Annotated in this window: 52 protein-coding genes (1 of these 52 cut by a window edge); 27 read left to right on the forward strand and 25 right to left on the reverse strand. The window is 67.2% G+C overall.

Going from position 1 to position 56,436, the window contains the following annotated elements:
- Nucleotides 1-6: 6 nt before the first annotated feature.
- From biuH to atzF, 11 genes are all read right to left on the reverse strand, one after another.
- Nucleotides 7-720 (reverse strand): biuret amidohydrolase, encoded by a 714-nt coding sequence (biuH, locus tag WKW79_RS28185; protein WP_340338539.1) that lies wholly within the window; start codon nt 718-720, stop codon nt 7-9.
- On the reverse strand, nt 717-1,787 hold the full coding sequence (locus WKW79_RS28190; protein WP_340338540.1) for a formamidase: 1,071 nt from the start codon (nt 1,785-1,787) through the stop codon (nt 717-719). Before WKW79_RS28190 ends, biuH begins: the two co-directional genes overlap by 4 nt.
- Nucleotides 1,788-1,797: 10 nt before the next feature.
- Nucleotides 1,798-2,718 (reverse strand): ABC transporter permease, encoded by a 921-nt coding sequence (locus WKW79_RS28195; protein WP_340338541.1) that lies wholly within the window; start codon nt 2,716-2,718, stop codon nt 1,798-1,800.
- Nucleotides 2,715-3,800 carry an ABC transporter permease gene (locus WKW79_RS28200; protein WP_340338542.1) on the reverse strand — a complete coding sequence of 362 codons (1,086 nt, stop codon included), beginning with the start codon at nt 3,798-3,800 and terminating at the stop codon, nt 2,715-2,717. Before WKW79_RS28200 ends, WKW79_RS28195 begins: the two co-directional genes overlap by 4 nt.
- 10 nt (nt 3,801-3,810) lie before the next feature.
- Nucleotides 3,811-4,917, reverse strand: a complete 1,107-nt coding sequence (locus WKW79_RS28205) for a BMP family ABC transporter substrate-binding protein (RefSeq protein WP_340338543.1) — start codon at nt 4,915-4,917, stop codon at nt 3,811-3,813.
- A gap of 80 nt (nt 4,918-4,997) precedes the next feature.
- The gene (locus WKW79_RS28210) at nt 4,998-6,548 is read right to left on the reverse strand and encodes an AtzE family amidohydrolase (protein ID WP_340338544.1); all 1,551 of its coding nucleotides are present in this window, start codon (nt 6,546-6,548) and stop codon (nt 4,998-5,000) included.
- A complete protein-coding gene (locus WKW79_RS28215; RefSeq protein ID WP_340338545.1) occupies nt 6,545-6,751 on the reverse strand; it encodes a DUF4089 domain-containing protein in 207 nt (68 codons plus the stop codon). Before WKW79_RS28215 ends, WKW79_RS28210 begins: the two co-directional genes overlap by 4 nt.
- Nucleotides 6,748-7,581 (reverse strand): ABC transporter ATP-binding protein, encoded by an 834-nt coding sequence (locus tag WKW79_RS28220; RefSeq protein WP_340338546.1) that lies wholly within the window; start codon nt 7,579-7,581, stop codon nt 6,748-6,750. Before WKW79_RS28220 ends, WKW79_RS28215 begins: the two co-directional genes overlap by 4 nt.
- Entirely contained in the window at nt 7,578-8,411 is an 834-nt protein-coding gene (locus WKW79_RS28225) for an ABC transporter permease (RefSeq protein WP_340338547.1), read from the reverse strand. Before WKW79_RS28225 ends, WKW79_RS28220 begins: the two co-directional genes overlap by 4 nt.
- Before the next feature lie 3 nt (nt 8,412-8,414).
- Nucleotides 8,415-9,410: an ABC transporter substrate-binding protein gene (locus tag WKW79_RS28230; RefSeq protein ID WP_340338548.1), complete on the reverse strand. Its 996-nt coding sequence runs from the start codon at nt 9,408-9,410 to the stop codon at nt 8,415-8,417.
- Between the two features lie 43 nt (nt 9,411-9,453).
- The gene (atzF, locus tag WKW79_RS28235; RefSeq protein ID WP_422823978.1) at nt 9,454-11,181 is read right to left on the reverse strand and encodes an allophanate hydrolase; all 1,728 of its coding nucleotides are present in this window, start codon (nt 11,179-11,181) and stop codon (nt 9,454-9,456) included.
- Nucleotides 11,182-11,297: 116 nt separating this feature from the next.
- On the opposite strand from atzF, the gene WKW79_RS28240 reads away from it, so the two are divergent.
- Together WKW79_RS28240 and WKW79_RS28245 are read left to right on the forward strand one after the other, a co-directional pair.
- A complete protein-coding gene (locus tag WKW79_RS28240; protein WP_340338549.1) occupies nt 11,298-12,698 on the forward strand; it encodes a hypothetical protein in 1,401 nt (466 codons plus the stop codon).
- Between the two features lie 17 nt (nt 12,699-12,715).
- Complete coding sequence (locus WKW79_RS28245) at nt 12,716-13,354, forward strand: MBL fold metallo-hydrolase (protein ID WP_340338550.1); 639 nt, start codon at nt 12,716-12,718, stop codon at nt 13,352-13,354.
- A gap of 1 nt (nt 13,355) precedes the next feature.
- Here the strand turns inward: WKW79_RS28245 and WKW79_RS28250 are convergent, their stop codons facing one another.
- The 4 genes from WKW79_RS28250 to WKW79_RS28265 form a co-directional block, all read right to left on the reverse strand.
- Nucleotides 13,356-14,510: a DUF3089 domain-containing protein gene (locus WKW79_RS28250; protein WP_340338551.1), complete on the reverse strand. Its 1,155-nt coding sequence runs from the start codon at nt 14,508-14,510 to the stop codon at nt 13,356-13,358.
- A gap of 40 nt (nt 14,511-14,550) precedes the next feature.
- Nucleotides 14,551-15,429: a polysaccharide deacetylase family protein gene (locus WKW79_RS28255; RefSeq protein ID WP_340338552.1), complete on the reverse strand. Its 879-nt coding sequence runs from the start codon at nt 15,427-15,429 to the stop codon at nt 14,551-14,553.
- A gap of 5 nt (nt 15,430-15,434) precedes the next feature.
- Nucleotides 15,435-16,196, reverse strand: coding sequence for an aspartate/glutamate racemase family protein (locus WKW79_RS28260; protein ID WP_340338553.1), 762 nt, complete (start codon nt 16,194-16,196; stop codon nt 15,435-15,437).
- A 155-nt stretch (nt 16,197-16,351) separates the two neighbouring features.
- Nucleotides 16,352-17,074 (reverse strand): GntR family transcriptional regulator, encoded by a 723-nt coding sequence (locus WKW79_RS28265; RefSeq protein ID WP_340338554.1) that lies wholly within the window; start codon nt 17,072-17,074, stop codon nt 16,352-16,354.
- A 268-nt stretch (nt 17,075-17,342) separates the two neighbouring features.
- Here WKW79_RS28265 and WKW79_RS28270 point away from each other — a divergent pair, with 268 nt between their 5' ends.
- The 5 genes from WKW79_RS28270 to WKW79_RS28290 all read left to right on the forward strand — a co-directional run bounded on the left by WKW79_RS28270 (nt 17,343) and on the right by WKW79_RS28290 (nt 23,505).
- A complete protein-coding gene (locus WKW79_RS28270; RefSeq protein ID WP_340338555.1) occupies nt 17,343-18,650 on the forward strand; it encodes an MFS transporter in 1,308 nt (435 codons plus the stop codon).
- Nucleotides 18,647-19,390 carry a maleate cis-trans isomerase family protein gene (locus WKW79_RS28275; RefSeq protein WP_340338556.1) on the forward strand — a complete coding sequence of 248 codons (744 nt, stop codon included), beginning with the start codon at nt 18,647-18,649 and terminating at the stop codon, nt 19,388-19,390. The genes WKW79_RS28270 and WKW79_RS28275 overlap by 4 nt, the downstream gene beginning before the upstream one ends.
- Before the next feature lie 22 nt (nt 19,391-19,412).
- Nucleotides 19,413-20,972 carry an amidohydrolase family protein gene (locus WKW79_RS28280; RefSeq protein WP_340338557.1) on the forward strand — a complete coding sequence of 520 codons (1,560 nt, stop codon included), beginning with the start codon at nt 19,413-19,415 and terminating at the stop codon, nt 20,970-20,972.
- Between the two features lie 17 nt (nt 20,973-20,989).
- Nucleotides 20,990-22,327 (forward strand): MFS transporter, encoded by a 1,338-nt coding sequence (locus tag WKW79_RS28285; RefSeq protein ID WP_340338558.1) that lies wholly within the window; start codon nt 20,990-20,992, stop codon nt 22,325-22,327.
- A 164-nt stretch (nt 22,328-22,491) separates the two neighbouring features.
- Nucleotides 22,492-23,505, forward strand: a complete 1,014-nt coding sequence (locus WKW79_RS28290) for a porin (protein WP_340338559.1) — start codon at nt 22,492-22,494, stop codon at nt 23,503-23,505.
- Nucleotides 23,506-23,565: 60 nt separating this feature from the next.
- Here the strand turns inward: WKW79_RS28290 and WKW79_RS28295 are convergent, their stop codons facing one another.
- Nucleotides 23,566-24,285, reverse strand: a complete 720-nt coding sequence (locus tag WKW79_RS28295; RefSeq protein ID WP_340338560.1) for a YfdX family protein — start codon at nt 24,283-24,285, stop codon at nt 23,566-23,568.
- A gap of 150 nt (nt 24,286-24,435) precedes the next feature.
- Nucleotides 24,436-25,647, reverse strand: coding sequence for a DnaJ C-terminal domain-containing protein (locus tag WKW79_RS28300; protein WP_340338561.1), 1,212 nt, complete (start codon nt 25,645-25,647; stop codon nt 24,436-24,438).
- Between the two features lie 242 nt (nt 25,648-25,889).
- Here WKW79_RS28300 and WKW79_RS28305 point away from each other — a divergent pair, with 242 nt between their 5' ends.
- Both WKW79_RS28305 and WKW79_RS28310 read left to right on the forward strand, forming a co-directional pair.
- Nucleotides 25,890-26,444 (forward strand): SRPBCC family protein, encoded by a 555-nt coding sequence (locus tag WKW79_RS28305; RefSeq protein WP_340338562.1) that lies wholly within the window; start codon nt 25,890-25,892, stop codon nt 26,442-26,444.
- Nucleotides 26,445-26,593: 149 nt separating this feature from the next.
- Complete coding sequence (locus WKW79_RS28310) at nt 26,594-27,358, forward strand: Ivy family c-type lysozyme inhibitor (RefSeq protein ID WP_340338563.1); 765 nt, start codon at nt 26,594-26,596, stop codon at nt 27,356-27,358.
- A gap of 13 nt (nt 27,359-27,371) precedes the next feature.
- On the opposite strand, the gene WKW79_RS28315 is transcribed toward WKW79_RS28310, so the two are convergent.
- From WKW79_RS28315 to WKW79_RS28330, 4 genes are read right to left on the reverse strand one after another with little or no spacing between them, the layout of a single operon-like run.
- Nucleotides 27,372-29,024, reverse strand: a complete 1,653-nt coding sequence (locus WKW79_RS28315; RefSeq protein ID WP_340338564.1) for a rhodanese homology domain-containing protein — start codon at nt 29,022-29,024, stop codon at nt 27,372-27,374.
- Between the two features lie 22 nt (nt 29,025-29,046).
- The gene (locus WKW79_RS28320; RefSeq protein WP_340338565.1) at nt 29,047-29,652 is read right to left on the reverse strand and encodes a cysteine dioxygenase family protein; all 606 of its coding nucleotides are present in this window, start codon (nt 29,650-29,652) and stop codon (nt 29,047-29,049) included.
- A gap of 46 nt (nt 29,653-29,698) precedes the next feature.
- Nucleotides 29,699-30,673 (reverse strand): ABC transporter substrate-binding protein, encoded by a 975-nt coding sequence (locus WKW79_RS28325; protein ID WP_340338566.1) that lies wholly within the window; start codon nt 30,671-30,673, stop codon nt 29,699-29,701.
- Nucleotides 30,670-31,890, reverse strand: coding sequence for an acyl-CoA dehydrogenase family protein (locus tag WKW79_RS28330; RefSeq protein WP_340338567.1), 1,221 nt, complete (start codon nt 31,888-31,890; stop codon nt 30,670-30,672). Before WKW79_RS28330 ends, WKW79_RS28325 begins: the two co-directional genes overlap by 4 nt.
- A gap of 128 nt (nt 31,891-32,018) precedes the next feature.
- Here WKW79_RS28330 and WKW79_RS28335 point away from each other — a divergent pair, with 128 nt between their 5' ends.
- The 8 genes from WKW79_RS28335 (at nt 32,019) to WKW79_RS28370 (ending at nt 40,153) form a co-directional block, all read left to right on the forward strand.
- A complete protein-coding gene (locus tag WKW79_RS28335; protein WP_340338568.1) occupies nt 32,019-33,023 on the forward strand; it encodes an ABC transporter substrate-binding protein in 1,005 nt (334 codons plus the stop codon).
- A gap of 26 nt (nt 33,024-33,049) precedes the next feature.
- On the forward strand, nt 33,050-34,168 hold the full coding sequence (locus WKW79_RS28340; RefSeq protein WP_340338569.1) for an LLM class flavin-dependent oxidoreductase: 1,119 nt from the start codon (nt 33,050-33,052) through the stop codon (nt 34,166-34,168).
- Nucleotides 34,169-34,173: 5 nt separating this feature from the next.
- Nucleotides 34,174-34,998: a class II aldolase/adducin family protein gene (locus WKW79_RS28345; protein ID WP_340338570.1), complete on the forward strand. Its 825-nt coding sequence runs from the start codon at nt 34,174-34,176 to the stop codon at nt 34,996-34,998.
- Between the two features lie 16 nt (nt 34,999-35,014).
- Entirely contained in the window at nt 35,015-36,016 is a 1,002-nt protein-coding gene (locus WKW79_RS28350; RefSeq protein WP_340338571.1) for an ABC transporter substrate-binding protein, read from the forward strand.
- Complete coding sequence (locus tag WKW79_RS28355) at nt 36,013-37,110, forward strand: ABC transporter permease (RefSeq protein WP_340338572.1); 1,098 nt, start codon at nt 36,013-36,015, stop codon at nt 37,108-37,110. The genes WKW79_RS28350 and WKW79_RS28355 overlap by 4 nt, the downstream gene beginning before the upstream one ends.
- A 38-nt stretch (nt 37,111-37,148) precedes the next feature.
- Nucleotides 37,149-37,889 carry an ABC transporter ATP-binding protein gene (locus WKW79_RS28360; RefSeq protein ID WP_422823979.1) on the forward strand — a complete coding sequence of 247 codons (741 nt, stop codon included), beginning with the start codon at nt 37,149-37,151 and terminating at the stop codon, nt 37,887-37,889.
- A gap of 125 nt (nt 37,890-38,014) precedes the next feature.
- On the forward strand, nt 38,015-39,178 hold the full coding sequence (locus WKW79_RS28365) for a c-type cytochrome (protein ID WP_340338574.1): 1,164 nt from the start codon (nt 38,015-38,017) through the stop codon (nt 39,176-39,178).
- A 24-nt stretch (nt 39,179-39,202) separates the two neighbouring features.
- The gene (locus tag WKW79_RS28370) at nt 39,203-40,153 is read left to right on the forward strand and encodes an ABC transporter substrate-binding protein (protein WP_340338575.1); all 951 of its coding nucleotides are present in this window, start codon (nt 39,203-39,205) and stop codon (nt 40,151-40,153) included.
- A gap of 23 nt (nt 40,154-40,176) precedes the next feature.
- On the opposite strand, the gene katG is transcribed toward WKW79_RS28370, so the two are convergent.
- Nucleotides 40,177-42,423 (reverse strand): catalase/peroxidase HPI, encoded by a 2,247-nt coding sequence (gene katG / locus WKW79_RS28375; RefSeq protein WP_340338576.1) that lies wholly within the window; start codon nt 42,421-42,423, stop codon nt 40,177-40,179.
- Between the two features lie 198 nt (nt 42,424-42,621).
- Between katG and WKW79_RS28380 the strand changes: the two genes are divergently transcribed.
- From WKW79_RS28380 to WKW79_RS28415, 8 genes are all read left to right on the forward strand, one after another.
- A complete protein-coding gene (locus WKW79_RS28380) occupies nt 42,622-43,554 on the forward strand; it encodes a CysB family HTH-type transcriptional regulator (protein ID WP_340338613.1) in 933 nt (310 codons plus the stop codon).
- Between the two features lie 112 nt (nt 43,555-43,666).
- Nucleotides 43,667-44,089: a DUF1801 domain-containing protein gene (locus WKW79_RS28385; RefSeq protein ID WP_340338577.1), complete on the forward strand. Its 423-nt coding sequence runs from the start codon at nt 43,667-43,669 to the stop codon at nt 44,087-44,089.
- A 183-nt stretch (nt 44,090-44,272) separates the two neighbouring features.
- The gene (locus WKW79_RS28390) at nt 44,273-45,229 is read left to right on the forward strand and encodes a TauD/TfdA dioxygenase family protein (protein ID WP_340338578.1); all 957 of its coding nucleotides are present in this window, start codon (nt 44,273-44,275) and stop codon (nt 45,227-45,229) included.
- Between the two features lie 21 nt (nt 45,230-45,250).
- Nucleotides 45,251-46,594: an ABC transporter substrate-binding protein gene (locus WKW79_RS28395; RefSeq protein WP_340338579.1), complete on the forward strand. Its 1,344-nt coding sequence runs from the start codon at nt 45,251-45,253 to the stop codon at nt 46,592-46,594.
- Nucleotides 46,591-47,511, forward strand: a complete 921-nt coding sequence (locus tag WKW79_RS28400) for a carbohydrate ABC transporter permease (protein ID WP_340338580.1) — start codon at nt 46,591-46,593, stop codon at nt 47,509-47,511. Before WKW79_RS28395 ends, WKW79_RS28400 begins: the two co-directional genes overlap by 4 nt.
- A 319-nt stretch (nt 47,512-47,830) precedes the next feature.
- Nucleotides 47,831-48,592, forward strand: a complete 762-nt coding sequence (locus tag WKW79_RS28405; protein ID WP_340338581.1) for a carbohydrate ABC transporter permease — start codon at nt 47,831-47,833, stop codon at nt 48,590-48,592.
- A 6-nt stretch (nt 48,593-48,598) separates the two neighbouring features.
- Nucleotides 48,599-49,678, forward strand: a complete 1,080-nt coding sequence (locus WKW79_RS28410) for an ABC transporter ATP-binding protein (protein WP_340338582.1) — start codon at nt 48,599-48,601, stop codon at nt 49,676-49,678.
- A gap of 171 nt (nt 49,679-49,849) precedes the next feature.
- Nucleotides 49,850-50,752 (forward strand): HNH endonuclease, encoded by a 903-nt coding sequence (locus WKW79_RS28415; RefSeq protein WP_340338583.1) that lies wholly within the window; start codon nt 49,850-49,852, stop codon nt 50,750-50,752.
- A gap of 145 nt (nt 50,753-50,897) precedes the next feature.
- Here WKW79_RS28415 and WKW79_RS28420 read toward each other — a convergent pair whose 3' ends face one another.
- The 3 genes from WKW79_RS28420 to WKW79_RS28430 all read right to left on the reverse strand — a co-directional run bounded on the left by WKW79_RS28420 (nt 50,898) and on the right by WKW79_RS28430 (nt 54,571).
- Entirely contained in the window at nt 50,898-52,043 is a 1,146-nt protein-coding gene (locus tag WKW79_RS28420) for a CaiB/BaiF CoA transferase family protein (RefSeq protein ID WP_340338584.1), read from the reverse strand.
- A gap of 33 nt (nt 52,044-52,076) precedes the next feature.
- Nucleotides 52,077-53,564: an aldehyde dehydrogenase family protein gene (locus tag WKW79_RS28425; protein WP_340338585.1), complete on the reverse strand. Its 1,488-nt coding sequence runs from the start codon at nt 53,562-53,564 to the stop codon at nt 52,077-52,079.
- A 125-nt stretch (nt 53,565-53,689) separates the two neighbouring features.
- A complete protein-coding gene (locus WKW79_RS28430) occupies nt 53,690-54,571 on the reverse strand; it encodes a LysR family transcriptional regulator (protein WP_340338586.1) in 882 nt (293 codons plus the stop codon).
- A 338-nt stretch (nt 54,572-54,909) separates the two neighbouring features.
- On the opposite strand from WKW79_RS28430, the gene WKW79_RS28435 reads away from it, so the two are divergent.
- Both WKW79_RS28435 and WKW79_RS28440 read left to right on the forward strand, forming a co-directional pair.
- A complete protein-coding gene (locus WKW79_RS28435; protein WP_340338587.1) occupies nt 54,910-55,446 on the forward strand; it encodes an NAD(P)H-dependent oxidoreductase in 537 nt (178 codons plus the stop codon).
- Nucleotides 55,447-55,495: 49 nt separating this feature from the next.
- A protein-coding gene (locus WKW79_RS28440) for an LLM class flavin-dependent oxidoreductase (protein WP_340338588.1) crosses the window boundary here: on the forward strand, nt 55,496-56,436 show its 5' portion. The gene runs 238 nt beyond the window's last position; the window shows 941 of its 1,179 coding nt (coding positions 1-941); it begins with the start codon at nt 55,496-55,498; its stop codon lies beyond the right edge, outside the window.

Genomic DNA, 56,436 nt, shown 5'->3' on the forward strand with positions numbered 1-56,436 from the left:
TGTCGTTCACGCAACGGCGGCGAGCAGCGCGGCGGAATCGGCATGTGCGCCGAACACACCGCCCTGCATGGTGATCATCTTGAGCGCGGCCAGGTGGTTGCCGTGGTCGGTGGCCGCCGTGCAGTCCGACAGCAGCAGGCATTCGAAGCCGCGGTCGTTGGCGTCGCGCATGGTGGTGTGCACGCAGACGTCGGTGGTGATGCCGGCGAGGATCAAGTTCTCGATGCCGCGCGTGCGCAGGACCAGTTCCAGGTCGGTGGCGTAGAAGGAGCCCTTGCCGGGCTTGTCGATGACGACTTCGCCGGGCAGCGGTGCGAGCGCCGGGATGATGTCCCAGCCGGGCTCGCCGCGCACGAGGATGCGGCCGCAGGGGCCGTCGTCGCCGATGCCGACGCCATTCGCACCGATCTGCCGCGAGCGCCAGCGCTTGTTGGCGGGCAGGTCGGCCAGGTCGGGGCGATGACCTTCGCGCGTGTGGATGATGGTGTAGCCCAAGGGTCGCAGCGCGGCGAGCGTGCGCGCGATGGGTTCGATGGGCGCCTGGACCAGCGAGAGGTCGTAGCCCATCACGTCGACGTAGCCGCCCTTGCCACAGAAGTCGGTCTGCATGTCGATGACGATGAGCGCGGTGTTGTCGGGGCGCAGGTCGCCATTCCAGGGCCAGGCGTAGGGTTGCGCGGCGACATGGCGCGCGGTACGGATGTCGGTGATGGCGTTCATGGCGTGGTCGTCAGTTCATCGGGTTCGCGCGGGGCCATGGCTTTCGGGATCCGGGGCACGAGCGGATGCGGCTCGGCACCCTTGTAGGCGCGCTGCGGCGCGGAGAAGCCGCAGCTCGTGCCATCGACCACCTGGACCTTGTCGCTCCACGGCAGCTTGTAGGTGCCCGAAGCCATGTCCTGCATGTAGGTGTACGGAAAGTCTTGTGCGCCGCCCTTCACCGCCACGTAGCCACGGTGGTAGAGCTGGTAGATGTTGTTCTCCACGCCCCAGCCTGTGCGCGCCTCGCGGACGAGGTCGGGTCGCAGCTCGCAGGTGACGATTTCGTCGACGCGGCCCCCACCCTCGACCATGACCGTGCCGTCGAAGTTGCAGAACATGCCCTCGCCCATCGAGTCGAAGGTACCGTCGCTGCCGCACATGCAAACGCTCGCGGTGTAGGCGAGGTTGCAGAAGGCGTTGGCCTGGTTGGTGATGCGCCACGCATGGCGGATCGGCGCGGTGTAGCCTGCCGTGCGGATGATGATCTCCGCGCCCTTGTACGCGGCTTCGCGCGCCATCTCCGGCAGCATGCCGTCGTGGCAGATGATCAGCGCGAGCTTGCTGCCATTGGGACCGTCGCAGACCGGCACGCCGATGTTGCCGGGCTCCCACGGCTCGACCGGCACCCACGGATGCATCTTGCGGTAGTAGAGGCGGATCGCGCCCGTGTCGTCGATGATGAGCCCGCTGTTGTACGGGTTGCCATCCGGGTTGGCTTCCATGATCGAGAAGCAGCCCCAGATGGTGTTGTCGATGCAGGCCTTGCGGAAGGCGGCGACCTCGGGGCCGTCGAGTGTGCACATGATCGCGGGCGACGTGTCCATCGACAGGCCGTGCAGCGAATACTCGGGGAACACGACGAGGTCCATCGTGCCCTGGTTGCGTCGCGCCTTGCCGACCAGGTCGACGATGCGCCGCGTCTGCGCCGCGAGTTCATCGGGCGTGCGCACCACCGGCAGTTGCAGTTGCACCAGGCCGATGACGACGCCGCTCGCCGACTTGTTGAGACCGCCGAGACCGCTCATTCGATGCCGCCTATCGCGTGGAAGAAAGTTCGCCCGGGCTGCCGATCGCCACGCTGCCGGGCTTGCAGGTCAGCACCAGGATCACCAGCGTCAGCACATAGGGGACCGTGTTGAACAGGTGATAGCCCCAACCCACGCCCACCGATTGCAAGGCCGGCCCCAAAGCGCCCGCACCGCCGAACAGCAAGGCCGCACCCACGCAACGCAGCGGGCTCCAGCGCGCGAAGATCACCAGCGCCACGGCGATGAGGCCCTGGCCGCTGGAGATGCCTTCGCTCCAACTGCCGGGATAGAACAGCGTGAGCGATGCACCGCCAAGGCCGGCGATGGCACCGCCGGCCGTCGTGGCCGCAATGCGGATGCCCGACACCGAATAGCCCAGCGCCCGCGTCGCATTGGCCGAGTCGCCCGCCATGCGCACCAGCAGGCCGGCCCGTGTGCGTGCGAAGGCCCACCAGAGGAACACCGCGAGCACCAGGCCGATCGGCACCAGCGCATTCACTTGCAGCGCGGCGCGCACGGCCGAGTTGTCGCTCCAGTCGCCCAGCGGAATCGCCGGGATCTGCGGTGCCTGTGGCTGGATCAGCGGCTTGCCGAGATAGAACGCGAGACCCGTGCCGAACAGCATCAGCGCGATGCCGGTCGCCACGTCGTTGACGCGGTCGAGCGAGCACAGCAGGCCGTGCAGCAACGCGAGCGCCGCGCCGGCCGCCGCGCCGATCAACACGCCAAGCCACGGCGAGCCCGTGAGGTAGGCGCCGCCGAAGGCCGACATGGCGGACAGCACCAGCACGCCTTCCAGGCCGAGGTTGATGCGGCCCGATTTCTCGGTGAGGCACTCGCCCAGGCTCACGAACAGGAAGGGTGCACCCACGCGCAGCGCACCGCCGACGATGCCGGCGATCAATGCGATCCATTGGTCGGCGGTCATGCGCGTCCCCCCACCTTCAACAGCTTCGGTTGCATCGGATGCGGCATGCGGTTCTTGATCAAGGTTCTCCAGTCCACCAGGCGCAGCCCTTCGCTCGCAAGGATCAGCACGAAGGCGATCCCTTGCAGCACCTGCACCGACGCGTCAGGCAATCCGAGACGACGTTGCAGCAGGCTGCCCGCCGCACCGAACCCGCCGAACAGGATGGCCACCGGGATGATCGCGATCGGGTTGTGCCGCGCGATGAACGCGACCAGGATGCCCGCATAGCCGTAGCCCGCGATCAGCGATGCGTTGGCATTGGTGTGCACCGCCGCCACTTCGACCGCGCCCGCCAGTCCTGCGCAGGCGCCGCCGACGGCGCAAGCGCCGAGGATGAGTTGCGTCGCGGGCAGACCCACCAGTTGCGCGGTGCGCGGATTGCCACCCACCACACGCACCGAGAAACCTGATGCCGTGACGCGCAGCCACAGCCCCAGCGCGATGCAGGCCACCACGCCGATCGCGAGCCCCCAGTGCACGTCCGAGCCGAACATGCCGCCGATCAGCACACCTTCATTCAACGGATAGGTCGACGGCTTGTTCAGGCTCGACGGATCGCGCAGCGGCCCTTCGACGACGTGCTTGAAGATGCCGATCGCGATGTAGGCCAGCAGCAGGCTGCTGATGGTCTCGTTGATGCCGCGGTACTGGCGCAGCCAGCCGGCCAGCATGATCCACAGCGCGCCCGCGATGGCGCCGGCGATGCAGACCATCACCGTGCCGATGATGTTGGCGGGCAGCGGCATCGCCCAGGCCAATGCGGCGCAGGCCAGGCCGCCCAGCACCATCGCGCCCTCGCCGCCGATGATGATGAGCCCCGCGCGCGCCGGGATCGCCACGCACAGCGCGGTGAGCATCAGCGGCGCCGCGCGTTGCAAGGTGTTCTGCCACGCGAACCAGCTGCCGAAGGCGCCCTGGAACAGCGTGGACCACACGTCCAGCGGACTCACGCCGGCAAACCAGACCAGCACGCCGAACACCAGCAAGGCCGCCGAGATCGCGATCACCGGCAGCGCTGTTTCTTTCAACCAGGTGGGCATGGCGAATCGCTCAGAGGGAACCAAGAACGCCCTCGACGAGGTAGTTCATCTTCTCGAGTTCGAGGTCGGTCTGCTGCAGCGTCTTGGGCACCACGACCGTGCCCTTGCCGTCCTTGAGCCCGGCCGTGAAGATGTCGAACTTGCCTTCGATCATCTTGGCCTTGACGTCGTCGGCTTGCTTCTTCGCGGCGTCGGTCACCATCGGACCGTAGGCGGACATCTTGACGTAGCCCTCCTTCAGGCCACCGCGCAGGAAGTTGGGATGCGGCTTGCCGTTCTGTGCCGCGTCGATGATGGTCTTGTAGGCGGTGAGCCAGTTCCATTCGGCGCCCGTCAGGTAGGCATTGGGTGCCAGCTTGGCCTGGCTCGCGTGGTAGCCGCAGACCATCTTGCCGCGCTTCGCCGCGGTCTCGACGATGACCTTCGGGCTGTCCACGTGCATGGTGAAGACGTCGCAGCCCTGGTCGGCCAGGCTGTTGGTGGCTTCGGCCTCCTTCACGGGCATGGACCAGTCACCGGTGAAGATCACGTTGCAGGTGATGCCGGGCTTGACCGAGCGCGCGCCCAGCGTGAAGGCATTGATGTTGCGCAGCACCTGCGGGATCGGCTTGGCCGCGATGAAGGCGATCTTGTTGCTCTTCGTCATGTGGCCGGCGATCACGCCGTTCAGGTACTGGCATTCGTCGATGTAGCCAAAGTAGCTGCCGACGTTCTTCGGATGCTTGCCCTCGGTCCACATGCCGCCGCAATGCGAGAAGCGCACGTCGGGGTTCTTGGGTGCGAGCGCGAGGATGTGCGGATCGAAGTAGCCGAAGGAAGTGGGGAACAGCACCTTGGCGCCGTCCTGCGAGATCATGCCGGTCATGGTTTTCTGCACGGCCGCGGTCTCGGGCACGTTCTCTTCCTCGACCACCTTCAGGCCGGGCATCTTCTTGACCTCGGCCGCGGCCTGGGCCTGCGCCTGGTTGTAGCCGTAGTCGTCACGCGGGCCGACGTAGATCACGCCGATGGTCAGCGGCTTCTGTGCCTGCGCCACTGAACTCAGGCCGCCGAGCGTGCCGGCAGCGCCGAGCGCGGCGAGGGTCTTGAGGGAATCGCGACGGTTCAGTTGGGACATGTTTCGGCTCCAGCAGTTGAGGATGAATCCGGTCTTGGATACAAGACGGTGTGCATAAACCGTACCAACCAGCGCTTTTGCTACCTCAGCGCGGCCACGGGTGCATGCACGACACCCGCCTTCTCCAATGAAGCGGCCACGCGCAGCACATGGTCCTCGCGCCAGGGCGCCCCGATCACCTGCACGCCGATCGGCAGGTGCGCATGCGCGCCCCACACCGGAACGGCGCACACGGGCAGGCCGATGCACGAAATTGGTTGCGTAAGAAGCCCCATGTTGGGACGCACCGGCAAGGTCTTGCCGTTCAATTCGAAGGTCTCGGCGCCGATGGGCGTGGCGGCGCAGGGCGTGGCCGCGGCGAGCAGGATGTCGAAGCGCTCGAACACGCGCGCCACCGCTTCGGCATAGGCGCGGCGCACGCGCTGGGCACGCGTGACCCATGCGGCGGGGAGCAGCGCGCCGGCCAGGAAGCGATCGCGCGAGAGCGGCTCGAAGTCATGCGGGCGCAATCGCAGGTCGTGCAGGTGCAGCGCGGCGCCTTCGGAATTGGTGATGAGGAAGGCGGCGGCGCGGCCGGCCTCGACCATCGGCAGCTCGACCCCACGGGTGGCACCGAGCGCTTCGGCCACGCGGTCCACGGCCAGGATGGCCTCGGGCTGCACATGCTCGCGGAAGTAGCCGGTGAGCACCCCGATGCGCAAGCCGTCCGCGCCCTGTGCCAGCAAGGGCGTCACGGCTTCGACGGCGCGTTGCGCGCAGCCGGGGTCGTGCGGGCCCTCGCCTTCCGGGCCTTGCATCGCGTCGTAGCAGAGCGCGAGGTCGCGCGCCGATCTGGCGAAGGGGCCGAGGTGGTCGAGGCTGGACACGAAGGGATAGCTGCCGGTGCGCGGCAGCCGTCCGAAAGTGGGCTTGAGCCCGAACACGCCGCACAGCGACGAAGGCACGCGGATGGAGCCGTTGGTGTCGGAGCCGAGCGTGAGCGGCACCTGGCCGGCCGCCACCGCCGCACCGGAGCCGCCGGAGGAGCCGCCTGCGATGCGCTTCAGGTCGTGCGGATTGCGCGTCGGCCCGACGTGGCTGTTCTCGGTGGTGAAGCCATAGGCGTACTCGTCCATGTTGAGCGCGCCGACCAGGATCGCGCCCGCGGCTTCAAGGCGGCGCACCAGCAGGCCATCGCGCACGGCGGGCGCGGCGCCGCGCTCGATCTTCGAGCCAGCCAGCGTGGCGAGACCGGCAACGTCGAACAGGTTCTTGACGGCGAAAGGCACGCCGAGCAAGGGCAGCGCGCGGGTGCGATCGCCTGTCGCCGAGGCGAGCGATGCATCGGCCTGGGCGGCACGTCGCAAGGCACGTTCGCGCACGACGTCAGTGAAGGCGTTGATGCGCTTGTCGGTGGCGGCGATGCGGTCGAGACTGGCCTGCACCAGTGCGGTGGCGGTGGTGACGCCGCTGCGCACCGCCTCCGCCATTGCGGCGGCGTCCTGGGCGAGCAGTGCGTCGGCGTTCAGCGTCGGCGGGCGGGGACGATCGGGAACGACGCCGATTGCGGTCTCCACGCTCGCCACTTCATCTCCACGCTGCCCCGCCATGGAGGCACGCGTCAGCTTGGGGCGGCCTTGTGTGGCGCTCATTCTTCAGGTTCCCGCGGCTCGACCGGCGTGAACCTCGTCGCCGCCTCGTGATGCGGCTCCAGCGGCACCGCATCGATGATCGTGGCGAACTCGGAGGCCAGCGTGAAGTAGCGCAGCACGCCGGGGCGATGGTCCTGCCGGAGGCGCAGGCCCAACGCGGCCGAAGCGGCGTCCACGTAGTTCGAGACTTCAGTCGGGGTCATCGCCGCACCTCGCGCTGGAAGATGTCCAGGCTCAGCTTCTTCATCGCGACGAAGCTCTGCGAACTCAGCGTGTCCAGCGTGCGCGGGCGCGCATCGCCGTAGCGCAGGATCTCGGCGACCTTGGTCGGCCGCTTGGTCAGCAGCAGCACCTGGTCGGCGAGGTACACGGCTTCTTCCAGATCGTGCGACACCAGCAGCATCGTGGTGCCGGTCTGGATGAACACCTCCTGCAGCTTCTCGCGGATGAACAGCGTCATCTCGAAGTCGAGCGCGGAAAACGGCTCGTCGAGGAACAGCACCTCCGGGTTCGGCGCCAGCGCCCGCATGATCGACGCGGTCTGCTGCTGCCCGCCGGAGAGCTCGTAGGGATAGCGGTTCAGGTCGAACTTCACGTCGAAGGACGCGACCAGTTCCGCCATGCGCCGGTCCACCTCGGCCTTGCTGCGGCCTTCCAGCTTCAGCGGATAGGCGATGTTGTCGATGGTGCGCATCCACGGGAACATCGCCTCGCGGTAGTTCTGGAACACGTAGCCGATCTTGGTGTCCTTCAGCGACTTGCCGTCGAACAGGATCTCGCCCGCGTCGATGGGGATCAGGCCCGCGATCATGTTGATCAGCGTCGACTTGCCGCAGCCGTTGGGGCCGAACACCGAGACGATCGCGTTCTTGGGGATGTCGAGGTCGAAGTTCTCGTACAGCGGCCAGCCCGCGAAGTACTTGGTCAGGCCGCGGATCGTGATGTGCGTGCCGGTCGGGCCGGGCACGAACACCGGCTTGGGCACGTCGGCATACACCGGGCCGTTGAGGACGACATCGGAGGTGGCTCTCATCTTCCGCTCCAGTGCACGATGCGCCGCTCGGCGACGAGGAACAGGATGTTGAGCGCATAGCCCAGCGCACCCGCCGCGAGGATCGCCGCATACATGCTCTTGACGTTGAGCACCTGCTGCGCATCGATGATGCGGTGGCCCAGGCCCGCGTCGGAACCGATGAACATCTCGGCCACGATCACGATCACCAGCGCCATCGACACCGCGGAACGCAGGCCGACGAAGGACGGTTGAAGGCTCTCCCAGATCAGCACGTCCTTGAACACCTGCCAGCGCGAGGCGCCCATCACCTTGGCCGCCATCACGCGCTGCTTGCGCGCGTTGATGACACCGTAGGCACTGTTGAACACGACGATGAGGAAGGCGCCAAAAGCCGCGATCGCGATCTTGTTGATGTCCGACACGCCAAAGATCAGCAGGAACAGCGGGATCAGCGCCGACGAGGGCGTCGAGCGGAAGAAGTCGATCAGGAACTCGACGCTGCGATACAGCCGCTCATTGCTGCCGAGCAGCACGCCCAGCGGCACGCCGATGACGGCCGCGATCACGAAGGCCTGCACCGTGCGCCACACCGTCACCGCGAAGTCGGTCAGCAGCGGGCCGCCGGCCAGGCCGGTGATGAGCGTCGACACGGTGTCAGCCGGGGCCGGCAGCAGGATCGGCTTGATGAAGCCGAGCCGCACCACCAGGTCCCAGAGGATGAACAGCACGACGGGGCCGATGGCGGGAATCCAGCGCTCCCATTGCGGCTTCTTCGGCACGGCGCTGGCGGCGCCGGTGGCAGTGGGTGGCGCCCAGGGGGTGGCGGCGGTGGCGGCGGGCTCGGCCATGGTCTATGCCTTGTAGAGAAGCGGGTCGACAGCCACCTTCTTCTCGAAGATGCCCTTGTCCGTGAACAGGTCGTAGAACTTCTGGAAGTACGCCACGTCGCTCGACTTGAACTCGCCGTGCAGCATGTACGAGGCCAGCGGCACCTCGGCGGTGAGCGGGCCTTCGATGGCGGTGTAGCCCTTCATGTACTGCCGCGCCTCGTCCGGCTTGGTGCGCACCAGTTCGACACCGCGTGCGTAGGCCGCGATGTACTTCTTCGCCGCGTCGGGGTTCTTCTTGATGAACTCCGTCGTGAGGCTGGCCGCGCCCCCGTGCCACGGCGCCATCGGGTCGCCGAGGATGTACTTCGCGACCACGCCCGCCTCGATGATGCGCGTGGTGCCGTTCATGCGGCCGATGGTGCCGGTGGGCTCCAGCGTGTAGCAGGCGTCGACCTGGCCGGCCACGAGCGCGGCAATGTGCTGGCCGATCGGCAGTTCGCTCACCACCGCGCCCTTGGCGCCGGCGCGCTCCAGCATGGTCTTGGCCAGCGTGACGTTCTGGATGCCGGGGCCAGAGGCGACCTTCTTGCCGGCGAGGTCCGCCGTCACCTTGACCGGGCTGTCCTTGGCAACGATGAATTCGTCGAGCACGAACTTGGCGTTGCTCGGATTGGTGCAGAAGATCTTGAAGAGGCCCGGCTGCGCGATCTCGCCGATGGCGAGATTGGCCGAGCCGGTGCCGTTGGAACTGCCGTCGCCGCGGCCCGAGAGCATCGCTTCCATGACCTGCTGCGCGCCCGCGAACTTCAGCGGCTCGACGTCGACGCCCGCCTCCTTGAAGTAGCCGCGCTCGACGGCGGCGAAGAAAGGCAGCCCTGCCGCCACGGGCCAGTAGCCGATGCGGATCTTTGTCGGCGCCTGGGCGCGCACGATGGCCGGCGCGGCCAGCACGCCGAGTCCGGCAGCGCCGGCCTGCAGCAGCTTGCGTCGCGAGGTGGAGGGAGAGTTGTTGCGCATTGAAAAGCTCCTGCAAATGAACGAAGTCGTGTGAACGCAGGCGTCAACCTGCGGGGGCTTGTCTCGATGCGATATAGGCGCGCCAGCCGCCGTGTTGCGTGATGTCTTCCGCGCCTTCGAGCGCGAGCGGCTCGCAGACGAAGCCCTGCACGCTGCTGCCGTCGGCGAGGGTCAGCGTGCCGATGCCGAGCGGCGCGGGAATGAGTGCGACGAAGCTGCCGTAGTGCGCGGTCGGCATCTCCCACACCTCAAGCTGGATGGCAGCGCCGGTGCCTGGCGCGACGCGCAGCATGCCCGGCTTGGGCGGCACGGTCCCCGGCAGCGCATAGAGGCGGTAGTCTGGCGCGCTTTGCGCTTCCAGCACCAGGCGCGCGCCGCGTTCGCGCAGTTGCCCGTTGAGCGGCATGCCCGACAAGTGGGCTCCGACCACCGCGACGCGCACCGTGTCGGCGCTGGCAGGCAACAGTTGCACCATGGGCGGCAGCGCGCGGCCCGTTGCACCGGTGGTGAGACCGGTCGCGTGGTGGAAGCGCTGGCCCAGTTCGGCCAGTTGCAGGTCGCTGGCGCAGGGACCGATCAGGGTGATACCGAAGGGCAGCCCGTCCGGCCGGATCGAGCTCGGCACCGACAGCGCCGCATAGTCGAGCAGGTTGACGAAGTTGGTGTAGGCGCCGAGTTCGCGGTTGCGCTCGACCGGGTCGGCACGCATCGCCTCGATGGTGCAATGGCAGGGCGCGGTCGGCACCAGCAGCACGTCGATGCTGCGCCACATCTGTACCACGCGCTGGCCGAGCGCGCGCAGCTTCACCTGCGCGTCGTAGACGTCGGCGGCGCTGAAGTCGCGGCCTCCGGCGAGGATGCTGCGCACCGGTTCGATCACCTCGTCCTCGTGCGCCTCGAAGAAGTCTCGCACCGCGGCGTAGCGCTCGGCCACCAATGCACTGCCATAGAGCAGCGATGCAGCCTCGGCCAATGGCGCGTAGTCGATGGCCACGCGCTGGCCGCCGAGCGATTCGAGGCGCTCGATGGCGTCGTCGAAGGCCTCCGCCGCGAGCGCATCGCCATGGAACTCCAGTTGGGACGGCACGCCGAAACGGAAGCGCGCAGGCAGCGGCGTGCGCTGGAGTTGCAGCGAGCGAGAGAACGGATCCTTCGCATCGACACCCATCGCCGACTGGAGCACCTTGACCGCCAGCGCGACCGTCGGCGCGAAGATCGACACGCAGTCCACGCTCTGCGCCGCCGGCACCACGCCATGCGCGCTGATCAACCCCTTGCTCGGCTTGAGCCCCACGATGTTGTTGAGGCCCGCCGGCACGCGGCCGGAACCTGCCGTGTCGGTGCCGAGCGCGAAGTCGACCTGCCCCGTCGCCACGACATAGGCCGACCCCGAACTGGAGCCGCCCGAGACGTAGCGCGCGTCGAAGCTGTTGGGCACCGCGCCATACGGCGAGCGCGTGCCGTTGAGGCCGCAGGCGAACTGGTCGAGGTTGGTCTTGCCAAGCAGCGCCGCACCGGCATCGAGCAGGCGGCCCACGACGTGTGCATGCTGCATGGCGGTGCGCGCGAAAGCGGGGCACGCGGCAGTGGTCTCGACGCCGGCCACGTCGATGTTGTCCTTGGCCGCGAAGCGCAATCCGGCCAACGGGCCGCCGGCCGCGCCCTTCATCGGCGCGGTGAATCGCGTGATCCAGGCCGCGGCGGGCGTGCCGTCGATTGCCGTCGTCGTCGGTTCGGGCTCGGCCAGCGAGACCTTGTCATGCACCATCATCAAGCATCCTGTCTTGTGTACAAGGTGCGATGCAATCGCCGTGCCAGTCCGGAGGGCTGTCCGTCCGGCAGCGTTTTCCAGGATGATGCGCAACAGTGATTCCGCACGGAGTACGAATGGCCCAACGCTGGACTTTCACGGTGCAGACGCCGCTCGGCGAGACGCATTCGACCTACACGGTCACCGACGACGCGCTCCACTACGAATCCGACGATCCGTTCGCGGGCGATGGCGCCACGGTGAGTTGGCGCACCGTCCAGGAAGGCAGCACTGCCACGATGCAAGGCATGGGCGGCCGAGGCGGGCCGGACCTGCCGACCTGGGTGCCTTCGCAAATGGAATGGCTGGTGCTCACGCGCACCGACGATGTCGAGACTTCCTTCATGCGCCGCCTGCCGCCGCCCGGTGCCGACCGCAATGCCATCGTGACCGCCGTGCGGGATCGCCTCGGCACGCGCTGGCTGGGCGAAGGGCTGCCGCTGAAGGAAGCGCAGCTTCGCATGGACACGCAATCGACGGAATGGAGCGGGTTGAAGATCGCCGGCATCGTCGTGGCCGTGCTCTGCATGCTGGTGCTGGCGATCCTGCTGTTCGCGTTGCTGCTGACGCCCTTCGTGCTGGTGCCCGCGGGCCTGGTGGGCGGCGGGTGGCTGCTGCGTCGCGGGTTGCGCATGCTGGGCGATGCCAAGGCGGCGGCGAGCATGGCGGCGGCGAAGGTTGGCCGCGCGCGGGTGGGGCTGGTGCACCTCGAGGCGCCTGCGGAGACCGCCACGCCAACCCGCGCTGCCGTCACCGGCCGCGCCTGCGCCTGGTGGGACGTGGCCGCGTGGGTCTGGTACGAGAGCGACGGCAGCGATGACAGCGGCGGCTGGCGACGCGTGGCCTCGCGCCACGGTGGCAGCGTCGAGTCGGTCGACATCGCCGACGACACCGGCAGCGCGACGGTGTGGCTCAACGGCGCGGAACTGCTGCTGGACCTGAAGAGCTGGGAATCGGACAAGGACGTTCTGCCGCCGCGCGGCATGGCGCTGCTGGACGCGCTGGGCTTCCCGTGGCAGGGCGGGCAGCGTCTGCGCGTGACCGAGGAGTGCGTGGAGGTCGGCGCCACGCTCTATGTGATCGGCACCCTCGACCTGCGCCGCAACGTGCCCGAGTCGATGGAGCCCGGGCTGCTGGAGCGCATCGTCGACGCGCTCCGCACCGGCGCATGGCGGCGCAAGGTCGTGGCTGCGGCGCCGAGGCCTTTGCGCATCGTGCTGGCGGTGTTCATTGGCTACGTCGACATGCTCGTCGGGCTCGGATCGGCGCGGATGCGGCCACGCAGTTCCCGCATCGCAGCGCCACCCGCGCTGCCGCCCGATACGCGCGTGGTGTGGAAGGGCCGTGGCGACCGACCCTTCATCGTGTCGGACCGGCCCGAGCAAGGCGCGCTGGCGGCGTTGCGCAAGCGTGCGTGGGTCACGTGCGGCATCGGCGTGGCGATCCTCTGCTTCGTGCTTTACGAGCTGCTTTCTTGAGAAAGTACGATCGCGGGATGCTCCGTTACCAGACCGTCCCCGTCACCCCGTTCCAGCAGAACTCATCCATCGTGTGGTGCGACGCCACGAAGAAGGCCGCGATCATCGACCCCGGCGGCGATCTCGACCGCCTGCTGGCCGCCGTCGACAAGCTCGGCGTCTCGCTCGAGCAGATCTGGCTCACACACGCGCACATCGACCATGCCGGCGGCACCGGCGAACTCGCGCGCCGCCTGGCGCTGCCCATCGTCGGCCCGCATCCCGGCGATCAGTTCTGGATCGATGGCCTCGCGCAGCAGAGCCGCATGTTCGGCTTTCCGCCGGCCGAGCCCTTCGTGCCGACGCGCTGGCTGGACGATGGGGACAGCGTGACTATCGGCGAAGAGACGCTGTCGGTGCGCCACTGCCCGGGGCACACGCCGGGCCATGTGGTGTTCCATTCGGCGAGCGCGCAGCGTGCCTTCGTCGGTGACGTGCTCTTCGCCGGCAGCATCGGCCGCACCGACTTTCCGCAAGGCAACCACCAGCAGTTGATCGACAGCATCACCCAGCGCCTGTGGCCGATGGGTGACGAGACGGTGTTCATTCCGGGGCATGGCCCGGAGAGCAGCTTTGGCCGCGAGCGGCGCAGCAACCCCTACGTGGCAGGCACCTGATTCAACGGCGTTCGACGTAGGCGGCGGTCTGGCTGTCCAGCAGCGACAGCAGATTGCCCATCGTCAGATGCACGTCAACCAGGTGCAGCCCCCAGGCCTTGAGCACCACGCCCCCGAGAGTGACATCGCCCGCGATGTGATCGATGCGCCGATCGGCGGCGCTGGCATGCGTCGTGACGGCGAGATAGTCACCGTGCTCGTTCGACACGCACTCGGCCGTGAGCAGGCCGGGCGTGGTGACGAAGGGCGTGTCGAGCTTGCGCCCGTCCTGCAGCCATGACCCGATGCGCGACGGCATGCCGACGATGTCGGTGTTGCCGCTGCTGAAGTACGGCATCAGTGCCCCCTCGCCGCCCGCGAGCGCCGCGGGGTTGACGCAGGCCGCGACCTGGCCCGGTTCCGCGACACGGCCGAACAGGGTCTGCGCCGGTGGCGGCACTTCGGCGCGGAAGCTCGCATAGGCCACCACACAGCCGGTCTGCGTGGCCTTGCGGCACAGCGGCACGTTCTTGAACGCGCCGCCCGCGTCGGCGCCCCTCGGCACCGCGAGGTTGCTGCCCATCAGCAGCGCCGACACCATGCGCGCCAGCACCGGCTTGCCGTCGATCTCCTCGCGGATCAGGCGCGTGAGCCAGCGCGCGCCCTGGCTGTGGCCGATCAGCACGAAGCCGCGACCTTGGTTGTCGCGGGCGAGGTAGTCGTTCCAGGCGGCCTTCACGTCGCCGTACGCGATGTCGCCCTCGGCCGCGAAGTTGCGGCCGGCGGCGGGCGTCATGAGGGCGTGCAGCGTCATCTGGCGATAGAGCGGTGCAAAGGTCCGGCAGCGCGAGGCGAAGCGCGCGAACTGCTGGTGGACCACCTCGCGTTCGGCCGCGCTCGCGGCAAGCGAGCTGTTCATGGAACGCTCGCGGCTCACGGTCGGGTAGACGTAGAAGCAATCGATCGGCGGTGCGCCAGCGGTCTTGAAGGATTCGGTGGTTAGCTGTCCATTGGCCTCGACGCGCGTGGCGGTCTGGTCGCGGGTGCAGGCATCGATGCGGCCCGGGCGGCAGAGCCAGGAGGTGTCAGCTTGGTAGTCGACGGCGGCGGGTTGCGCGACGGCGAAAAGCGGCGCCAGCAGCGCCGCAGTGAGGAAGATGAATCGCGAGACGTTCATGCAGGCACTGTAGTGCGCCTGCCAGCCAGCCGCGGCGCGCTCAGCGCATGCAGTCAGCGATCTGCCCCGCCGTCGTCAGCCAGCACCGGTCGCGCTTCGCATGGATGTGCGCGAAGGCGCGGCGCAGGTGGCGCAGGCGGAAGGGCTGGCCGGCAATCATGGCGTGCAGCGCGATGCCCATCACCAGCGGCTGCTCCTCGGCCTGCAGCAGCATCTCCTCGAACTGGTCGACGATCATGTCGGCGAATTCGGAGGCGCTCACCTGCCGGCCGATGATGGCGGCGCTGTCGTTGAGCTCCTGCGGATAAGGCACCGACAGCAGCCGGCCCTGGCGCGTCTGGAGCCACACCGGCTGGTCGTCCATGCACCAGTCCAGCACATAGCGGTAGCCGGCCTCCTGCAGCAGGTCGGGCGTGCGCTCGGTCTCCGCGATCCAGGGGCTCAGCCAGCCGGCCGGCGGGCGGCCTTCGTGCGCCGCGATGGTGGCGGTCACGCGCTCGATCAGGGCGCGCTCGTCGGCCTCGCTCAGGTCGGCCTGGTGCTGCGAATTGGTCTGCCCGTGCGAGGCGATCTCAGCGCCCTGAGCGCGATAGGCCTCGACGAGTTGCGGCGCCACAGCGTACAGCTCGGAGTTGATCAGCAGGGTGGTCGGCAGCTTGTGTTCCGCCAGCAGCTTGAGCAGGCGCCAGGCGCCGACCCGGTTGCCGTAGTCGCGCCACGAGTTGTTCAGCACGTCCGGCGCCGGGATGCCGGGCACCAGGTCTTCCACCAGCCCTTCGCCAAAAGCGTATTGCTCCAGGTTCATCGCGACATAGACCGCAAGCCCATGCCCGCCGGGCCAGGGTGGCAGTTGCCGCTCGACGATGGGGCTGTAGGCAAATCGACCGTGCTGGCGCAGCGGGAAGCGCAGTTCGCTCATGGGGTTCAATCTTTCTTGTTGTTCGAGGGATGGCCGAACAGCGCATCGATGGCGGGTGCCACGCCCACCATCTCGCGTTGCGGCAGGGGCGCCAGGCTGCCGCTGCGCGGCTTGGCCGGCTCCAATGCGGCCAGCGCTTCCGCCTGCTTCACGCCGCAGCTGATGCCGTCGAGCAGCGGCACATCGACATGCGGCTGCAAGCGCGGCGGCACGCCCGCCATGACGGCGCCGGTCAGCACCACCACTTCCGCGCCGTCGCGCTCGACCAGGTCGCGCACCGCCGCGATGGTCAGCGCATCGGCTTCGCTCTGGTCGCCGGCCGCATACGGCGCGGTGCTCTCCACCGCCCGCCATCCAGCGATGCGATCGCCGATGCCCATCTGCAGCGCGCGCTCCCGGTAGATCGGCAGCACCCGCTTGCCGAACACGACGACACCGATGCGCGTGCCCAGCATGCTCGCCGTGAGCAGGGCCGCCTCCGTGATGCCGACCACCGGAATGTCCAGCATCTCCCGCGCCGCCCACAGCGCCACGTCATACGACACCGCGATCAGCACCGCGTCGCACCCCGGCGCATGCTCGGCCAGCAGATCGATGGTCGCGTGCTCCGCGATCGCCAGTTCGGTGCGCGTCGAAATCACCCGCGCCCCGAAGCGCCCCGTCACCGGCACGATCTCCGTCCTCGCTGCAGCCGCGTCGCGCGCAGCAGCGGCAACCTTGGCGGTCACGAAATCAGAAGTGTTCGAGTTGACAAGCAGCAGTCGCATCAGGAGTTCTTTCTCAAATCAGGCACAGGCCGAGAAGGCGTAAAGATTCCGTAGCGAGGGCGCCGAGGTCGGGTCTGCGGCGCGGAACCGCACTCTCGTGCGGTGAGCACCGCAGGCCCGAGATCGGTGGCCGCAGTAGGAAGATTTACGGCTTCTCAAAGGAAGGCGTCTTCCAGGGGGATCCGTTTATCGGCTGGCGGCGACAGGTTCAGTGAATGCTCGATGTGATCCAGGTGTTCGAGCATCAGCTTCCCCGCCCGTGCCTCATCCCGTGCCTCGATCGCATCCACCAAGAACTGGTGATCGTCATAAGGACACCCCTGTGCCCCGTGCGTGTCGTACAGGATGATGACCAGGCAGGTGATCGACTCCAGCTCGCGCAGCGTGCGCGCCAGGAAACTGTTGCCAGCCATCTCGGCCACCAGCAAGTGGAAGTCGCCCGAGATCGGGATGATCGTGTAGCCGTCCTTCCGGCGCGCAGCGTTCTCCTTCTCGACATGCGCGCGCAGCAGCGCCACCTGCCTGGGCGTCGCGTTGCGCGCGGCCATGCGCATCAGCTCCGGCTCGATCAGGCGGCGCGCCGCGAAGATCTCGCGCGCATCGTCGGCCGTCGGGCTCGACACGAAGGCGCCGCGGTTCGGAATGTTGGTGGCGATGCGGTCGTGCACCAGCCGCACCGTGGCCTCGCGGATCTTGGTGCGGCTCACGTCGAAGATCTTCGCGAGCCGGTCCTCCACCAGCTGCGTGCCCGGCTGCAGCCGGTGCTCGCTGATCGCCGTGAGGATGCGCGCGTAGATCTCGTCCACGCTGAGGCTCTTCTTCGCCTTGGCGGCGACCTTCTTCTTCGTCACGAGCGTTTCGAAGTCTGCGTTTTCCATTTCCTGGTTCCCGGTCTGCCCCGCGTTTGTTCAACGTCACAGAGCAAATTGCATACGATCACAAACTCGATTGTGCACGCTCCAAGCGCATTTCACCTTCGAATTTTCCTCAGGTTTACCTGTGGTTTACCCAGTTCGCACCATTTTGGTTCCAAAAACCAGCCGAAAGCTGGCCCGGATCGTGCAAGTGACTGCACAACATTGGTAGAAATATTGCATGCAATCTTCCATGTTTTGTATACCATCTGCGAAAACCTGGAGTAAACACATGACCCCTGCCGCCGCGTCACTGCCGCTCGATGCCATCGAGGCCCAGACCAAAGTCCGCTGGAAGATCTTCCTGGCGATCCTGTTCCTGATGGCCGTCAACTACATCGACCGCGCGTCGCTGTCGGTGGCGATGCCGATCATCGCAAAGGAATTCGACCTGTCGCCCGCCATGCAGGGCCTGCTGCTGAGTTCCTTCTTCTGGACCTATGCGCTGATGCAGATCCCCGGCGGCATGCTGGCCGATCGCTTCAAGCCGCGCGTGGTGATCGCCTCGTCGACCATCCTCTGGGGCTTCTTCCAGGCGATCGCGGCGGGCTCGAGCAGCTTCGTCACGCTGCTCATCACCCGCCTGGGCCTGGGCGCCTCGGAAGCGCCGCTCTATCCGGCCGGCGCCAAGCTCAACGCGATGTGGATGACGCAGAACGAGCGCGGCCGTGGCGCCACGCTGCTGGACGGCGGCGCGCCGCTGGGTGCCGCGCTGGGCTCGATCATCATCGCCTGGCTGATCGCCTCGCTCGGCTCCTGGCGCCTGTCCTTCGTGGTGGCCGGCGTCGGCACCATCGTGGCCGGCATCTGGTGCTGGTACTTCATCCGCAACACGCCGCGCGAGCATCCCGGCGTCAACGAAGCCGAGGCCGACTACATCGAGGCCGCGCACAAGGCGGAAGACGCGAAATCGACGCCGTCCAAAGGCGGCAGCGTGATGAACTTCTTCCGCTACCGCTCGATCTGGGGCATGTGCCTGGGCTGGATGGGCTTCTCGGTGATGTTCACCGGCTTCATCGCCTGGCTGCCGAGCTACCTGCTGGCCAGCTACGGCTTCAACATCAAGACCATGGGCGGCGCGAGCTTCCTGATCTACATGTCGGGCTTTGTCGGCGAAATGGTCGCGGGCTGGATCTCCGACAAGTGGAAGGCACGCGGCGGCACGCCCAACACGGTCCTGCGCACCATGTTCGGCATCGCGGCGGTGATCGCCACGGCATCGATCTTCACCGTGGCCTATGTGTCGGATGCGGTGCTGGCCGTGGTGCTGCTGTGCTGTGCGCTCTTCTTCCTGCGCTGGTTCGGCCTGTTCTGGTCGCTGCCCGCGATCCTCGGCGGCCGCGAGCGCGCCGGCTTCGTCGGCGGCACGATGAACCTGTCGGGCCAGATCGCCGGCATCGGCGTGCCGATCATCATCGGCGTGATCGTGCAGGCCAGCGGCGGCTCCTACTTCGGCGCGCTGATGTTCATGGCCGGGGCCGGCGTCGCGATGTTCATCGCCGCGATGATGATCGACTACAGCAAGAAGCTGCCGGTATGAGCATGCAGTTGGACAAGGTCTTCGCCCCGGGCGAGCGCTTCATCGGCGTGGTCACGCCCTCTGGCAACACGGTGGTGGAACGCGTGACGATGGCGATCCTGCGTGCGTTCAATGGCGTCACGCCGCTGTTCTCGCGCACGCCGGTGTTCGGCGAGTCCGACCCGTATCCGGAAAGCTACGCGGTCGACGAGATGCTCACCGCCGCGCACCTGCTGGCCCATGCCAAGCCGGACGTGATGCTCTGGAACGGCAGCAAGGGCGCCAAGATCGGCGTGCAGCACGACCGCGACTATGTGCAGCGCGTACAGGACCAGACCGGCATCCGCACGACCACCTCGATCCTCGCGCTCGACGACCTGCTGCGCAGCCGCGGCCTGATGCGCGTGGCCATCGTCTCGCCCTATGACAGTGCGTACCAGCAAGGCCTGGTCGAGGCGTATCGCGAGGCCGGCTACGAGGTGATCGCGGAACGCCATCGCGCGCTGAAGGACAACATCTCCTTCGCCTCGATCCCGGCCGACGCGATCGCCGGCATGGTGCGCGAGGCCGCTGCCCACAAGCCCGACGCGGTGCTCACGCTGTGCACCAACTTCCCCGCCGCCACGGTGATCCCGGCCATCGAGGCGGAGACCGGCATCCCGATGTTCGATTCGGTCTCGATCGGCGTCTGGCACGCTTTGCGCATGGCCGGCATCGACACGAGCCCGGCGCGTGCGTGGGGCCAGGTGTTCGCGCAATGAGCTTCGGTCGATGATCCCGTCCATGAACACGCCCACCACCTCTTCCCAAGCCTCGCTGCTGATCCGCGGCGCCCATGTGCTCGCGCTCGATGACGCAGGCAACGAATGGCCGCGCGCCGACATCGTGATCGAGGCTGGCCGCATCGCCGCCATCGGCCCCGGCGCCGGCGACCACTGGCCGCGCGCCTTCGATCGCGTGATCGACGCCGAGGGCATGCTGGCCATGCCCGGCCTCATCAACGCGCACTTCCATTCGCCCGGCAACCTGATGAAGGGCATGCTGCCCGGCTACCCGCTCGAGATCTTCATGCTGCACGAGGTGCCGCCGCTGGCCCCGAGCGGCGATGCCGGCCGGCTGGCCTATGTGCGCACCATGCTCGGCGCGCTGGAGATGCTCCGCCGTGGCATCACCAGCGTGCATGACGACGCGTACCACGTGCCCATCGCCACCCACGAATCGGTCGATGCGATCATGCGCGCCTACGAGGACGCCGGCATCCGCGCGACGGTCGCCATCGACCAGCCCAACATCGTCGAGTACGACAAGTACCCCTACCTCGCCGAGCTCCTGCCCGCCGAGGAAAAGCGCGCGATGGACAACGCCCGGCGCCAGACCGGCGAGGAGCTGATGGCGGTCTACCAGCACCTGTTCGACCGCTGGCATGGCGCGGCCAACGGGCGACTCGCGGCGGCCGTCTCCTGCTCCGCACCGCAGCGCGTGACGGTCGAGTACTTCCAGGCGCTGTCGGAGTTTTCGAAGCAGCACGACCTGCCCTTCAACATCCACATCCTCGAGACCAAGCTGCAGCGCGTGATGGGCGAGCAGAAGTTCGGCAAGTCGCTGGTGCGCTACGTGCACGACCTCGGCCTGCTCGACGAACGCATGATGGTCATCCACGCGATCTGGATCGACGATGAGGACATCGCGCTGCTCGCGCAGTCCGGCTGCACCGTGGCCCACAACCCGGTGTGCAACCTGCGACTGGGCAGCGGCGTGATGCCGTACCGCGTGCTGCGCAATGCGGGCGTGCCGATCTGCCTGGGCACTGACGAGATGAACACCGATGATTCGGTGAACCTGTGGTTCGTCGCGAAGACCGCCGCACTGCTGCACACACTGGCCACGCCGGACTACTCGCAGTGGCCGCAGCCGCAGGAGATCCTGCATGCGGCCACGCGCGGCGGTGCGCGGGCGATGCGGCGTGCGGATGACCTCGGGCAGCTCGCCGTGGGCTGCGCGGCCGATGTGATCCTGCTCGACATTGACACCGTCGCCTTCACGCCCCTCAACGACCTCCGGCGCCAGCTGGTGCATTGCGAGGACGGCGGCTCGGTGCGCACCACCATCGTCGACGGCCGTGTGGTCTTCGAGGATGGGTTGATCACCACCGTCGACGAGCGCGCCCTGCGCACCGAGCTGCGCGGCCTCATGAAGGCCTATCGCGAGCAGGTCGCCGCCGCAGCACAGGACACGCAGCGCCTCGAGCCCATCTATCGCCAGATGTACGAGCGCGCCGCGGCGCAAGACGTCGGCATGAACCGCTGGCTTCCCCCAATGCCCGGCACCCGATCCGTTCCCTGAATCTTCAAAGGACCACCATGACAGCCACCCCCCTTGCCGCAGGCGCCGTGCCCGCGGGCGCCGCGAGCGATGCCTTCAGCGACGCGACGTACAAGAAGATCACCTGGCGCCTGATCCCCTTCCTCGGCCTGCTGTGGCTGCTGGCCTGGATCGACCGCATCAACGTGGGCTACGTCAAGCTCACGATGCTGCAGGACCTGCAATGGAGCGAGGCGGTCTACGGCCTGGGCGCCGGCATCTTCTTCCTCGGCTACTTCTTCTTCGAGGTGCCGAGCAACATGCTGCTGCAGAAGATCGGCGCGCGGAAGACGCTGATGCGCATCACCATCGGCTGGGGCATCACCTGCGTGGCGATGATGTTCGTGACGACGCCGGCGATGTTCTACTTCCTGCGCTTCCTGATGGGCGCCTTCGAGGCGGGCTTCCAGCCGGGCGTGATCCTCTACCTGACCTACTGGTATCCGAGCCATCGCCGCGCCTCGGCCTTCGGCATGTTCGTGGCGGCGGGCGCGCTGTCGGGCGTGGTCGGTGGCCCGCTGGCCGGCACCATCATGAACAACCTGAACGGCGTGAACGGCTGGACCGGCTGGCAGTGGGTGTTCCTGATCGAAGGCATTCCGTCGGTGCTCGCGGGCATCGCGACCTTCTTCTACCTGACCAACCGCCCTGGCGAAGCCAAGTGGCTCACCGACGAGGAAAAGAAGCTGGTGCAGGCCGACCTGGCCCGCGACGAGCAGGCACTCGGCCACCGTGAACATAGCGTGCTCAAGTCGCTGCGCGACTCGCGCCTGTGGCTGCTGATCCTCATCTACTTCTGCATCGTCGCGGCCAATGCCACGCTCAACTTCTACGGCCCGAGCGTGGTGCGCGAACTGGGCTTCACCAACCCGGTCGTCATCGGCTGGATCATGTCGGGCGCCTTCCTCTGCGGTGCGGTCGGCCAGGTGCTGATCGGCCGCCGCGCGGACCGCCAGAAGGAACTGCGCTGGAACTGCTCGCTGGCGGTGATCCTCGGCGCGGCCGGCCTGCTGTGCGCGGGCCTGTTCCTCGGGCAGAGCGCGGCGCTGGTGATCGCCTCGCTGGTGGTCGCGGTGGTCGGCACCAGCATGGCCATTCCGGTGTTCTGGCAGATGCCCAACCGCTTCCTCACCGGCGCCGCCGCCGCGGTGGGCGTGGCCACGATCAACTCGCTGGCCAACCTCGCGGGCTTCGGCGCGCCCTTCCTGCTCGGCAGCATCAAGACGGCCACCGGGCTGCTGTCGCCAGGCCTCTTCGTGATCGCCGCGGTGGAGATCTGCGCCGCGATCCTGATCCTGAAGTTCATCCCCAAGGGGAACGCCGCAGGCAAGGCCTGATGCGCCGCTGAACCGGCTCCGCTCCCGGCGGCGCACGGTCTCCCCCTTCACCCCATCGACGCATGACGTGCATCGGCCCGCAGTGGCCGAGCCGCCGGTGTGCGTCCAGCCTCTTTCTTGTCATGCCCGTTTCCGTTCAAAAACCAACAGAGGGATCTTTCCAGATGAACGCTTGTCTTTCTCGTCTTGGCGCCGTGGCGCTGCTCGTCGCCGCCGTGCCCGCCGCACAGGCCCAGAGCTCGGTCACCGTCTATGGCGTCACGGCCATGGAGGCGGTGCATGTGACCAGCAGCTATGCCACGCCCGCAGGCCGCGCCAGCACCAGCATCGACAAGCTCGACAGCAGCCAGGTCAACGCATCGCGCCTGGGCTACCGCGGCGTGGAAGACCTGGGGGACGGACTCGGCGCGGTCTTCGGCCTGGAGTCGGGCTTCAGCCTCGATACCGGCGCGACCAATGCCACGACGTATTTCAACCGCGGCAGCTACGTCGGGCTGGTCAGCAAGAGCCTGGGCACCCTCACGGTGGGCCGTCAGTGGAACACCAACGACGACATCATGGGCAACTACTTCATCTTCGGCGGGTACTCGGCCTTCCGCTTCAAGGAGTTCAGCTTCATCAGCGACCTGGTGAACAACGCGGTGAAGTACGTCTCGCCCGAGTTCGCCGGCTTCAAGTTCCGTGCGCTGGTGGCGCCGGGCGAAGGCGTGACCGGCCACACGGCCGAAGCTGCGCTCAGCTACACGTACGGCGGCCTGAGCATCGGCGCGAGCTACCGCGAGGCCGAGGCACACGAGACCAGCCGGCTGGACAAGCTCACGTCGGTGGGCGTGAGCTACAACTTCGGCAACTTCCGGCCGCACGCGGGCTATTCGGTGAGCGACTCCAAGGCGTCCAACCTGCCGAAGGCGCGCGCCTACGACGTGGGCCTGCAATGGACGCCGAACGCGCCATGGGTGGTGGACCTGGACTACGTGGCGAAGGACCAGCTCGACACGGACAACGACGCGCACTTCTGGCGCGTGCAGGCCACATATTTCTTCTCGAAGCGGACCTCCGTGTATGCCAACGTCGTGCTGCTGCAGAACGATGGCACCTCGAACGTGAGCTTCTACGGTACGCCGGTGCCGGGACAGAAGCAGAACGTGTACAGCCTGGGGTTGGCGCACAAGTTCTGAGAGCGAGGCGCGGTCGAGGCGGGCCTCGCGCTTCCCGCATCTCGCCAAGTGCCGCCCGGATCAGCCCTTCGGCGCCGCGGGGGCCACCTTCACAGGTTCGCTCAGCGCCACCGTGTCGATGCGCAGCCCGTCCTCGACCGCCTTCAGCGCCAGGTTGGCCTCGTAGTACTTCTTCTCGCCCAGCAGCCGTGTGGCCTCGGCAACGTTCTTCGCGGTGGAGTCGATCGGCATCAACACCCTTGTGAAGGCGGCGTCCACCTCGGCCAGGCGCAGTTCATCGCGGGCCTCCTTGCCGCGGCCCTTGGCGAAGTGCTCGTTGGCCTTGTCGATGTGGGCGCGCTTGGCGGGTGTGTCGATGTAGTTGTCGGCGAGCACGATCTGGCCGTCGATGGGGACGATGTTGGCGCGGTCCACCGAGGTGGTGTCCCGGACGATCTTGCCGTCCACGCCGGACTTGACTTCGACCATGAAGGTCGGCGCATCCTTCTTCGCCGCGGCCAGTGAAGACGTGGCCTTGGCCAGCAGGTCGGTGGCGCCCTTGATGTTGCCGTTGAAGATGTCCACGCGGGCGCCGCGTGCGGCACGCACCGCCATGTAGCCGTCCTGCGAGAGCTTCAGCATTTCCTGCTCGGGCGTGGCGGGCTTGGCCGTATCGGCTGGCTTGGCCATCTCGGCGGGCTTGGCCGCCGGTGCCTGTGCCAGGGCCGCCTGGCCGAACATCGTGAAGCCGACCACCGTCGCGACAGCGACCGGCGCCAGATAGAACTTGCGTGCATTCATTTTTGATTCCCCTGATGGTTCGCGCCCGGAGTGGGTGTGGACATGGAGCGAGCCCGCCATCACCTTGGCGCCACCGACGCTTTCGTGGTCGCCATGGGAAGGAGATTGAACCGGCCAGCTTAGGCCGGACTGAATGCAGGGGACGCTGTCCTACGAAGCCCGCTTCGACATCCCGCGCTCCCACGCACGCAGGCCGCTGTTCCAGGCACGCAGGCGCTTGTCGGAGGTGCCGCCGTCGCCGGATGTGGTGGCCAGCAACTGGTCGAGCAGGATCTCCTGGTCGGCGGTGAGATGGTCCGGGAAGATCGGCTGCACCGTCACCTGCTGGTCGCCGCGCGGACCGCCGCGCGACACCGGGAAGCCGTGGCCCTTGAGGCGGTAGGACACCTGGTCGCGCTTGAGCTTGAGGGATTGCAGGCCGGCCACGGTCGGCACCTGGATCGCGCGATTGGCGATCCATGCGAAGCCGTCGACCGGGATCTCGCAGTGGATGGTGCCGTCGTCTTCCAGCTTGAAGAAATCGTGCTCCGCGAATTCGACGCGGATCTCCAGGTCGGCGGGCGGACTGGCCTTGCTGGCGCGCCGCGCATCGACGTGCAGCAGGTCGCCGGGCCGCACGCCGGGCGGGATGCGCACGCCCACCTTGTAGGCCTGCGGTGTCGCCTTGCCGGCGCCCGCGCAGGCCTTGCAGGGCCGCCGCGCGATGCCGCCACCCAGGCAGGCGGTGCATTCGTAGTAGCCGGTGGGCCAGCCGAAGAAGGAACGCTTGGGCAGCGCGCCGGAGCCGCCGCACTGGGCGCAGTTGCCGCCCAGCACCTGGTGCCCCGCGCCAGCACAGACCGTGCAGGTCTCGGTGATCTTGCCCTGCATGACCTTGATGCAGCCCACTGCGGCTTCTTCCAGGGTCAGCTTGACCTTGCGGAAGATGGGGCGGCGTTGAGCGCCTTCGTCGGCCTTGTGGTCGGCCCCGTGGTCCGCGGCGTTGTCGGACGCGCGACCGGACGCATGGCTTGAAGCGTGGCCGGCGGACGATGCACGGCCCGCCGATGCGCTGGCAGACGCGCGCTGATTCGTGTGGCCGTTGTCCGCCGCCGATGAACGTGCGGACTCCTGCGCGGGCTTCCTGGGCTTGGCGCTCTCAGTCGCAGAGGTGGGGCGGGTGGCGGCCTGCGGCGTGCGCGGGCCGGCATTGCGAATCTCCTCGAAGGCCCGGTTGATGCGCTGCATGCGGGCCACCGCATCGGCGCTGCTGTTGCGGTCGGGGTGCCACTGCGAAACCAGCCGGCGCCAGGCGGCCTTGACCTCGCTGTCGGTCGCGTCGGGTGCCAAACCCAGTTCGGCGAATGCGTTGTCGGTGCCCAAAATCCAAGTCCTCGTCCGGGCCAGCCATTCGGGACGGAATCCCGACACAGGCGACGCCCTCAGGGTGTGAATGTTAGCCGCTGCTCGCGCAAGAAATACGCCAGCGGACCCGATTTCTGTCCATCAAAAGCTCACGGCGTCGCGAGCGCGACGAGGACAGAATGCGTTTCGTCACGCAGGCGAAACGGTGGTGTGGCAGCGATTGCGCGCCACCGTGGTCTGCGCCCGAGAGGAGGTCAACCATGGAACGTGCTGCAGGTCGCGCATGGAAACGATGGGCCGGGGTCGCCCTGGGCTTGGCCGTGCTGGTCGGCGCCTTCTTCGTGCCGATGCCCGCGGGCACCACGCGGATCGTGAGCGTGGTCGACATTGCCCGGCCGCCCGCGCAGGTCTACGCCTATGTGACGACGCCGGCCAACTGGCCGAAGTGGCATCCTTCCTCGCTGGCGGTCATCGGCGACGCGGGCCATTCGCTCAATGTTGGCGAGACGGTGGACGAGGATTTCCAGGTGGCCGGCCGGCGTGGCCGTGCGACCTGGCGCGTCACCGTGCGGGAGCCCGACAAGCTCTGGCGCATCGCCGGACAGATCAACGGACGCGACGCCGGCATCGTGAGCTACACGGTCGCACCCAATGAGAGCGGTGGCACGCAATTCGTGCGGGAGTTCGAGTACGGCGCACACAGCCTGCTGTTTGCGTTCCTCAATGCGGTGACGTTGCGACGGCAGATCGAGGAAGAGTCGGCGCTGGCCGTGCGGCAGCTCAAGGCGACGCTGGAGCGCGCCGGGCAGCAGTAAGAAGGTGTGAAGATTTCGTGGAGGGGCAGGGATAGGCATCGAGGTGCGTGGCGTGTAGGCTGTGCACCGGCAAGGCTCTTCAGGAGGTTCCTGTGGCTCCATTGGCAACGCGTCGCGTTCTTCAGGCAGGGGCCGCAGCGTGGCTTTGCATGGCCGCCAGCGAGTCCGCGCTGGCCCAGCGCCTCCCGGCTGACATCCTCTCGATGTACGGCGGCACATGGTCGACGAATTGCACCAACCCGAATGCGCCCAAGGTGAGGGTCGAAGCGGACGCACTGATGGTCGAGCGTGACGGACAGCGCCTGACGGGTGGCAAGCCCCAGGCGGCCGCCTCGTACTTCGGCAATTCGCCGCCGCCAAACTACGAGATGGCCCTGCTGAGCGAAGTACGGGGCGGATCGGAACTGCTGTTCCTCATCTACCGCGACAAACGCGGTCGCTACATCCAGCTCAACGCCGACGGGAGGACCGCTGCCGCGCTGGGCAACCAATTGCTGAAAGTGCAGTTCTTCGCGTGCAGGACCGATGCCGTTCAACCCCAGGTCGCTGCGCCTCCACCGCCGCCTGCGACCGGCAGCATCGACGCCGTGGTTGCGTCGCCGAAGTTCGGCGCCGCATGGCGAAAGGCACTCGGCGCCGATGCGCGCGAGGCCTGGTTGGCGCGCATGGATGGCCCCGCGCCGCCGCCGCGATGGGTGAATGTGGCGGGCGCGCGGTATGCCCTCAATGGATTCTGCAAGGCCCATGACTGCTACGACAACAGCGCCGTGCAGCTCTATGCGCCGGACACCGGCCAGATGTTCGGCTTCGTGCATCGCCTGAACCGCGACACGCTGGTGGGCAACCCGCCGCCGGCCTTGGCTGCGGAACTGCAGCGGATATGGAAAGCGGAGTTCAGGGCACAGGGCCGTTAAAGCGCCTGCGGCATCAGATCACCTTGAAATGGTGCGTCCCATCGCGCGCCAGTTGCGCGACCAGGCCGAACTCCCAGTCGAGGTAGGACTGCATGGCCTCGGCGGGCGCGTCGGTGCCTTCGTAGGGGCGACGGTAGCGGTCGGTGCGCGGTGTGGCCAGGCGCGTGTCGCCGGACTCGGTGGGCAGGCCGCCGGCGAACCATGCGGCGTTGCCGCCCTCCAGCACGCGCACGTCGGCATCGGGCTGGCCGCGGGCGTCGAGGGCGGCGCGCAGGTCGTGCGCTGCGTATCGCGCGAGCAGGCTGCTGCCACATGTCAGGACGTAGCGCGATGCGGGCGCTATGCGGTCGAGCGCCTGCGCGAATTGCGCGCGGATCGCGAACCAGGCGCCTTCGATGTGGCGCTTTGCGTAGTTGACGCCGGTGGTCACGTCGATGACGGCGGTGCGTTGCAGGCTGTCGGCCAACTCCACCACGCCGATGGTTCGATGTGCGGGCGCGGGCGGGAGAGCACCGGCGGGCTGGCCTTTCTCGACGAAGTCGCGGCCCGCGTTGTCGTGGTCGACAACGTACACGCTCCAGCCCATCTGCGCGAGCCACGAGGCGGTCATCGGGGCGCGCACGCCGTCGTCGTCGATGAGCACGATGCGGGCGCCGCGCACGGGAACGTGGTGATCGGTCTCTTGCACGAGCTGGCCGCCGGGCGCACTGGCGAAGCCGGGCACGTGGCCGGCCTCGTATTCCTCGGGCGTGCGCACGTCGAAGCGGTACAGCGTGCGGCCGGGTTCGCGCAATGTGGGCAGGGCGTCGAGCTTGATCCAGCGCACGCCGGCGCGATCGGCCACGCGGCGCGCATCGGCTTGTGCCCGCGCCTGGTGGATTTCATTGAGCAGGCGGGGTGCGCGGACTGTGGCGCCATGGTCCAGCACCTGGCCGGCGAGCTTCCAGCCGACGGTTCCGTTGCGCAGGGCGGCGAGCGGGTTCGGAATGCCCGCGTTCACCAGCGACTGGGTGCCGATGATGCTGCGCGTGCGGCCCGCGCAGTTGACGATGACCTGCGTGGAAGGGTTCGGCGCGAGTTCGCGCACGCGCAGCACCAACTCGGCGCCGGGCACGCTGGTGGCCGAGGGGATGCTCATGGTCTGGTATTCGTCGAAGCGGCGCGCGTCGAGCACCACGACGTCGGCCTTCGCATCGATCAGGGCCTTCACCTCCTGCGCCGACAGCGAGGGCGTGTGGCGCTCGTGCTCGACCAGTTCGCCGAAGGACTTGCTCGGCACGTTGACGTCGCGGAAAAGCTCGCCGCCTGCGTCACGCCACCCTTCGAGATCGCCTTCGAGGCGGCGCAGGTTCGTGTAGCCGATGGCTGCCAGCACGGCTGCGGCGCGCGGCACCAGGTCTTCGCCATCGTGTTCGCCGTAGAGCACGATGAGCGTGTCGCGCCGCGGGATGCGCCGCCAGGCGTCGAGCTCGATGCGCGACAGCGGCAGGTTGGCGGCCCACAGCGGATGCGACTGCGCGAAGGGATCTTCCTCGCGCAGGTCGATGAAGGCGGTTTCCTCGCGGGCCAGCAGGCGGGCGCGGACTGCGGCAGCAGAAATGCTCTGGAGATGCGGCGCGGCGCGGGCCGGAGCGGGCCGGTCGGCCAGGAGTGCGGAGTCGGTCATGTGGGGTGTGATGCGTGGTCGGTCAGACGTGGCTTCGGAGTTCGGCAGAGCGGTCCCAGAGGTTGGGCAGCACGGTGTTGGAATAGCCGGAGACGAAGGGCTTGCAGCCACCGTCCTCGGGATAGACATGGCGCCGCACGGCGCCGATGTTGGCGCCGTAGACGTGGATGCTGATCGACACGCGGTCGTCGAAGGCGTTGCGCACGCGGTGCACGTCGCCGATGGCGGGCGACACGGCCTCGACCTCGCCTTCATCGAGGCGCACCTCCTCCGCCTGCGGGTAGAGCAGGCCGCCATGCGCCGTGTAGCCCCGGCTGAACTCCGCGCCGCGCAGCATGCCGATCAGGCCCCAGACGGTGTGGTCATGCACCGGCGTGGCCTGGCCCGGACCCCAGACGAAGCTGACGACCGAGAAGCGCTCGGTGGAATCGGCATGCAGCAAATATTGCTGGTAGCGCAGCGGGTCGGGCTGCGCGAAGGCGTCAGGAAGCCAGTCGTCGCGGGCGACCAGCCAGCGCAGCATGGCGCCGCCGTCGCGCAACACGCGGCCTTCGTCCGGGCGGTTGTCGAGCAGGCGGCCAAAGGCGGTGACGAAGTCGCGCAACGGGGCGATGGAAGTGAAAGTCATCGGCATGCCTCCGTGCCGCGCGCTGCGGCGCGAGCTTGCGCCGCGCTCATGCGGGCCGCCGCCACAGTTCCGCATCCGTGATCGCCCGCACGTCCACGCGCACCGGCAGGATGCCATCGCGCGCCGAGCGGTCGGCGACGTTTTGCAACGCGACGATGTCGGCCTCGCTCACCGGCCGGCCGGCCACGGTGGAGCGCGCGGTGATGATGCGCGAGGACTCGATCGGCAGGCGCGTGAGCTGGGTGTAGGCCTGCGCATAGGCCTCGGGATTGGCAAGGGCCCAGTCGCCGGCACGGGCCAGGCGGTCGAGGAATTGCACGATGGCGGTGCGCTTGGCCGGGTCGGCGAGCGCGGCCTCGCTGGCGGTGATGAAGCCCAGCGCCGTGTTGATGCCACGGCCATCGCGCAGGATGCGCCCGCCCTGCTGCGTCGCGATCGTGTAGTAGGGGTCGAAGATGGCCCAGGCCTCGATCTGCTTCGAGGCGAAGGCCGCGGCCGCATCGGTCGGCAGCACGAACTTGATGGTCAGTTCCTCGCGCTTGACGCCGGCCTCTTCGAGCGCACCGTAGAGCTGGTATTGCGAGATGCTGCCGCGCGCCGACGAGACGATCACGGTCTGGCCGCGCAGGTCGGCCACGGTGCGGATCTTGGAGTCGCCTTGCACCACGATGCCGAGGGACTCGGGCTTGCCGACGCGCGTGGCGACGATCTTCAGCGGCGTCTTGCCGACGGCCGCGGCGAGCACCGGCAGGTCGCCGGCCATGGCCGTGTCGACCGCGCCGCTGCGGTGCGCCTCGAACAGCGGCGCCGCGCCCTGGAAATTGGCCCAGCGCCAGGCGAAAGGCACGCCTTCCAGCGTGCGCGACGCTTCGAGCAGGGCGCGCAAGCCGCCGGCCTGGTCGCCGAGGACGAGCGAAGCTTGCTGCTGTGCGATGGCGGGCCGCGCGATGAGGCTTGCGGTGCCGATGGCCGTCGCGGCTTGAAGCAACGTGCGGCGGGAAAGCTTGTGATCGATGTTCATGCGTTGGCTTCTTTCAAGGCGCGTTTGCCGGCTGCGACGAGCACCGCATCGTTCTGCGGCGTATGGATGCGGCTGCACAGCACGTCGCGCCAGTGGCGCTCCAGCGGGTTGTGGCGCGTGAGGCCGTGGTTGCCGCTGAGTTGCAGCGCGAGTTCGACCGCGCGGATCGCGTTGTTCGTCACCGTGTACTTGAGCAGGCCGCTGTCGATTGCCGGCGGCGCATGGCCGCTGTCCACCGCAGCGGCGGTTTCGTCGAGCAGCACGCGATTGACGTGCAGCAGCGCGTCGATCTCGCCCACATGCTCCTGCACGCGCGGCAGGCTTGCGAGCGGCGCGCCGAGGCCGCTGGGCGCACGCTGATGGAGGAAGCCGATGAGCCAGTCGCGCGCTGCCCGGGCCACCGCGTCATAGAGGCTGCCTAGCAGCACCACCATCCAGGCCTGCTGCGTGGCATGCGCGTCGATGTCGGTCTGGCTGCCGGCATCGGGTGCCCATTCGCCAGGTGCGCGCAGGTCGACCGCATTGGCCAGCGGGATCGAGACGTCCTCGAAGATGACTTCATGGCTGCCCGATGCGCGCAGGCCCAGGTGGTCCCAGCTGGCGACGACGCTCACGCCTTGTGCGTGGCGCGGCACGAGGAAGGTGCCGACGCGCGATTCCGGCTCGTCGGTGCGGCCCCAGACGGCGAGCCAGGCCAGGCCTTCAATGCCGGTGGTGTAGAGCTTGTGGCCGTCGATGCGCCAGGTGTCGCCATCGCGCCGCGCGACGGTCGCCGGGAGGCCTCCTCGAGCGGGTGAGCCGAGCAGCGGTTCGACGCGCAGCGCGTTGATGAGCGCGCCCCGCTCCACCGCATCACGCGCCACGCGCTCGCGCAATGCGATCGGCCAGCGGTTGTCGCTGCGGCCCAGCGCATGGTGCTGCAGCCAGGTCATCGTGAGGATCAACGCTGTCGCCGGCTCGCCACGGGCGACGGCGGCGATCACGCTGCACGCGGTTTGCAGCGTGGCGCCGCCACCGCCGAATTCGCGTGGCGCGACAAGGCCGATGAGGCCATGCGATTGCAGCAGTTCGAAGTTGGCATGCGGGAATGCGCCACCGCGGTCGAGGTCCTCGGCGGTGCTGGCGAACTGCCGTGCGAGTTTTTCAAGCAGCGCTGCATCCGGCGGGGCAGGCAAGCGGAGATCGGACGCCGTGCGGCGCAGGGGTAAGGCACTCATGCAGCGAAGTTAAGCGCGCATGCCGCGCAGGCGAACGACCGATCCCGCATATCCAAACTCGTTTTTCTGCGTTCGCTTCCGGCGTGCCGGCCGGTACGGTTCACCCTCCTCAACGTCCGACAGAGCGCATGAACATTGCTTCCTTCAATCGCCGCGAGTGGCTGCAGGCCGCGGCCGCCCTGGGTGCAGCGGGCCTCGGCGCGACCGCAGCGCAGGCCGCGCCATCGCAACGACAAGACCTCAGTGGCGTGACCTTGCGCGTCGGCACCTACAAGGGCTTGTGGCGCCCGTTGCTCACCGCATCGGGGCAGGCCGACACGCCCTACAAGATCGACTGGCGCGAACTCAACAACGGCGTGCTGCACATCGAGGCGATCAACGGCGATGCGCTCGACCTCGGCTCCGGCAGCGAGATCCCGGCCGTGTTCGCGGCGCGGCAGAAGGCGCATGTGCGCTTCGTCGCGGTGACGCATGAAGACCTCAACAACCAGGCCACGCTGGCGCGCAAGGACGCACCGATCAAGTCGATCGCCGACTTCAGGGGCAAGCGCATCGGCTACGTGCGCGCCACCACCTCGCACTACTACCTCGCCAAGCAACTGGCCGAGGTCGGACTCTCATTCAACGACATCACGCCGGTGAGCCTGACGCCGGCCGATGGCCTCTCGGCGTTTGCGCGCGGCGACCTCGATGCGTGGGCCATCTTCGGCTACAACGGCCAGTTGGCGCGCACGCAATACGGCGCGCGGACCATCAAGACGGGCGTGGGCTATCTGTCCGGCAACTTCCCGATCTATGCCAACCCGCGCACGCTGGACGATGCGCCGCGTCGCGCTGCGATCGCGGACCTGCTGCAGCGCCTGCAGCGCTCCTTCGCCTGGATCAACAGCAACTACCTGGCCTACGCCCGCGCGCAGTCGGCCGAGACGCGCGTGCCGGTGGGCGACATCGTCGAACTCTTCAACGGCCGCAGCGGCGACTACAGCCTGGCAGCCGTCGACGACAGCGTGATCCGAAGCCACCAGGATGTGGCCGACACCTTCCAGAAGCTGGGCGTGCTCGATGGCCCCGCCAATGTGCGGCCGTTGTGGGACCGCAGCTTCGAAACGATTCTTCGCGCGCACGGCGCGTGATCCTCTTCTTCATCAAAGGACAGCACATGAGCCAACAACAACACAACGACGTCGAATTCATCGGTATGATCCAGGGCCAGAAGGTCTCGGAGATCCATGCCGCCAAGGGCCCCGCGATCGACCGCGACTACGTACGGGCCTTCGCGCAGGCGCACGAGCAGGCGGGCTTCGACCGTGTGCTCGTGCCCCATCATTCGACCGGCCCCGATGCGACGCTGACCGTTGCCTTTGCCGCTTCGGTCACCGAGCGCATCCACTTCATGCTGGCGCACCGGCCCGGCTTCGTGGCGCCGACCCTGGCGGCGCGCCAGTTCGCATCGCTGGACCAGTTCAGCGGTGGGCGGCTCGGCGTGCACTACATCTCGGGCGGCTCCGACGACGAGCAGCGCCGCGATGGCGACTGGCTGAACCATGACCAGCGCTATGCCCGCACCGATGAATACCTCGACGTGCTGCGCAAGGTGTGGACCAGCGAGAAGCCCTTCGATCACGAAGGCGCGCACTATCGCTACGCAGGCGCGTTCTCCGAAGTGAAGCCGGTGCAGACGCTGAACGGCAAGCCGCATGTGCCGGTGTACTTCGGCGGTGCATCGGAGGCCGCGATTCCGGTGGCCGGCAAGCATGCCGATGTGTATGCGCTGTGGGGCGAATCGCTGGACCAGGCACGCGAACTGACCTCGCGCGTGCGGGCCGAGGCGGCGAAGCATGGACGGCAGGTGCGCTTCTCGGTGTCGTTCCGGCCGATCCTGGCAGAGACGGAGGAAAAGGCATGGGAGCGTGCGGACCGCATCCTCGAAGAGACGAAGCGGCTGCGCGTGGTGCAGGGCTTTGGTCGCGGGGGGCCGCAGCAGAGCGAAGGTGCGAAGCGGCTGCTGGCGGCTGCGGAGAAGGGACCGCGTGTCGACAAGCGGCTGTGGACTGCGGTGGCGCAGGAGATTGGCGGACGCTCGAACAGCACCGCGCTGGTCGGCACGCCGGAGCAGGTGGCCGATGCGCTGCTGGACTACTACGACCTGGGCGTGACGACCTTCCTGATTCGGGGCTTCGACCCGTTGGAGGATGCGATCGACTATGGGCGTGCGCTGATTCCGCGTACGCGTGAACTCGTCGCACAGCGTATCGCCTCGCAACGCAAGGCCGCCTGATCCCCATGAGCGCCGTTCTCTCCATCAACCGCAGCGCATCCACCCGCCTGCAACTCAACCCCAACCCGCAACAGAAATACTGGTTCGACCCACCCGAGGAGCGCACCAGTGTCGAAGCCGAGCGTCGCCACCGGCAAGAGCGCCTCGCCGGCGCCTTCCGCCTGTTCGCCCGCTTCGGCTTCGCACAAGGCCTCGCCGGCCACATTACCGCGCGCGACCCGGAGCTGACCGACCACTTCTGGGTCAACCCGCTCGGCATCCACTTCTCACGCATCAAGGTGTCGGACCTGTTGCTGGTGAACTCGAAAGGCGAGACCGTGATCGGCGACCGGCCGCTCAACAAGGCCGCCTTCGCGATCCATGCCGCGATCCACGAGCACAACCCGAAGATCATCGCCGCCGCGCACACGCATTCGACCTACGGCAAGGCCTGGTCGACGCTGGGCCGCCAACTCGGCACGATCACGCAGGACAGCTGCGCCTTCCACGGCGACGTGGCGCTGTTCGACGACTTCACCGGCATGGTGGTCGACGAGAGCGAGGGCCTGCGCATCGCGAAGGCGTTGGGCGACGGCAAGGGCGCGATCCTCAAGAACCACGGCATCCTGACCGCCGGCCCAAGCGTCGAGGCTGCGGCCTGGTGGTACATCGCGCTGGACAACGCCTGCCACACGCAACTGTTGGCAGAGGCCGCCGGCACGCCGCAGCCGATCGACGAGGCGGTCGCGCAGCACACGCACAGTCAGATCGGCGGCCCGGATGGCGCACGCCATGCCTTCGAGAGCCTCTACGAAGGCCTGGTCGAAGCCGAGCCTGAACTCCTTCAATAGCAAAGCGGGCACCGCCATGAACACATCTCTTTCACGCCGCGGCGTGCTGGCGCGCGGCGTCGGCGCGGCAGCCGTCCTCGCATCGAGCGGTCTGCTGGCCTCGCGCGCCTGGTCGCAGCCGCGCAAGCTCACCTTCGCCTGGAACGCCACGGCCTTCTGCCTCTCGCCCGTGGTGGTCGCGCAGGAGCGCGGCATCTTCGAGAAGAACGGCTTGCAGGTCGATCTCATCAACTACACCGGTTCCACCGACCAGTTGCTGGAGTCGCTGGCCACGGCCAAGGCCGATGCGGCGGTGGGCATGATCCATCGCTGGCTCAAGCCCCTGGAGTCGGGCTTCGACGTGAAGATCGTCGGCAGCTCGCACGGCGGCTGCGTGCGCATGGTCGGCGTGAAGGAGGCGGGAGTCACCGACCTCAGGAAACTCAAGGGCAAGACCATCGGCGTGTCGGACATCGCGAGCCCGGGCAAGAACTTCTTCTCGATCCTCCTGAAGAAGAACGGCATCGATGCCGACACCGACGTGACCTGGCGCCAGTACCCGGCCGACCTGCTCGACATCGCGGTGAACAAGGGCGAGATCCAGGCCATTGCCGATGGCGACCCCACGCTCTACCTCATCGAGAAGCGCAACAAGGGCCGCTACGTGGAGCTGGCCTCCAACCTCTCGGGGGAATACAAGGACAAGGTCTGCTGCATCGTCGGCGCGCGCGGTGAACTGGTGCGCAACGACAAGCCGACCGTGGCCGCGCTGGTGCGCTCGATCGTGCAGGCCTCGGACTATGTGGCGGAGAACCCGAACGAGTCGGCCAAGCTGTTCGCGAAGTATTCGCCGAAGGTGCCGGTGGAGGACTTGCAGGCGCTGCTCGGCACGTTGACGCATGCGCACCATCCGACCGGCAAGAGCCTGCGCCACGAAGTCGAGTTCTATGCGCGGGACTTCAAGTCGGTCGGGGTGCTGAAAAGTTCGACCGATCCGGTGCGGCTGGCGAACCATGTGTCGGTGGACGTGCTCGCATGACGACGGCTGACAACGTACTCAGCGCGCCGTTGCAGAGGACGGCGTCGGCGGCGCGGCCCGTTGCGGCACCGCCGCCGCGCGTGCAATTGGCAACTGTTGCCAGCACCGCTCCTGCCTCGCTGCATGAAGCGCCCTTCACTGGCATTTGGCGAACGGGTGTGATCGCGTCGATGGCCTGGCTTGCGCTCGGCGCGCTGACGCTCGCATGGCCCAACAAGGAAGTCGGTTTCAGCGACTGGAATTTCACGCGGGAGTTCGGCATCTCGGCGCTCGTCGTCGCGGCGCTGGTGCTGGCCGTTGCCTTGCTCGGCGCACGGGCAGGTCGTGTCGGGCGCACGCTGCGGCCCGCGGGGCAATGGCTGGTCGCCGCGCCGCTGCTGCTGGTGCTGTGGGAAATCGCCACCGCCAAGCTCGGCCTGCTGCCACCGCCCTTCTTCGCACCGCCGCAAAGCCTGGTCGATGTGGCCGTGGAAGACTGGCAACGGCTCGGCCTCTCGACCGCGCATTCGCTGCGCCTGCTGGCGCATGGCTTCGTGCTCGGCACGCTGGTCGGCTTCGGCACCGGCGTGTGGATCGGCTGGTCGCGCATCGCGGGTTACTGGGTGCATCCGCTGCTGCGCTTCCTCGGGCCGGTGCCTGCTTCGGCGTTGTTGCCGCTGGCCTTCTTCTTCGCGCCGTCGAGCTATGCGGCGGCGGTGTTCCTCGTGGGGCTGGCCACCTTCTTCCCGGTCGCGGTGCTCACCTGGTCGGGCGTGGCGTCGGTCAACAAGAGCTACTACGACGTGGCCCGCACGCTGGGTGCGAGCGAGTGGTTCCTGGTGCTGCGCGTGGCCATCCCTGCGGCGTTGCCGCAAGTGTTCGTCGGCTTGTTCATGGGGCTGGGTGCATCTTTCTCGGTGCTGGTCACGGCCGAGATGATGGGCGTGAAAGCCGGCCTCGGCTGGTACCTGCAATGGGCGCAAGGCTGGGCGGCTTACGCCAACATGTACGCGGCCTTGCTGGTGATGCCGGTGCTGTGCTCCAGCCTGATCACGCTGCTGTTCACCGTGCGCGACCGCGCGTTGTCGTGGCAGAAGGGGACGGTCAAGTGGTAGCCCTCGCGCCCTCCATCGAGGCTGGCGCGCGCATCGGCGTGCAGAACGTCAGCCACTGGTTCAAGCAGCAGACTGGCGGCGTGCTTCAAGTGCTGGACGACATCAGCATCGACGTGCAGCCCGGCGAGTTCGTCGCGTTGCTGGGGCCGAGCGGCTGCGGCAAGTCGACGCTGCTGCGCCTCGTCGCCGGCCTGGAGCCCGCGACCGCCGGCACCATCACGCAGGACGGCACGCCGATCACACGGCCCGATCCGTCGCGTATCGTCGTGTTCCAGGACCCGACGCTGTTCCCCTGGCGCAGCGTTTGGGACAACGTCGCGCTCGGCCTGCAAGCGCGCGGGCTGCTGAAGTCGCAGCGTGTGCGCGTCGACGATGCGCTCAAGCTGGTCGGCCTGACCGAGTTCTCGAAGAGCTTTCCGCACCAGTTGTCGGGTGGCATGGCGCAGCGCGTGGCGCTGGCCCGTGCCCTCGTCAACGACCCGCAGTTGCTCGTGCTCGACGAGCCACTGGGCAAGCTCGATTCGCTCACGCGCATCGCGATGCAGAGCGAGCTGGTCAACCTGTGGCAGCGCGCGGGCTTCTCGGCCTTGCTGGTGACGCACGATGTGGAAGAGGCGCTGTTCCTCGCGAATCGCGTGATCATCCTGAGCGATCGTCCTGCGCGCATCACGGCGGAACTGCTGGTCGACCTGCCCTATCCGCGGCATCGCGGACATCCGCGGCTGGCGGAGTTGCGGCATGAGGCGCTGCGGCATCTCGGGCTCGACGCGACCTGGTGACCCGTGCTCGCCCCACGACTTTGCCATCGAGCGCAGAACAAGTCGGAGCGCCGCAGACAGTGCTGTGGCACGGCAAGGCGATCCAGCGCAGTGATGCGTTCGATGGCGAAGTCGCCTTTTGAACCATGAACATCCCGAACGCCGAGTGGGTCAACCCGCTGATCAGCGCGCTGGAAGCCGTGCAGCTCGCGGTGCTGCGCCTGCTGTCGTGGGTGGGTCTGTCGGGCACCAGCGAGGGGCAGGCTGCATGGCCCTGGCCGCTTCGATTGACGGGCGAGAACCTGTTGATCGACCTGGGACAGGCGCGGCGCCTGGCGTGGACGCTGGCGCTGCTGGCGCTGGCTGTCGTCGTGCTGCTGCTTGCGCTGTTCTGGCGTCGGCGCCGATGGTGGCTCATGGGCACCGTCCCGTTGCTGCTGTTGCTCGCGCCCTGGCCCGATGCCAGCGTGCTGATGGCGCCCGCGCAGCCGACGAGCTTTCATCGCTCGCCCACCGGCTTCAGCGCGGGGTCGATCGCGCAAGGCCGCGCGCTGTATGCGCAACATTGCGTGGCATGCCACGGCGCGGACGGTCGCGGCGGAACGCTTGCATCGGCGCAACCCGTGTGGCCGCCGAACCTCGCCGGGCCATTGCTGTGGAAGCGCGCCGATGGCGATGTGCTGTGGCGCATCCTGCACGGCACCCACGACCGGCGCGGCCGCGCGACGATGCCGGCCTTCGCCGACAGCCTCGATGCGCAAGACGTGTGGGCGTTGATCGACTTCATGAAAGCCAACGCCGCGGGCCAAAGCCTGCGCGCGACCGGCGCCTGGGCGCAGCCGATCGCCCTGCCCGACATGACGGTGCGCTGCGGCGACCATGCGCCGAGGGCGCTTTCTGCATGGCGCGGCCAGCGCATGCGCATCGTGCTTGCCGACGCATCGACGGCGCCACCTCTGGAAGACCCGCGCCTCGTGAGCATCATCATCCGCACTTCCGCGCGCGCCACCACCACGCCGTCGGCGGATTGCGAAGTCGACAACGCCGATGCCCGCGAAGCGCTCGCGCTCATCGCCGGCGCCGGCACCGACGCCCTCCCCGGCCTGCAATTGATCGCCGACCGCGACGGCTGGCTGCGCGCCCGCAACGCGCCGGATCAGTCCGCGTGGTCCGAAGACGACCTGGTCTGCCGCACCGACCTCGCACCCCAAGCCACCAGGGGCGTGCCAGCCAGCGACGGCCTCGGAGCCCTCATCGCACGCATCGACGCCGAGCCCGTGCGGTCCGTCAAGGGCGGCTTCATCCACTGATCTTTTTTCAACCAAGGACTCGCAATGATTTCAAGCACCACGTCACGCCGCCACTTCATCGCCGGCACCGCCGCCACACTCATCGCACTGCCGACGCTCCATGCCCAAACCCGCCCCGTGCTCAAGGCCGGCGACCAGAAGGGCGGCCTGCGCGCGCTGCTCGAAGCGGCCGGTGGCCTCGAAGGCCTGGCCTACGACATCCAGTGGTCCGAGTTCCCCGCCGCCGCGCCGCTCGCCGAAGCGCTGAACGCCCAGGCCGTCGACTCCGGCCCCATCGGCGATGCACCCTTGATCTTCGCCCTCGCGGCCGGCACGCGCGTGAAGGCCATTGGTGCGAACCGCGCCGACTCCTACGGAACCGCAGTGCTCGTGCGGCCCGACTCACCGCTCAAGACCGCTGCGGACCTCAAGGGCAAGAGCATCGCCACCAACCGCGGTTCCATCGGCCACTACATCACGCTCAAGGCCATCACCTCGGCGGGCCTGAAGCCGGAGGACGTGAACATCCGCTTCCTCGCGCCGGCCGATGCCAAGCTGGCGCTGACGCAAGGCTCGGTCGACGCATGGGCGACGTGGGAGCCGTACACCGCATTGGCCGAAACCAGCCAGCATGCGCGCGTGCTCGTAAGCGGACGTGGCCTGCTGCCGGGCCTGAGCTACCTGGCCGCGACCGATGCCGCCATTGCTTCCAAGCGCCCGGTGCTGCAGGACTTCCTGCAACGTGTCGTCAAGGCACAGGTCTGGTCGTATCGCAACGTCGATGCCTACTCCAGCACGCTGGCCCGCATCATCGGCATCCCGCCCGAGGCGGCGAAGTTGCAGTTCGAACGGCGCCAGCAGAAGTGGATCGCGATCGACGCCAAGGTGATCGCGGACCAGCAAGGCACCGCCGACTTCTACGAGCAGGTCGGGCTGATAAAGCAGCACCTCGACGTGCGAGGCACTTTCGATACGGGCTTCGGGACCAGCGCATAGCGCTGGCCCGAAGAGTGGGCAGACTACCGCTTGACGTCGAACCTGTCGAGGTTCATCACCTTGGTCCAGGCGGCCACGAAGTCATCGACGAACTTCTCCTTGGCATCCGAACCCGCATAGACCTCGGCAACGGCCCGCAGCACCGAGTTCGAACCGAACACCAAGTCCGCACGCGTCGCGGTCCAGCGGGATTCGCCCGACTTGCGATCACGCCCTTCGAACTCGTCGTTGCCGCCCGCGACCGCCTTCCACTCCGTCGCCATGTCGAGCAGATTGACGAAGAAGTCGTTGGTCAGCGTGCCCGGCTTCTGCGTGAGCACACCATGCTTCGAGCCACCCGCATTGGCGCCGAGCACACGCAGCCCGCCCACCAGCACGGTCATCTCCGGCGCCGTCAGCGTCAGCAGCTGCGCCTTGTCGACCAGGAACACTTCGGCCGGCACGCCATAGCGCACGCTCGTGTAGTTGCGGAAGCCGTCCGCGACCGGTTCCAGCGGCGCGAAGGAGTCCACATCGGTCTGCTCCTGCGACGCATCGGTGCGCCCCGGCGTGAACGGGACCTTCACCGTGCGGCCGCCATCCTTGGCCGCCTTCTCGACGCCCGCATTGCCCGCCAGCACGATCAGGTCGGCCAACGAGATCTTCTTGCCGCCGGCATTGAAGTCGCTGCGGATGCCTTCGAGCGTCTGCAACACCTTCGACAGTTCCTGCGGCTGGTTGACCGCCCAGTCCTTCTGCGGCGCCAGCCGGATGCGCGCACCATTCGCACCGCCACGCTTGTCGGAGCCGCGGAAGGTCGAGGCCGAGGCCCAGGCCGTCGAGACCAGTTGCGCCGTCGTCAGGCCCGAGGCCAGCACCTTCTGCTTCAGCGCCTCGGCGTCCTGGTCGCTGACCAGTGGATGATCCACCGCGGGCACCGGGTCCTGCCAGATCAGCTCTTCCTTCGGCACTTCCGGCCCGAGGTAGCGCGCACGCGGCCCCATGTCGCGGTGCGTGAGCTTGAACCAGGCGCGCGCGAAGGCATCGGCGAACTGGTCGGGGTGCTCCATGAAGCGGCGCGAGATCTTCTCGTAGGCCGGGTCGAAGCGCAGCGACAGGTCGGTGGTCAGCATGGTCGGCACCAGCTTCTTCGACGGGTCGTGCGCATGCGGGATGGTCGCGCCTGCGCCCTTGGCCACCCACTGCTGCGCGCCGGCCGGGCTCTTGCTCAGTTCCCACTCGTAGCCGAACAGGTTCCAGAAGAAGTTGGTGCTCCACTTGGTCGGCGTGGTGGTCCAGGTGACTTCCAGGCCGCTGGTGATCGTGTCGCCGCCCCGGCCGGTGCCAAAGCTGTTGTGCCAACCCAGGCCTTGGGCCTCGATGCCGGCGGCTTCGGGTTCCACCGCCACGTTCGATGCCGGCGCGGCGCCGTGGGTCTTGCCGAAGGTGTGGCCGCCGGCGATGAGCGCCACGGTTTCCTCGTCGTCCATCGCCATGCGGCCGAAGGTGTCGCGGATGTCGTAGGCCGCGGCGATCGGGTCGGGGTTGCCGTCCGGGCCTTCGGGGTTGACGTAGATCAGGCCCATCTGCACGGCGCCCAGCGGGTTCTCCAGGTCGCGCGAATGCTTCACCTGGCTGTCGTCGTCCTTCACGAGCACTCCGTGGGCCTCGTCGACGCCCGGCGATCCGCGCGAATAGCGGACGTCACCGCCCAGCCACTTCTGCTCCTGGCCCCAGTACACGTCCTGGTCCGGCTCCCACACGTCGGGCCGGCCGCCGCCGAAGCCGAAGGTCTTGAAGCCCATGGTCTCCAGCCCGACGTTGCCCGCGAGGATCATCAGGTCGGCCCAGGAGATCTTCTTGCCGTACTTCTGCTTGACCGGCCAGAGCAGGCGCCGGGCCTTGTCCAGGCTCACGTTGTCGGGCCAGCTGTTGAGTGGCGCAAAGCGCTGCTGGCCGCGCCCACCGCCCCCACGTCCATCGCCGATGCGATAGGTGCCGGCGCTGTGCCAGGCCATGCGGACGAAGAGCGGCCCGTAGTGGCCGAAGTCCGCCGGCCACCAGTCCTGCGAGTCGGTCATCACGTCGGCGAGATCCTTCTTCAGCGCCGCGTAGTCCAGGCTCTCGAATTCCTTTGCATAGTCGAAACCCTCGCCCATCGGGTCCGACTTGGCGGAGTGCTGGTGCAGCAAGTCCACCCGCAACTGCCGAGGCCACCAGTCGCTGTTTGACGTGCCACCACCGGCTGCCTGGCTGAAGGGACACTTTGCCTCGGTCTTCTCATTGGCCATGGATTCAATCTCCTGTTGTGCGTGAGGGGAGATCGATTCTGTGGCAGACACCGCGCGAGGGGAATAGAGCAATTCAATGCCGGCCATAGCGTGCCGACCAAGGGTTTGTCATATCCCTGCCAAAGACAGTTCTCTCATTTGGAATCAACGAATCGTTCGTTCCGGAAATGAAGCGTGACCGCCAGAATCGCCCTCATCATGAATTTCCAACAACTTCGCTCGGTGCGAGAGGCCGTGCGAAGCGGCTTCAACCTGACCGAGGCCGCGCAGACATTGCACACCTCGCAACCCGGCGTCAGCCGCCAGATCCGCGAACTCGAGGACGAACTCGGCATCGAGCTGTTCGTGCGCGCCGGCAAGCGATTGACCGGCCTCACGGAGCCCGGCGGCCATGTGCTGCCGATCATCGAGCGCGTGCTGATGGAGAGCACCAACCTGCGCCATGCGGGGCAGGAGTTCGTCGCGCAGCAGAGTGGTGTGCTGTCGGTCGCGGCCACGCATTCGCAGGCGCGCTATGCGCTGCCGGTGGCGGTGCAGGAGTTCCGGGCGCACTATCCCAACGTGCGGCTGCACCTGCACCAGGGCTCGCCCAAGCAGATCGTGCAGATGCTGCTGGAGGGCGAAGTCGACGTGGGCATCGCGACCGAGGCGCTGGCGGACTATCCGCAACTGCTCGCCCTGCCCTGCTACCGCTGGACCCACTCGGTGATCGTGCCGCCGGGGCATGCGCTGCTCGACGCGCCGCTGACGCTTGAGGCGTTGGCGCAGCATCCGCTGATTACTTATGACACCGGGTTCACGGGGCGGACGCGAATCGACGACGCTTTTGAACAGCACGGCCTTACGCCGAACATTGCGCTGGCGGCGATGGATGCGGATGTGATCAAGACCTATGTGGGGCTGGGGATGGGGGTCGGGATCGTGGCCAACATTGCGTATGAGGCGGAGCGGGATGCGCAACTGCGGGCGATCGATGCGGGGCATTTGTTCGGCATCAACCTGACAAAGCTGGCGGTGCGGCGTGGGAGCTATCTGCGGGGGTATGTCTATGCCTTCATCGAGTCGTTTGCGCCGACGCTGACGCGGGCGGTGGTGGACCAGGCACTGAGCGACGAAGCGACTCTCGCTTGACCTGTGCAGGCGGCGTGCGCCCGCCGTAACATCGGCGCCTTCGAAGTAGTCTTACAGCACCACCCGCCGCCGTCTTCCAGACGCATGGCGCTTGGGCTTCAAGGATGCGCGCATGCCAACGAAGAAGACCGCCACGGGCGAAGGCGCCTCGGCACCCGAACTCATTTCCAAACGCATCGCCGACCTCGGTGACTGGCGGGGCGAAACGCTCGCCCGCATGCGCAAGCTCATCCAGCAGGCCGACCCCGACGTCGTCGAGGAATGGAAGTGGATGGGCACGCCGGTCTGGGAGCACGACGGCATCATCTGCACCGGCGAGTCGTACAAGGACAAGGTCAAGCTGACCTTCGCCAAGGGCGCGCATTTGAAGGACCCGGCCAAGCTCTTCAACTCCAGCCTGGATGGCAACCTGCGTCGCGCGATCGACATCGCGGAAGGCGAGGAAGTGGACGCGACCGCCTTCAAGGCGTTGGTGCATGAGGCGATCGCGCTGAACAAGACCAAGCCTGCGAAGAAGGCCAAAGCCAAGGCCTGAGCGGCGTCGCGTGGGCGGACAGTCCACGCACTGACACCGGCATGAGGATGCGCGCCCACGCGGCGCGCAGCAAGCGCGAAAAGCGCATGTCGATATCCGGTTTGATTCGAACCCGGTGCGCCCCTGCGCTCCTAGCATTTCGAGTCCTTCCGATCACATGCACACCCGCAGGAGCCTTGCCCCATGAGCACGCCGAATCCGTCCAGCCTCGACACCACTTTCAACGCCTTTAGGGTCCGCCGCGTGGCCGGCAACATCGGTGGCGAGGTGCTGGACTTGAAGCTCTCGTCCACGCTGCCCGAGGCAACGCAAGAAGAAATCAACGCCGCCTTGGTCAAGCACAAGGTTCTGTTCTTCCGCGGTCAGTCACAGCTCGATGACGCCGAACACCAGGCCTTCGGCGCACGCTTCGGCAAGACCGTCGCGCACCCGACCGTGCCGTCGCCGCAAGGCACCAAGCTGTTCGAACTCGACGCCTCGAAAGGCGGCGGCCGCGCCGATTCATGGCACACCGACGTGACCTTCGTCGATGCCTTCCCCAAGATCTCGATCCTGCGCGGCGTGACGATCCCGGCCTATGGTGGCGACACCGTCTGGGCCAACACCGCCATCGCCTACGAGCGCCTGCCCGAGAACCTCAAGCGCCTGGCCGACTCGCTCTGGGCCGTGCACAGCAACGATTACGACTACGGCGCCGACCGCGTGGTGGTCGAGGAGGAACGGCTGCGCCATCACCGCAACGTGTTCGTCTCGGCCGTGTACGAGGCCGAGCATCCTGTGGTGCATGTGCATCCGGTCTCGGGCGAGCGCGGCCTGTTGCTCGGCCACTTCGTGAAGAAGATCGTCGGACTGTCGAGCAGCGAGTCGGCGCGCATCTTCGAGTTGCTGCAGAACCGCGTCACGCGGCTGGAGAACACGGTGCGCTGGAACTGGAAGCAGGACGACGTGGCGATCTGGGACAACCGCGCCACGCAGCACTTCGCGATCAACGACTACGGCAAGCAACCACGCCTGGTGCGGCGCGTGACGGTGCATGGCGAGACGGCGGTGTCGGTCGACGGCCAGCGCAGCCGCACGCGCAGCCGGCCCGAGGCGACCAATGACGAGCGCATCGACGAACTCATCACCGCGACCGCCTGAACAACGCAACAGCACAAGACCATGAACGATTTCAACAACGCCCGCCGCGGCCTGCTCAAGGCCGGCGCCGCACTCGGCGCGGGCGCCCTGCTCCCTGGCCTGGCCGCAGCCCAAGGCGGCGCCAAGAAGTTCGACGGCGTCACGCTCAACGTCTCCACCTTCAGCGCGGCCTACCCCAAGCTGCTGCAGCAATGGCTGCCCGAGTTCGAGGCGCTCACGGGCGCCAAGGTCAACTTCGACGCGCCCTCCTTCCCCGTCTACAACCAGCGCGTCGACCTGGAGCTGTCGACCAAGGGCGCCGCCTATGACGTGGTCAACGTCACCTTCATCTATTCGAGCCGCTGGATCAACTCGGGCTGGCTCACGCCGCTCGACGACTACATCAAGAACCCCAACCTCACGCCCGCCGACTTTGACCTCGCAGACTTCCTCCCCGGCGCCCGCGCGCCCGAGACCGGCAAGGACGGCAAGCTCTACGGCGTGCCGTGGACGGCCGAGGCGCTGCTCACCGCCTCGTCGCGCTTCGACCTGGTGCAGAAGGCCGGCCTCGCCTTCCCCGACACCACCGACGACCTGGTGAAAGTTCTGCGCGCCGTCAACAAGAAGGAGCGCGTGGCCGGCTTCGTCGCCGACAACCACTACGGCTGGACCTTCGTGCCGTACCTGCATGCCTTCGGCGGCGACGTGTTCCGCAAGGCGCCGGACGACCTGTTCCCCACGCTCGACACGCCCGAGGCCATTGCTGCCGGCGAGTACTACGCCAACCTGCTGAAGGAGTTCGGCCCCGACGGCGCAGTGACCTACCAGCCTGACCAGGTGACGCAGGCGCTCAAGCTCGGCCGCGTGAACTTCACCGATGCGGGCCAGTTGCACCTGGCGCAACTCGGCGACCCGGCCACCAGCAAGACCATCCAGACCGTCAAGTTCGGCCTCATCCCCAAGGGCCCGGCCGGGCGCTTTCCGGGGACTGCGGTGCACGGGCTCGGCATCCCCGCCGGCTCGAAGAAGAAGGAGGCCGCATGGGCCTTCATCCAGTGGGCGCTGAGCAAGCAAACCACGCGCCGCGCCGTGGCCGCGGGCTATGGCTCGCCGGCCCGCCGCTCCGACATCGACTCGACCGAGTTCCGCCAGAAGCAGGTCATCAACGGCAGCGACCTCGCCAAGCTCTCGCTCGACTCGATCGAACTGGCCTCGAAGACCGGCCACATGAAGTACCGCACCGTGTCGGTCTATCCGCAGGTCGACCAGCAGCTCAACAAGGCGATCGAGCTCATCGCGACCGGGCAGCTGTCTGCGAAGCAGGCGTTCCAGCAGGCGCAGGCGCAGTCGATCGCGGAGCTGAAACGGGCAGGCCTGAACCTGTGAGTGCGATCGCCGTTGCGCGGAGGGCTGGCAACAGTTGGGAGGCTGAGCGCAAGCGCGCCTTCCTCATCGGCCTGTCGCCCTCGCTGCTGGTGCTGCTGGCGATCACGCTGGTGCCGGCGGCGGCGCTGCTGGTCGCGAGCCTCACGCCGCTGAGCTTGACCGATCCGGCCAACACCTTCCGCTTCGACGACCCGTTCGGCAACTACCGGCACCTGCTGGAAGACCAGCGCTTCCTGGCGTCGATCGCGGTGCAGTTGAAGCTGTCCGTTGTCAGCGTCGCGCTGCAGCTTGGCGTGGGGCTGGGGCTGGCGCTGCTACTCAACGGAAAGTCGAAGGTGCTCGGCGCCACGCGCACGGTGTTCCTCATTCCGATGGTGCTGCCGCCGATCGTCGTGGCGCTGATCTGGAAGATCATCTACACGCCGGACGTGAGCCCGATGCATCGCGTGCTCGACGCGGTGGGCCTGCCGGTGCGCTCGCTCATCGCCAACCCCGACACCGCGCTGTGGGCGCTGACCGTGGCCGACACCTGGCAGTGGTTCCCTTTCACGATGTTGATGGTGCTGGCCTCGCTGCAGATGATCCCGGACGACCCGATCGAAGCGGCCAGCCTTGACGGCGCGAACCGCTGGCAACTGTTCCGCTACATCATGTTCCCGTACATCCGGCCGGTGCTGCTGGTATGCGGCCTGTTCCGCCTGATCGACAGCTTCAAGGCCTTTCCGCTGATCTACGTGCTGACCAACGGCGGACCGGGTTCGGTCACCGAGGTCACCAACTACTACGGCTTCATCCAGGCCTTCAACTTCTCCTACTGGGGCTATGCGAGCGCGATTGCGATGGTGATCCTCGCAGGCGTTTTCATGCTGAGCTGGCTGGTCGGAAGACTCGGGTGGAATGATCATGCAGAGCGGTAAGAAGGAGGCTCCGAACGAGTCCTTCGCGGAACGCGCATCCTCGGCTCGGGCGGTGCGCGGCGTTGCAAATCCTCGCCATAGCTTTGGCTATGGCTCCGGTTTGCGCCTTGCGCCCCATCCCGACCCGAGGCGCGCGTCCTCGCGAGGACTCGTCCGGAGCCTCCCCGCGATCGACGGAGGGTTGATCGGCATCGGGCACGACGAAGGTGTCACGCTGCCTGCCGCACCTGTACCGCGGACCCGGACGGCTCCCCAGCGCCGCACACGCAAGAAGCCCTGGCTGCGCCGCCACGCACGCCCCATCGTCGCGGTGCTGCTGATGCTCATCTTGCTCTCGCCCTTCCTCTGGCTGGTGCAGCTCGCCTTCAAGCCCGCGGCCGACATCTTCGAGGACAGCCTGCTGTTCGTGCCTACGCTCGACAGCTTCAGGAGCCTGCTGCAAGGCAACTTCCTCAAGTCCTTCGGCAACAGCCTGCTGGTGAGCACGCTGTCGACCGGCATGTCCTTGCTGATCGGCGTGCCGGCCGCCTATGCGCTCACGCGCTGGCAGTTCAAGGGCCGCGACCGCATCGCGCTGTGGATCCTGGTGACGCGCATGGCGCCGCCGATCGCCTTCACCATTCCGTTCTTCCTGGCGTACCAGTACCTCGGCCTGCAGGACACCGTCATCGGCCTGGCGATCGTGTACCTCACCTTCAACCTGGCCATCGTGATCTGGTTGATGCAGACCTTCTTCGAGGCCGTGCCGGTCGCACTGGAAGAGGCCGCGTGGATCGACGGCTGCGGCATCTGGCAGGCCTTCTGGCGCATCACGCTGCCGCTCACGGCGCCGGGGCTCGCGGCCACCGCGGTGCTGTGTTTCATCTTCTCGTGGAACGATTTTTTCTACGCGCTGATCCTCACGCGCACCAATGCCATCACGGCGCCGGTCGCGATCGTCAACTTCCTCCAGTACGAAGGCTGGGAATGGACCAAGATCGCCGCGAGCGGCACGCTGGTGATGTTCCCGGTGATCGTGTTCACCGTGCTGGTCCGCACCTACCTCGTGCGCGGGCTCACGGCCGGCGGCGTCAAGGACTGAACGAACGTGTCTTCTTCCATCACCATCCGTAACCTGGTCAAGGACTTCGGCAGCACGCCCGTGCTGCGCAGCATCGACATCGACATCCACGAGGGCGAGTTCCTTGCGCTGGTCGGGCCGTCGGGCTGCGGCAAGTCGACGCTGCTGCGCATGATCGCGGGGCTGGAGAGCATCACCGGCGGCGAGATCCGGCTGGGCGATGAACTCATCAACGACGTGGCGCCACGCGACCGCAACATCGCGATGGTGTTCCAGAACTATGCGTTGTATCCGCACATGACGGTCGCCCAGAACCTCGGCTTTGCGCTGCAGATGCAGGGCACCGACCGCAAGGAGATCGACCAGCGCGTGCGCCAGGCCGCCGACATCCTGGGCCTCGACCAGTTGCTGGGGCGCAGGCCGAAGCAACTCTCCGGCGGCCAGCGCCAGCGCGTCGCGATGGGCCGCGCCATCGTGCGCCGGCCCGAGGCCTTTTTGTTCGACGAGCCGCTGTCGAACCTCGACGCCAAGCTGCGCGTGCAGATGCGCACCGAGATCAAGGCGCTGCACCAGCGCCTGGGCACCACCACCGTCTACGTCACGCACGACCAGGTCGAGGCGATGACCATGGCCGACCGCATCGTGGTGCTGAAGGACGGCGTGGTCGAGCAGGTCGGCGCGCCGCTGGCGCTGTATGACCAGCCGCGCAATGCGTTCGTGGCAGGGTTCATCGGGTCGCCGGCGATGAACTTCATTCCGGGGCGGTTGCAGCTGGACGGGGCAGCTCCGCCGCATGTGGTGACGGATGACGGTCTGCAATTGCCGCTCGCGCTAACGCCTGCGCGCGGAGCGCATGGGGACCGCGTGCTGTATGGGGCGCGGCCGGAGCACTTCACGCTGGATGCGAGCCGCGGGGCGGGGGCGGATGTGATCGTGGTCGAGCCGACGGGGTCGGAGACGCAGATCGCGGCGCGCTTTGCGGGGCAGAACGTGATTGCGGCGTTTCGGGACCGGATCAGTGCGCGGGCGGGGGATCGGCTGCCGTTGTGGCCGCTGGGGGAGGCGGCGCATTTGTTTGATGCGGGGAGTGGGGTGCGGTTGAATTGAGTTGCGCGCCGCAGCACGCGCCGCATGGTGTCCCAGGCAGGCTCAGAACACCTGGAAGTATCCGGCTTGGGACTAGCAAGCCTCGGACAACGGCTCTATCTCGGGTGGTCGATAGATGCAGTGAGCCGATCCCGGTACCCTCGCGACGGTTGGCAACCACCCCGATCGCCCATGGAAGAGAAGACACAGAAGACTGGAGGCCGGTATCGCTACGGTGATAGGCGCACCTGGGAAATCGTCTCCGATGCGGCGCTCAGCTTCGACCGACCTGTAACTGTGCGCGAGATTGAGGAGCTCGTGCTCGCGGAAATACCGCACTTCGCGCCCAAGAACTTCCTCCCCGATCTTTCAGCGACCTCGGTCAACAGCAGGTCCCGCGGCAACTTTTTGAAAGGCGCGCCCCGCCGGACTGATGCTGGTAGCGAATACGACCGTCTGTTCCGCATTGGCGAAGGGCGCGGTGTTCGCTACTTGGCATACGACCCAGAGAAGCACGGCGTCTGGGAACTGTACGACGGCGGCGGCAAGGTGCTGAGCGTCCGTCAGATCAAGACGGCCGACGACCTGGCGCTGGAGCGCGCCCGGCATGCGTTCGAGACGAACGGTCAATTCAGCCCGGCAGACATGTCCGACGAACGCAAGCGCGTCCTGGCGGCCATGGTGCTGCGCGAGGGGCAGCCCGCCTTTCGCGCCGGGCTCATCCGAGCCTATGGCGGGCGATGCGCGATCACGGGTTGCCCTGTGGTCGACCTGCTCGACGCCGCTCACATCGCACGCTTCAGCGGCCCCAAGTCCAATGTGATGCCCAATGGCTTGCTGCTGCGGACCGACATTCACAAGCTCTTCGACCTGCACCTGATCTGCGTCAACCCTGGAACCTTGAAATTGCAGGTGAGCGACACCCTCCTGGAAAGCGAATACGCCCGACTGGCTGGTCAGTCGATTCGTCTGCCGTGCGACGCCATGGACGCCCCTAGCCTCTTGGCGCTCAGGGAACATCGCCAGGACTGCGCATGGGCGCTCGCCGATGACGCCGAAGCAGGATCAAACACCAAGGTCCCAGGTGACCGGTAAGAACGACGCCACCAAGCAAGGCAGCGGGCCGATCACGCGCAGGATGATCCCACCGATTTTTTGACTGTGCTGGCGGCGTTGCGTTGCTAATGCAGACGCTGCGCACGGTGGAAGCAGCGGACGCGTGGCAGGCAATCAGATCCCCTCAAATACTCGCCCCCGACACCACCTCGAACTCCCGCCGAAGCGCATCCCCATGCTCGTCAATGCCGGGCGCCTGCACAAACACGCTGTCATCCCACTCCGTCGCATAGGGCGTCGCCGGTACCTGCGCAACGAGCCCGCGCACATTCATCGGCCGCGTCCGCAGTTGCGGATGCTGGATCAAGTCATGCACCGAGTTGATCGCGCCATAGGCCGTCTGCGCCTCCGTCAGGCGGTCCACCGCCTGCGCATAGGTCAGTCCCGCAAACACATCGCGGATCAACGACTCCAGGTCCGCGCGATTGCTCGTGCGCACGGTGTTGCTCGCGAATCGCACGTCGCTCGCAACGTCCGGACGCAGCAGTACGCGCTCGCAGAAGCTGGCCCATTCGCGTTCGTTCTGGATCGACAGCACGAGTTCGCGCCCGTCCGAGCAGGTGAAGGCACCGTAGGGCGCGATGCTTGGGTGCTTCAGGCCGACGCGGTCCGGCGCACCGGCGCCGTAGCGGGCCTGGAGATAAGGCACGGTCATCAGTTCCGCGGCCGAATCGAAGAGCGACACCTTGACGCCGCTGCCGCGCCCGGTGCGCTCGCGCTGGATCAGCGCCTGCTGGATGCCGATCAGCGCGTTCATGCCGGCGGTGATGTCGCAGATCGACACGCCTATGCGTCCCCATGGCCCCGGCGCGCCGCTCACCGCGACCAGGCCGCTCTCCGCCTGCACCAGCAGGTCGTACGCCTTGAGTTCATGCAGCGGGCCGCTTTCGCCGTAGCCGGAGATGTCGCAGGTGATGAGGCGTGGATGCTGTTCCCGCAGCGTCGCCGAGCCGAAGCCCAGCCGTGTCGTCGCACCCGGCGCAAGGTTCTGGATGAACACATCCGCACTCGCCACCAGCGCCGATAACTGCGCGCGGTCTTCCTCGCTGCGCAGGTCCAGCGCGATCGATTCCTTGCCGCGGTTGATCCAGACGAAGTACGAGGACTCCCCGTGCACCGCGCTGTCGTAGCCGCGCGCGAAGTCGCCTTCCGCACGCTCGATCTTGATCACCCGCGCGCCTGCATCGGCCAAGCGGCTGCTGCAATACGGTGCCGCCACCGCCTGCTCCAGCGCCAGCACGGTGATCCCTTCCAGTGGTTTGCTCGCCATGTCTCGCAGTCCTCCTGAATCGGTGTCGCGTGATCAGCCGTGGTAGTTCACGACGGTCTTGGTGGTGCTGACCTCTTCCAGCGCCATCAGGCCTTTCTCACGCCCGTGGCCGCTGCGCTTGGTACCGCCGAAGGGCAGTTCCACGCCGCCGCCCGCGCCGTAGCAATTGACGAAAACCTGGCCCGAGACGATGCGCTTGGCCAGGCGCTGCTGGCGTGCGCCATCGCGGGTCCACACACCGGCGACGAGGCCGAACTCGGTGCCGTTGGCCAGCGCGACCGCTTCGTCCTCGGAGTCGAACTCCTGCGCCGCCAGCACCGGTCCGAAGATCTCCTGGCACACGATCGCGTTGTCCGCGGCCACCGGGCCGAACACCGTGGGCGGCACGAAGTAGCCACCCGACAGCGACGCATCCGGCTTCGCCTGCGCGATCAGCGGCACGCCATCGCGCTGCGCGCCTTCGATGAAGTCCAGCACTCGCTTCTGCTGCGTCTGATTGATGACCGGGCCGAGATCCGTGTCGTCCTCCGGCCGGCCGATGCGCAGCTTCTCGAAGTTCGACGCGACCATGCCCATGAACTTGTCGAAGATCGGCCGCTCCACGAGCACGCGGCTGCCGGCCGAGCAGGTCTGGCCGGTGTTCTGCGTGATGGCCTTGCAGACGGTGGCGGCGGCGGCTTCGAGGTCGGCATCGGCAAAGACCACCTGCGGCGACTTGCCGCCGAGTTCCAGCACCACGGGCACATGGTGGATGGCCGCAGCCTCCTGGATCAGCCGGCCGACTTCGGGCGAGCCGGTGAAGGACAGGAAGTTGATGTCCGGATGCTTCGACAGCGGTGCGCCTGCCTCCTCGCCGAGCCCGGTCACGATGTTCAGCGCACCCGCCGGAAAGCCCGCCTCCACCGCCAGCGCCCCAAATTCGAGGCAGACCAGGCAGGCTTCCTCGGCGGGCTTGAGCACGGTGGCGTTGCCCATGGCCAGCGCCGGCGCGAGCGAGCGGCCGAACATCTGCGCAGGGTAGTTCCAGGGCGTGACGTGTGCGGTGACGCCGAGCGGCTCGCGCACCACGGTGACGTTGTAGCCGTTGAGGTAGGGGATGACCTCGCCATGGACCTTGTCCGCGGCGCCGCCATAGAACTCGAAGTAGCGCGCGACGGCACGCATGTCGTTGCGTGCCTGCGAGATCGGCTTGCCGGTGTCATGCGCCTCGATCCATGCGAGGCGCTCGACGTTGTCCAGCACCTTCTGGGCGAAGCGCAGCATGAGGCGGCCACGGTCGGCGGCGGTCATCCGGCCCCACTCGCCGTCCAGTGCCGCGCGGGCCGCAGCGACGGCCGCATCGATCTCGCTTGCGCCGCCGCGTGCCAGCCAGGCGAAGCGTTCGCCGGTGGCGGGCGCGACGACGGCCAGCGGCGGCTGCGCGCTCGCCACCCACCGATTGCCGATGAGGTGGCCGTAGACCGGCAGGGATTCCGCTTGCGACAGCGAGGCGGGAAAGAGGCTGCGCTCCGAGTTGAGCATTTGGTTGTCTCCAGGCAATGTGTTCGCGAATCCGCGGGATGGGCTGATTCTTGAAGCACCCTGCCGGAGCGTCCATCGGAAGTTCGGCAAGGCGGCCTTGTCGAAATTCGATGAGCAGAGAAGCATCAGCCGCGCAAGTGGTCCAGCAAAAGCGTCAGCGACAGGCTCGGCGGCCGGTCCTTCTTGACGCACAGCAGCATGTGCCGCTCGGCCCATGCCTCGGCCAGCTCGCGCACTGTCAGGTTCATGCTCTCGCCAAGCACCTTCGCCGCCTGGAAGGGCAGCAGCCCCACGCCGAGCCCCGCCTGCACCATGCGACACACCGCCTCGAAGCTGCGCACCTGCACGCGCAGGCTCAGCGACTTCTCCATCACCACTGCCTGCTCCGCCAGCAGGCGCATCATCGACGAGCCGCTTTCCAGAGCGATGAGATCGTGGTCCAGCACATCCTCGAAGCGCATCTGCTCGAGTTGCACCAGCGCGTGCCCCGGCGGCGCGATGACCGCGAGACGGTCGCTGCGATAGGCAAAAGTTTCCAGCCCCTCCGTCCGAAAGCCCTCCACCACGATGCCGATGTCGGCCTCGCCCGCGAGCAGCAAGCGGATCGCCTCGGCACTCCAGCGCTCCTCGACCACGAGCCGCACGTCGGGGTTGTCACGCGCGAAGCTCGCAAGGTCGTCGGGCAGGTACTCCGTCATCGCGGAAGTGTTGGCGATGATGCGCAGCACGCCCTTGCGCCCGGCCGCGTGGTCGCCCATGTCCGCGTTCATGTGGTTGAGGTGGATCAGCAGCGTCTTGGCATGCCCCAGCAGGGTCACACCCGCCGCGGTCAGCTCGACGCCGCGCGGCGATCGTTCCAGCAGCGTGGTCTTGAAGCGATGCTCCAGCAGCGCAATGCGCCGGCTCGCCGCGGCCACGCCGATGTGCGAGGCTTCCGCCGCCTTGCTGAGGCTGTGCAGTTCGGCAGCGCGCACGAACAGCGCGAGGGAATCGATGTCAGGGAGCATGTCGCCGGTCTCCGTTGGACGCGAAGGCGCCACGCCATCGCGATGTTGTGTCCTCATTGCACCCGGACATGACCCTGCGTCGGTCTACGAATTTCGTCAAGACCGTCTTGCCGCGATGTGCGGCACGCCAACCAGCTTCATTGCGCCGAACCCGCCTCTCGCGCTCGCCTCCCTCGGAAAAGCGTCTCATCGATGAACTAGGGTTTGTATCGAGTTTGAATTCTGGTGAATCCCGGTTGCCCAGAATCAGCTACAGCCTTTGAGCCTGCGTCCATAGCATTCGCGTCCATGCCGCATCGGGAATCCTTCCTCGCGGCGCATCACACAGGAGACGTGAATTGCGCATCGTCGGTTTCAGCGGCAACGCAGCCCGCCCTTCCCGCACCCGCACCCTGGTGCAGGCGGTGCTCGACACCGCCAGCGCACGCGGCCTCGGCCAGACGGTCGCGTATGACCTCGTCGATGCCGGCCCCACCTTCGGCCAGACCAGCGAGCGCGCGAAGGCCGCTCCCGAACTCGAACGCATCCTCGACGCCATCCAGAAGGCCGACGCCCTGGTCGTCGGCACCGCCGTCTACAAGGGCGCCTACACCGGCCTCTTCAAGCACCTGTTCGATCTCTTCGACATGACGGCGCTGGCGCGCAAGCCGGTCATCGTCACGGCCACCGGCCGCGCCCCGCATCACGCCGCGGTCATCGACTACCACCTGCGCCCGCTGTTCCTGTTCTTCGACGCCAGCGTCGCGACGCGCGGCCTCTACGCGCTGGAACCGGACTTCGAAACACCCGAACGCCTGGTCCCAGCCTTCCAGGCCCGCATCGACCGCACCGTCGACGAACTCGCGCAACTGTTGCAAGCCACGACGACGCACTGATTCCCGCCCACCCCTTTCCATCCCCCAGTTCAATCCAAGGAGACACACCATGAGCAACCTCGACGAATTCCGCCAGGCCGGCAACCCGATGTTCAACGACAACAAGTTCAAGCTGGGCATCTTCGGCTCCAACTGCTCCAACGCCTGCGCGATGACGCTGGCCGAGACCAGCTTCGAGCCGACCTTCGAGAAGAACAAGGAGATCGCCGAGATCCTCGAAGCCGCGGGCTGGGAATGCATGGTGCCGATCGCGCGCTGGCGCGGCTTCGGCGGGCCCAGCAACTTCAACGGCAACTGCATGGAGACCTACACCTGGGCCGCCTCGCTGGCCGCGGTGACGAAGAAGATCTTCCTGTTCGCGACCTCGCACGTGCCCACCATCCACCCGATCGTCGCGGCCAAGATGGGCACCACCATCGACCAGATTTCCAAGGGCCGCTTCGGCATCAACATGGTGTGCGGCTGGTTCACGCCCGAGATGGAAATGTTCGGCCGCAAGATGATGGAGCACGACACCCGCTACGAGTACGCGACCGAATGGGTGGAGATCGTCGAGAAGCTGTGGAAGGAACAGTGGTTCGACTATGAAGGGCAGTTCCTGTCGGTCAAGCAGGGCTTCGCCGACCCCAAGCCCTTCCAGAAGCCGCGCCCGGTGCTCATCAGCGCAGGCTCCTCCGGCAAGGGCCGCGAATTCGCCGCCAAGTACTGCGACATCAACTTCTCCGTCATTGAGGAAGAAGGCCTCGACAAGGCCACCGCCTGGGTCAAGGAGATGAAGAAGCTGGCCTGGGACAAGTACCAGCGCGAGATCGGCACCTTCACCTACAGCTACGCAGTGGCGCGCGACACCGAGAAGGAAGCGAAGGAGTACTACGACTACTACGTCAACCAGAAGGGCGACTGGGAAGCCGCCGACAACATCTGCAAGGTGTTCGGCGTCGAGAGCGGCTCCTACTCGCCCGACTACATGGACAAGTTCCGCCGCAACTT

It is taken from the genome of Variovorax robiniae, assembly GCF_037889955.1.
GTDB classification, from domain to species: domain Bacteria; phylum Pseudomonadota; class Gammaproteobacteria; order Burkholderiales; family Burkholderiaceae_C; genus Variovorax; species Variovorax robiniae.

Bases quoted from the DNA above. Each gene is read 5' to 3' on its own strand.
- WKW79_RS28240 (WP_340338549.1), top strand. From the start codon at position 11,298: ATGGCCCAACGCTGGACTTTCACGGTGCAGACGCCGCTCGGCGAGACG.
- WKW79_RS28320 (WP_340338565.1), bottom strand. From the start codon at position 29,652: ATGACTTTCACTTCCATCGCCCCGTTGCGCGACTTCGTCACCGCCTTT.
- WKW79_RS28325 (WP_340338566.1), bottom strand. From the start codon at position 30,673: ATGAACATCGATCACAAGCTTTCCCGCCGCACGTTGCTTCAAGCCGCG.
- WKW79_RS28295 (WP_340338560.1), bottom strand. From the start codon at position 24,285: ATGAATGCACGCAAGTTCTATCTGGCGCCGGTCGCTGTCGCGACGGTG.
- WKW79_RS28340 (WP_340338569.1), top strand. From the start codon at position 33,050: ATGAGCCAACAACAACACAACGACGTCGAATTCATCGGTATGATCCAG.
- WKW79_RS28390 (WP_340338578.1), top strand. From the start codon at position 44,273: ATGAGCACGCCGAATCCGTCCAGCCTCGACACCACTTTCAACGCCTTT.
- WKW79_RS28210 (WP_340338544.1), bottom strand. From the start codon at position 6,548: ATGAGCGCCACACAAGGCCGCCCCAAGCTGACGCGTGCCTCCATGGCG.
- atzF (WP_422823978.1), bottom strand. From the start codon at position 11,181: ATGATGGTGCATGACAAGGTCTCGCTGGCCGAGCCCGAACCGACGACG.
- WKW79_RS28330 (WP_340338567.1), bottom strand. From the start codon at position 31,890: ATGAGTGCCTTACCCCTGCGCCGCACGGCGTCCGATCTCCGCTTGCCT.
- biuH (WP_340338539.1), bottom strand. From the start codon at position 720: ATGAACGCCATCACCGACATCCGTACCGCGCGCCATGTCGCCGCGCAA.
- WKW79_RS28280 (WP_340338557.1), top strand. From the start codon at position 19,413: ATGAACACGCCCACCACCTCTTCCCAAGCCTCGCTGCTGATCCGCGGC.
- WKW79_RS28290 (WP_340338559.1), top strand. From the start codon at position 22,492: ATGAACGCTTGTCTTTCTCGTCTTGGCGCCGTGGCGCTGCTCGTCGCC.
- WKW79_RS28420 (WP_340338584.1), bottom strand. From the start codon at position 52,043: ATGGCGAGCAAACCACTGGAAGGGATCACCGTGCTGGCGCTGGAGCAG.
- WKW79_RS28190 (WP_340338540.1), bottom strand. From the start codon at position 1,787: ATGAGCGGTCTCGGCGGTCTCAACAAGTCGGCGAGCGGCGTCGTCATC.
- WKW79_RS28230 (WP_340338548.1), bottom strand. From the start codon at position 9,410: ATGCGCAACAACTCTCCCTCCACCTCGCGACGCAAGCTGCTGCAGGCC.
- WKW79_RS28225 (WP_340338547.1), bottom strand. From the start codon at position 8,411: ATGGCCGAGCCCGCCGCCACCGCCGCCACCCCCTGGGCGCCACCCACT.
- WKW79_RS28430 (WP_340338586.1), bottom strand. From the start codon at position 54,571: ATGCTCCCTGACATCGATTCCCTCGCGCTGTTCGTGCGCGCTGCCGAA.
- WKW79_RS28305 (WP_340338562.1), top strand. From the start codon at position 25,890: ATGGAACGTGCTGCAGGTCGCGCATGGAAACGATGGGCCGGGGTCGCC.
- katG (WP_340338576.1), bottom strand. From the start codon at position 42,423: ATGGCCAATGAGAAGACCGAGGCAAAGTGTCCCTTCAGCCAGGCAGCC.
- WKW79_RS28285 (WP_340338558.1), top strand. From the start codon at position 20,990: ATGACAGCCACCCCCCTTGCCGCAGGCGCCGTGCCCGCGGGCGCCGCG.
- WKW79_RS28205 (WP_340338543.1), bottom strand. From the start codon at position 4,917: ATGTCCCAACTGAACCGTCGCGATTCCCTCAAGACCCTCGCCGCGCTC.
- WKW79_RS28335 (WP_340338568.1), top strand. From the start codon at position 32,019: ATGAACATTGCTTCCTTCAATCGCCGCGAGTGGCTGCAGGCCGCGGCC.
- WKW79_RS28385 (WP_340338577.1), top strand. From the start codon at position 43,667: ATGCCAACGAAGAAGACCGCCACGGGCGAAGGCGCCTCGGCACCCGAA.
- WKW79_RS28250 (WP_340338551.1), bottom strand. From the start codon at position 14,510: ATGAACGTCTCGCGATTCATCTTCCTCACTGCGGCGCTGCTGGCGCCG.
- WKW79_RS28220 (WP_340338546.1), bottom strand. From the start codon at position 7,581: ATGAGAGCCACCTCCGATGTCGTCCTCAACGGCCCGGTGTATGCCGAC.
- WKW79_RS28365 (WP_340338574.1), top strand. From the start codon at position 38,015: ATGAACATCCCGAACGCCGAGTGGGTCAACCCGCTGATCAGCGCGCTG.
- WKW79_RS28200 (WP_340338542.1), bottom strand. From the start codon at position 3,800: ATGCCCACCTGGTTGAAAGAAACAGCGCTGCCGGTGATCGCGATCTCG.
- WKW79_RS28345 (WP_340338570.1), top strand. From the start codon at position 34,174: ATGAGCGCCGTTCTCTCCATCAACCGCAGCGCATCCACCCGCCTGCAA.
- WKW79_RS28405 (WP_340338581.1), top strand. From the start codon at position 47,831: ATGCTCATCTTGCTCTCGCCCTTCCTCTGGCTGGTGCAGCTCGCCTTC.
- WKW79_RS28350 (WP_340338571.1), top strand. From the start codon at position 35,015: ATGAACACATCTCTTTCACGCCGCGGCGTGCTGGCGCGCGGCGTCGGC.
- WKW79_RS28265 (WP_340338554.1), bottom strand. From the start codon at position 17,074: ATGGAAAACGCAGACTTCGAAACGCTCGTGACGAAGAAGAAGGTCGCC.
- WKW79_RS28215 (WP_340338545.1), bottom strand. From the start codon at position 6,751: ATGACCCCGACTGAAGTCTCGAACTACGTGGACGCCGCTTCGGCCGCG.
- WKW79_RS28260 (WP_340338553.1), bottom strand. From the start codon at position 16,196: ATGCGACTGCTGCTTGTCAACTCGAACACTTCTGATTTCGTGACCGCC.
- WKW79_RS28270 (WP_340338555.1), top strand. From the start codon at position 17,343: ATGACCCCTGCCGCCGCGTCACTGCCGCTCGATGCCATCGAGGCCCAG.
- WKW79_RS28380 (WP_340338613.1), top strand. From the start codon at position 42,622: ATGAATTTCCAACAACTTCGCTCGGTGCGAGAGGCCGTGCGAAGCGGC.
- WKW79_RS28425 (WP_340338585.1), bottom strand. From the start codon at position 53,564: ATGCTCAACTCGGAGCGCAGCCTCTTTCCCGCCTCGCTGTCGCAAGCG.
- WKW79_RS28245 (WP_340338550.1), top strand. From the start codon at position 12,716: ATGCTCCGTTACCAGACCGTCCCCGTCACCCCGTTCCAGCAGAACTCA.
- WKW79_RS28310 (WP_340338563.1), top strand. From the start codon at position 26,594: ATGGCCGCCAGCGAGTCCGCGCTGGCCCAGCGCCTCCCGGCTGACATC.
- WKW79_RS28395 (WP_340338579.1), top strand. From the start codon at position 45,251: ATGAACGATTTCAACAACGCCCGCCGCGGCCTGCTCAAGGCCGGCGCC.
- WKW79_RS28195 (WP_340338541.1), bottom strand. From the start codon at position 2,718: ATGACCGCCGACCAATGGATCGCATTGATCGCCGGCATCGTCGGCGGT.
- WKW79_RS28415 (WP_340338583.1), top strand. From the start codon at position 49,850: ATGGAAGAGAAGACACAGAAGACTGGAGGCCGGTATCGCTACGGTGAT.
- WKW79_RS28255 (WP_340338552.1), bottom strand. From the start codon at position 15,429: ATGAGCGAACTGCGCTTCCCGCTGCGCCAGCACGGTCGATTTGCCTAC.
- WKW79_RS28355 (WP_340338572.1), top strand. From the start codon at position 36,013: ATGACGACGGCTGACAACGTACTCAGCGCGCCGTTGCAGAGGACGGCG.
- WKW79_RS28315 (WP_340338564.1), bottom strand. From the start codon at position 29,024: ATGACCGACTCCGCACTCCTGGCCGACCGGCCCGCTCCGGCCCGCGCC.
- WKW79_RS28370 (WP_340338575.1), top strand. From the start codon at position 39,203: ATGATTTCAAGCACCACGTCACGCCGCCACTTCATCGCCGGCACCGCC.
- WKW79_RS28275 (WP_340338556.1), top strand. From the start codon at position 18,647: ATGAGCATGCAGTTGGACAAGGTCTTCGCCCCGGGCGAGCGCTTCATC.